General features: G+C 66.5%; 49 protein-coding genes and 2 tRNA genes (2 of these 51 only partly in view). 24 read left to right on the forward strand and 27 right to left on the reverse strand.

Going from position 1 to position 56787, the window contains the following annotated elements; genetic code table 11:
* Together mfd and FQV39_RS03500 are read right to left on the reverse strand one after the other, a co-directional pair.
* A protein-coding gene (mfd, locus tag FQV39_RS03495; RefSeq protein WP_149129038.1) for a transcription-repair coupling factor crosses the window boundary here: on the reverse strand, positions 1-1273 show its start. The gene continues 2276 nt to the left of window position 1, outside the view; the window shows 1273 of its 3549 coding nt (coding positions 1-1273); the start codon lies at positions 1271-1273; its stop codon lies beyond the left edge, outside the window.
* Between the two features lie 154 nt (positions 1274-1427).
* The gene (locus tag FQV39_RS03500) at positions 1428-1724 is read right to left on the reverse strand and encodes an FAD assembly factor SdhE (protein ID WP_149129039.1); all 297 of its coding nucleotides are present in this window, start codon (positions 1722-1724) and stop codon (positions 1428-1430) included.
* A gap of 159 nt (positions 1725-1883) precedes the next feature.
* Here FQV39_RS03500 and recG point away from each other — a divergent pair, with 159 nt between their 5' ends.
* Positions 1884-3986 carry an ATP-dependent DNA helicase RecG gene (gene recG, locus FQV39_RS03505; protein WP_149129040.1) on the forward strand — a complete coding sequence of 701 codons (2103 nt, stop codon included), beginning with the start codon at positions 1884-1886 and terminating at the stop codon, positions 3984-3986.
* A 237-nt stretch (positions 3987-4223) separates the two neighbouring features.
* Positions 4224-5057, forward strand: a complete 834-nt coding sequence (locus tag FQV39_RS03510; protein WP_149129041.1) for an AraC family transcriptional regulator — start codon at positions 4224-4226, stop codon at positions 5055-5057.
* On the opposite strand, the gene FQV39_RS03515 is transcribed toward FQV39_RS03510, so the two are convergent.
* Entirely contained in the window at positions 5047-5763 is a 717-nt protein-coding gene (locus FQV39_RS03515) for a DUF502 domain-containing protein (protein ID WP_149129042.1), read from the reverse strand. The genes FQV39_RS03510 and FQV39_RS03515 overlap by 11 nt on opposite strands.
* A gap of 221 nt (positions 5764-5984) precedes the next feature.
* On the opposite strand from FQV39_RS03515, the gene FQV39_RS03520 reads away from it, so the two are divergent.
* Entirely contained in the window at positions 5985-6278 is a 294-nt protein-coding gene (locus tag FQV39_RS03520; protein WP_248313495.1) for a YbaN family protein, read from the forward strand.
* A 192-nt stretch (positions 6279-6470) separates the two neighbouring features.
* Here the strand turns inward: FQV39_RS03520 and glmS are convergent, their stop codons facing one another.
* Entirely contained in the window at positions 6471-8297 is a 1827-nt protein-coding gene (gene glmS / locus FQV39_RS03525) for a glutamine--fructose-6-phosphate transaminase (isomerizing) (protein WP_149129043.1), read from the reverse strand.
* Between the two features lie 121 nt (positions 8298-8418).
* Complete coding sequence (gene glmU, locus FQV39_RS03530) at positions 8419-9786, reverse strand: bifunctional UDP-N-acetylglucosamine diphosphorylase/glucosamine-1-phosphate N-acetyltransferase GlmU (RefSeq protein WP_149133635.1); 1368 nt, start codon at positions 9784-9786, stop codon at positions 8419-8421.
* A 312-nt stretch (positions 9787-10098) separates the two neighbouring features.
* On the opposite strand from glmU, the gene FQV39_RS03535 reads away from it, so the two are divergent.
* Both FQV39_RS03535 and mdoH read left to right on the forward strand, forming a co-directional pair.
* Positions 10099-11658, forward strand: a complete 1560-nt coding sequence (locus FQV39_RS03535; protein ID WP_149129044.1) for an OpgD/OpgG family glucan biosynthesis protein — start codon at positions 10099-10101, stop codon at positions 11656-11658.
* Positions 11634-13829, forward strand: coding sequence for a glucans biosynthesis glucosyltransferase MdoH (gene mdoH / locus FQV39_RS03540; protein ID WP_282570172.1), 2196 nt, complete (start codon positions 11634-11636; stop codon positions 13827-13829). The genes FQV39_RS03535 and mdoH overlap by 25 nt, the downstream gene beginning before the upstream one ends.
* Before the next feature lie 80 nt (positions 13830-13909).
* Here mdoH and FQV39_RS03545 read toward each other — a convergent pair whose 3' ends face one another.
* The 7 genes from FQV39_RS03545 to tpiA form a co-directional block, all read right to left on the reverse strand.
* Positions 13910-14791 (reverse strand): VOC family protein, encoded by an 882-nt coding sequence (locus tag FQV39_RS03545; protein WP_149129045.1) that lies wholly within the window; start codon positions 14789-14791, stop codon positions 13910-13912.
* Between the two features lie 74 nt (positions 14792-14865).
* A complete protein-coding gene (locus tag FQV39_RS03550) occupies positions 14866-16035 on the reverse strand; it encodes a glutathionylspermidine synthase family protein (RefSeq protein WP_149129046.1) in 1170 nt (389 codons plus the stop codon).
* Between the two features lies 1 nt (position 16036).
* The gene (locus FQV39_RS03555) at positions 16037-16672 is read right to left on the reverse strand and encodes a DUF1190 domain-containing protein (protein WP_149129047.1); all 636 of its coding nucleotides are present in this window, start codon (positions 16670-16672) and stop codon (positions 16037-16039) included.
* 7 nt (positions 16673-16679) lie between these two features.
* Positions 16680-17081 carry a DUF350 domain-containing protein gene (locus FQV39_RS03560; RefSeq protein WP_149129048.1) on the reverse strand — a complete coding sequence of 134 codons (402 nt, stop codon included), beginning with the start codon at positions 17079-17081 and terminating at the stop codon, positions 16680-16682.
* Positions 17082-17645: 564 nt separating this feature from the next.
* Positions 17646-19274 carry a CTP synthase gene (locus FQV39_RS03565; RefSeq protein WP_149129049.1) on the reverse strand — a complete coding sequence of 543 codons (1629 nt, stop codon included), beginning with the start codon at positions 19272-19274 and terminating at the stop codon, positions 17646-17648.
* A 419-nt stretch (positions 19275-19693) separates the two neighbouring features.
* Positions 19694-20104 (reverse strand): preprotein translocase subunit SecG, encoded by a 411-nt coding sequence (secG, locus tag FQV39_RS03570; protein WP_149129050.1) that lies wholly within the window; start codon positions 20102-20104, stop codon positions 19694-19696.
* 343 nt (positions 20105-20447) lie between these two features.
* Entirely contained in the window at positions 20448-21212 is a 765-nt protein-coding gene (gene tpiA / locus FQV39_RS03575; protein ID WP_149129051.1) for a triose-phosphate isomerase, read from the reverse strand.
* A gap of 573 nt (positions 21213-21785) precedes the next feature.
* Between tpiA and FQV39_RS03580 the strand changes: the two genes are divergently transcribed.
* The gene (locus FQV39_RS03580) at positions 21786-23699 is read left to right on the forward strand and encodes a peptidylprolyl isomerase (protein WP_149129052.1); all 1914 of its coding nucleotides are present in this window, start codon (positions 21786-21788) and stop codon (positions 23697-23699) included.
* Positions 23700-23701: 2 nt separating this feature from the next.
* Complete coding sequence (gene trpE / locus FQV39_RS03585) at positions 23702-25216, forward strand: anthranilate synthase component I (RefSeq protein ID WP_149133637.1); 1515 nt, start codon at positions 23702-23704, stop codon at positions 25214-25216.
* 288 nt (positions 25217-25504) lie between these two features.
* On the opposite strand, the gene FQV39_RS03590 is transcribed toward trpE, so the two are convergent.
* Positions 25505-26077, reverse strand: coding sequence for a TIGR00645 family protein (locus FQV39_RS03590; RefSeq protein ID WP_149129053.1), 573 nt, complete (start codon positions 26075-26077; stop codon positions 25505-25507).
* Between the two features lie 248 nt (positions 26078-26325).
* Here FQV39_RS03590 and FQV39_RS03595 point away from each other — a divergent pair, with 248 nt between their 5' ends.
* From FQV39_RS03595 to FQV39_RS03605, 3 genes are all read left to right on the forward strand, one after another.
* The gene (locus FQV39_RS03595; RefSeq protein WP_149129054.1) at positions 26326-26787 is read left to right on the forward strand and encodes a BA14K family protein; all 462 of its coding nucleotides are present in this window, start codon (positions 26326-26328) and stop codon (positions 26785-26787) included.
* Positions 26788-26919: 132 nt separating this feature from the next.
* A complete protein-coding gene (gene xth, locus FQV39_RS03600; RefSeq protein ID WP_149129055.1) occupies positions 26920-27699 on the forward strand; it encodes an exodeoxyribonuclease III in 780 nt (259 codons plus the stop codon).
* Between the two features lie 40 nt (positions 27700-27739).
* Positions 27740-28030 (forward strand): putative quinol monooxygenase, encoded by a 291-nt coding sequence (locus tag FQV39_RS03605; protein WP_149129056.1) that lies wholly within the window; start codon positions 27740-27742, stop codon positions 28028-28030.
* A gap of 239 nt (positions 28031-28269) precedes the next feature.
* On the opposite strand, the gene FQV39_RS03610 is transcribed toward FQV39_RS03605, so the two are convergent.
* The 5 genes from FQV39_RS03610 to dps form a co-directional block, all read right to left on the reverse strand.
* Complete coding sequence (locus FQV39_RS03610) at positions 28270-29238, reverse strand: tetratricopeptide repeat protein (protein WP_149129057.1); 969 nt, start codon at positions 29236-29238, stop codon at positions 28270-28272.
* Entirely contained in the window at positions 29225-30955 is a 1731-nt protein-coding gene (gene ilvD, locus FQV39_RS03615) for a dihydroxy-acid dehydratase (protein WP_149129058.1), read from the reverse strand. Before ilvD ends, FQV39_RS03610 begins: the two co-directional genes overlap by 14 nt.
* 289 nt (positions 30956-31244) lie before the next feature.
* Positions 31245-31826 carry a YqaA family protein gene (locus tag FQV39_RS03620; protein ID WP_149129059.1) on the reverse strand — a complete coding sequence of 194 codons (582 nt, stop codon included), beginning with the start codon at positions 31824-31826 and terminating at the stop codon, positions 31245-31247.
* Positions 31827-32102: 276 nt separating this feature from the next.
* On the reverse strand, positions 32103-34922 hold the full coding sequence (locus tag FQV39_RS03625) for a valine--tRNA ligase (protein ID WP_149129060.1): 2820 nt from the start codon (positions 34920-34922) through the stop codon (positions 32103-32105).
* Positions 34923-35068: 146 nt separating this feature from the next.
* Positions 35069-35596, reverse strand: a complete 528-nt coding sequence (gene dps / locus FQV39_RS03630; protein WP_149129061.1) for a DNA starvation/stationary phase protection protein Dps — start codon at positions 35594-35596, stop codon at positions 35069-35071.
* Positions 35597-35770: 174 nt separating this feature from the next.
* Between dps and FQV39_RS03635 the strand changes: the two genes are divergently transcribed.
* Positions 35771-36253: a pyridoxamine 5'-phosphate oxidase family protein gene (locus FQV39_RS03635; protein WP_149129062.1), complete on the forward strand. Its 483-nt coding sequence runs from the start codon at positions 35771-35773 to the stop codon at positions 36251-36253.
* 129 nt (positions 36254-36382) lie between these two features.
* The gene (locus FQV39_RS03640; RefSeq protein WP_149129063.1) at positions 36383-36676 is read left to right on the forward strand and encodes a hypothetical protein; all 294 of its coding nucleotides are present in this window, start codon (positions 36383-36385) and stop codon (positions 36674-36676) included.
* 53 nt (positions 36677-36729) lie between these two features.
* On the opposite strand, the gene FQV39_RS03645 is transcribed toward FQV39_RS03640, so the two are convergent.
* The 4 genes from FQV39_RS03645 to FQV39_RS03660 all read right to left on the reverse strand — a co-directional run bounded on the left by FQV39_RS03645 (position 36730) and on the right by FQV39_RS03660 (position 40334).
* A complete protein-coding gene (locus tag FQV39_RS03645; protein WP_472840620.1) occupies positions 36730-37335 on the reverse strand; it encodes a PopZ family protein in 606 nt (201 codons plus the stop codon).
* Positions 37336-37865: 530 nt separating this feature from the next.
* Positions 37866-39260: a TolC family outer membrane protein gene (locus FQV39_RS03650; protein WP_248313234.1), complete on the reverse strand. Its 1395-nt coding sequence runs from the start codon at positions 39258-39260 to the stop codon at positions 37866-37868.
* A 173-nt stretch (positions 39261-39433) separates the two neighbouring features.
* Entirely contained in the window at positions 39434-40075 is a 642-nt protein-coding gene (locus tag FQV39_RS03655) for a protein-L-isoaspartate O-methyltransferase family protein (RefSeq protein WP_187640153.1), read from the reverse strand.
* A 184-nt stretch (positions 40076-40259) separates the two neighbouring features.
* A tRNA-Asn gene (locus FQV39_RS03660) sits at positions 40260-40334 on the reverse strand.
* 169 nt (positions 40335-40503) lie between these two features.
* Between FQV39_RS03660 and FQV39_RS03665 the strand changes: the two genes are divergently transcribed.
* Both FQV39_RS03665 and FQV39_RS03670 read left to right on the forward strand, forming a co-directional pair.
* A tRNA-Cys gene (locus tag FQV39_RS03665) sits at positions 40504-40577 on the forward strand.
* A gap of 39 nt (positions 40578-40616) precedes the next feature.
* The gene (locus FQV39_RS03670) at positions 40617-40865 is read left to right on the forward strand and encodes a deoxyribodipyrimidine photo-lyase (RefSeq protein ID WP_149129065.1); all 249 of its coding nucleotides are present in this window, start codon (positions 40617-40619) and stop codon (positions 40863-40865) included.
* Between the two features lie 5 nt (positions 40866-40870).
* Here FQV39_RS03670 and FQV39_RS03675 read toward each other — a convergent pair whose 3' ends face one another.
* The gene (locus tag FQV39_RS03675; RefSeq protein WP_149129066.1) at positions 40871-41653 is read right to left on the reverse strand and encodes an SDR family NAD(P)-dependent oxidoreductase; all 783 of its coding nucleotides are present in this window, start codon (positions 41651-41653) and stop codon (positions 40871-40873) included.
* A gap of 170 nt (positions 41654-41823) precedes the next feature.
* On the opposite strand from FQV39_RS03675, the gene FQV39_RS03680 reads away from it, so the two are divergent.
* From FQV39_RS03680 to FQV39_RS03690, 3 genes are all read left to right on the forward strand, one after another.
* Positions 41824-42540 (forward strand): alanyl-tRNA editing protein, encoded by a 717-nt coding sequence (locus tag FQV39_RS03680; RefSeq protein ID WP_149129067.1) that lies wholly within the window; start codon positions 41824-41826, stop codon positions 42538-42540.
* 168 nt (positions 42541-42708) lie between these two features.
* Complete coding sequence (gene sseA, locus FQV39_RS03685) at positions 42709-43563, forward strand: 3-mercaptopyruvate sulfurtransferase (protein WP_149129068.1); 855 nt, start codon at positions 42709-42711, stop codon at positions 43561-43563.
* Positions 43564-43603: 40 nt separating this feature from the next.
* A complete protein-coding gene (locus tag FQV39_RS03690; protein WP_149129069.1) occupies positions 43604-44122 on the forward strand; it encodes a cupin domain-containing protein in 519 nt (172 codons plus the stop codon).
* Positions 44123-44265: 143 nt separating this feature from the next.
* Here FQV39_RS03690 and tsaA read toward each other — a convergent pair whose 3' ends face one another.
* Entirely contained in the window at positions 44266-44757 is a 492-nt protein-coding gene (tsaA, locus tag FQV39_RS03695) for a tRNA (N6-threonylcarbamoyladenosine(37)-N6)-methyltransferase TrmO (protein WP_149129070.1), read from the reverse strand.
* Positions 44758-45050: 293 nt separating this feature from the next.
* Here tsaA and modA point away from each other — a divergent pair, with 293 nt between their 5' ends.
* The 7 genes from modA (at position 45051) to FQV39_RS03730 (ending at position 53652) form a co-directional block, all read left to right on the forward strand.
* The gene (gene modA / locus FQV39_RS03700) at positions 45051-45854 is read left to right on the forward strand and encodes a molybdate ABC transporter substrate-binding protein (protein ID WP_149129071.1); all 804 of its coding nucleotides are present in this window, start codon (positions 45051-45053) and stop codon (positions 45852-45854) included.
* Positions 45851-46555 (forward strand): molybdate ABC transporter permease subunit, encoded by a 705-nt coding sequence (gene modB, locus FQV39_RS03705; protein ID WP_149129072.1) that lies wholly within the window; start codon positions 45851-45853, stop codon positions 46553-46555. The genes modA and modB overlap by 4 nt, the downstream gene beginning before the upstream one ends.
* Positions 46552-47646: a molybdenum ABC transporter ATP-binding protein gene (gene modC, locus FQV39_RS03710; RefSeq protein WP_149129073.1), complete on the forward strand. Its 1095-nt coding sequence runs from the start codon at positions 46552-46554 to the stop codon at positions 47644-47646. Before modB ends, modC begins: the two co-directional genes overlap by 4 nt.
* Positions 47647-47955: 309 nt before the next feature.
* Positions 47956-50469, forward strand: coding sequence for a heavy metal translocating P-type ATPase (locus FQV39_RS03715; RefSeq protein WP_187640154.1), 2514 nt, complete (start codon positions 47956-47958; stop codon positions 50467-50469).
* A 1-nt stretch (position 50470) separates the two neighbouring features.
* A complete protein-coding gene (cueR, locus tag FQV39_RS03720; RefSeq protein ID WP_149129074.1) occupies positions 50471-50881 on the forward strand; it encodes a Cu(I)-responsive transcriptional regulator in 411 nt (136 codons plus the stop codon).
* A 320-nt stretch (positions 50882-51201) separates the two neighbouring features.
* Entirely contained in the window at positions 51202-52620 is a 1419-nt protein-coding gene (locus tag FQV39_RS03725) for a M20 family metallopeptidase (RefSeq protein ID WP_149129075.1), read from the forward strand.
* 474 nt (positions 52621-53094) lie between these two features.
* Positions 53095-53652 (forward strand): MarR family winged helix-turn-helix transcriptional regulator, encoded by a 558-nt coding sequence (locus tag FQV39_RS03730; RefSeq protein ID WP_149129076.1) that lies wholly within the window; start codon positions 53095-53097, stop codon positions 53650-53652.
* On the opposite strand, the gene FQV39_RS03735 is transcribed toward FQV39_RS03730, so the two are convergent.
* The 3 genes in view from FQV39_RS03735 to FQV39_RS03745 are tightly spaced (each overlapping or abutting the next) and all read right to left on the reverse strand, a layout consistent with a single transcriptional unit that may run on beyond the window.
* Complete coding sequence (locus FQV39_RS03735) at positions 53609-54319, reverse strand: ABC transporter ATP-binding protein (protein ID WP_210251160.1); 711 nt, start codon at positions 54317-54319, stop codon at positions 53609-53611. The two genes, FQV39_RS03730 and FQV39_RS03735, sit on opposite strands and share 44 nt — an antisense overlap.
* The gene (locus tag FQV39_RS03740; protein ID WP_149129078.1) at positions 54319-55092 is read right to left on the reverse strand and encodes an ABC transporter ATP-binding protein; all 774 of its coding nucleotides are present in this window, start codon (positions 55090-55092) and stop codon (positions 54319-54321) included. Before FQV39_RS03740 ends, FQV39_RS03735 begins: the two co-directional genes overlap by 1 nt.
* A protein-coding gene (locus FQV39_RS03745; protein WP_149133641.1) for an ABC transporter permease crosses the window boundary here: on the reverse strand, positions 55089-56787 show its 3' portion. 167 nt of this gene lie beyond the right edge of the window; the window shows 1699 of its 1866 coding nt (coding positions 168-1866); its start codon lies beyond the right edge, outside the window; the stop codon is at positions 55089-55091. Before FQV39_RS03745 ends, FQV39_RS03740 begins: the two co-directional genes overlap by 4 nt.

Consider the following 56787-nt stretch of genomic DNA (forward strand, 5'->3'; position numbering starts at 1 on the left):
ACCAGGCGGCGAGGATGACGCGCTTGCCGTCGGCCTCCAGCGCGCGGACATGGCCGACAGCCGCCTCGAAGACGCTGCCGGACTCGCCGGCGCGCTCGGCCGCGAAACTGCGGCCCTGCTTGCCGCCGAGGTCGAGGATGAGCTTGCCCTCGCTGTCGGGCAGCTGGAACGGGGTCAGGCTCGCGACGCCGGAGACATCGATCACGCCGCGCCAGTCGGCCGGGGAGAGATAGAGCGCGTCCGGCGGCAGCGGCTTGTACGGGATGCCGCCTGCCCCGCCCTGATCGAGCGCCGCCTTGCGGGCGTCGTAATAGTCCTTGATCAGGCTGATGCGCTCGCCGACCGCGTCCTCGGCCTGATGGTCGAGCACCAGCGGTACGTCGGGCAGGTAGGTGAAGAGCGTGTCGAGCTTCTCGGCGAGCAGCGGCAGCCAGTGCTCCAGACCGGCCGGGCGGCGGCCTTCGCTGACCGCCTCATAGAGCATGTCGTCGCGGCCGGGCGTGCCGAAGGTCGAGATGTAGGACTGGCGGAAGCGGCGGATGCTCTCGCTCGTCATCTGCGCTTCGGACATCGGCACGAGATCGAGCCCGCGCAATTGCCCGGTGGTGCGCTGCGTCTCCGGATCGAAGGTGCGGATCGATTCCAGCGTGTCGCCGAAGAAGTCGAGCCGGATCGGCGCCGGCATGCCCGGCGGGAAGAGGTCGACGATGCCGCCGCGCACCGCGAATTCGCCGGTCTCGCGCACGGTCGAGGTGCGCAGATAGCCGTTGATGTCGAGCCAGCGCGCCAGCTCCTCGATATCGACCATGTTGCCGGGGGCGGCGGAGAAGCTCTCCGACGCCACCTTGCCGAAAGCCGGGACGCGCTGGAGCGCGGCGTTGACGGTGGTGAGCAGCAGGCGCGGCCGGTCGCCGGACTTGGTCTTGGCGAGGCGCGACAGCGTCGTCATCCGGTGCGCGACGATGGAGGGCGCGGGCGAGACACGGTCATAGGGTTGGCAGTCCCAGGCCGGGAAGCTCATCACCTCCAGATCAGGCGCGACGAACTGCAGCGCGTTCTCCATCACCTGCAGGCGCTGGCCGTCGCGGGCGATGAAGACGAGCATGGCCGCCCCTTCCGCCTTCTTGGCGCGGGCGCGGGTCAGGTCGGCGAGCACGACGGCGTCGAAACCATCAGGCACGCCGGCAAGCGTCGGCTTGTCGCCGCGGTTCAGCGCATCAAGGATGCGATCGAGCTGCGGCTTGGCGATCTGGGAAGGAGGCGGGATGCTCATAGGGACGCTTCAGTTCTGACTATCTCTCGTCATTCCGGACAAGCGGCGAAGCCGCTCCGATCCGGAATCCATCGAAGGGCATCAACGCCCTACGATGGATTCCGGGTCTCCCTTCGGTCGCCCGGAATGACGGCGCAACTGTTGGGCGAACCGCTCACGCATGAATCGGCTTGTCGTGATGATGGAAGGCCTTCAGCCGGCGGAACAGTTCCGTGTCGTAGTTCTCCGGCAAGGCGATCTCGCCAGTGATCCAGCCGAGGAGATCACGGTCCGGCACCTCGATCAGCCGCTCGAATTCGTCGAGCTCGGCGTCCCCGAAGCCGGCGATCGCCTCGTCGGCGAAGCGGCCCATGATCAGGTCCATCTCGCGCATGCCGCGATGCCAGGCCCGGAACAGGATCTTGCGGCGGCGCGGGTCGAGATCGGCGCTGGAGCGGGTCGAGCCGGACATGAGAACCTCGGGCGAGAAAACCTTGGGGGATGGCGCAATAGCGAATGAGCCGGCCCCGTCGCGGAGCCTGCCTCGACGCGTTATATAGCGAGGCAACCCGGCGAAGTCAGCGGCCGAACCGTCGCGCATTTCGCACTCCTGACAATTCCGCGAGACGTTTTGCGCCCTTCGATCCTCGATCCGCTGTTCGCCCCCGTCACGACGCTCTCCGGCGTCGGGCCGAAACTCGGCAAGGTTCTCGACCGTTTCCTCGGCGACGAGACAAGGCCTGCGCGCGTGGTCGACCTGATGTTTCATCTGCCGACCGGCGCGGTCGATCGGCGGCCGAGCCCTTCGATCGCGGATGCGCCGATCGGCGACATCGCGACCTTCACCGCCCGCGTCAGCGAGCATCGCGCTGCGCCTGCCGGCAAGGCGAAGGCGCCCTATCGCGTCATCGTCGAGGATGAGACGGGCGATGTCACGCTCGTCTTCTTCCATGCCGATTCCCGCCATCTGGCGCAGAACCTGCCGATCGGCGCCTACCGGATCATCTCGGGCAAGCTCGAGCTCTGGGAAGGCATGCGCCAGATGGTGCATCCCGAGCGCATCCTCGATCCCAAGCTCGCGGCCACCCTGCCCGCCTTCGAGCCGGTCTATCCGCTGACCGAAGGCATCGGTGGGCGCGTGATGATGCGGATCGCGCAGGCGGCGGCGGAACGCTGTCCCGAGATGCCGGAATGGCAGGATGCCGGATTCCTGACAAAGAACAGCTTCCCCTCTTTCCAGGAGGCGGTCGAGGCGCTGCATCACCCGGCCGATCGCAAGGCGGCCGAGGGCGACACCGTCGCGCGCCGGCGGATCGGCTATGACGAATTGCTGGCGAGCCAGATCGCGCTCGCCCTGGTGCGTCGCCAGCAGAAGAAGATCGCCGGGCGTGCCACCAGCGGCGATGGCGGCTTGCGCTTCCGCATCCAGTCCGCCCTGCCCTTCGAATTGACCGAAGGCCAGCGCAAGGCCATCGCCGATATCCATTCCGACATGGCCAAGCCCGAGCGGATGCTGCGCTTGCTGCAAGGCGATGTCGGCTCGGGCAAGACGGTGGTGGCGCTGATGGCGATGGCTGCCGCCGCCGAGGCCGGCCGGCAATCGGTGCTGATGGCGCCGACCGAAATCCTTGCCCGCCAGCACGCCGAAAGATTGGCGCCGCTGGCCGAGAAGGCCGGGCTGAAGCTCGCTTTGCTGACCGGGCGCGAAAAGGGCGCCGGCCGCCGGCAAGTGCTGGAAGGGCTGGCGAACGGCAGCATTGATATCGCCGTCGGCACCCATGCGCTGTTTCAGGAGGGCGTCGCCTTCCATGATCTTGCGCTCGCCGTGGTCGACGAGCAGCACCGTTTCGGTGTGCATCAGCGCCTGCTGCTCGGCTCCAAGGGCGAGGCGGTCGACGTGCTGGTGATGACCGCGACGCCGATCCCGCGCACGCTGGCGCTGACCTGGTTCGGCGACATGGATGTCTCGATCCTCTCCGAGAAGCCGGCGGGCCGGAAGCCGATCGTCACCCGCGCTATCTCCTCCGAGCGCTATGACGAGGTTGTCGGTGCCATCGGCCGGGCGGTCGAAAACGGCCAGCAGGTCTACTGGGTTTGCCCGCTGGTCCAGGAATCCGACACGCTCGACGTTGCTGCCGCGCAGGAGCGCTATGAGGCGCTACGCGAGGTCTTCGGTGACAAGGTCGGGCTGCTGCACGGCCAGATGCCAGGCCGGGAGAAGGATGCCGCCATGGCCGCCTTCGTCGCCGGCGAGACGCGCATCCTGGTCTCGACCACGGTGATCGAGGTCGGCGTCGACGTGCCCAATGCCAGCGTGATGGTGATCGAGCATGCCGAACGCTTCGGCCTCGCGCAGTTGCACCAGTTACGGGGGCGAATCGGGCGTGGCTCGGCCGCCTCGACCTGCCTGCTGCTCTACAAGGGACCGCTCGGCCCGATCGCCGAGGCGCGGCTCACCATCATGCGCGAGACCGAGGACGGCTTCCGCATCGCGGAAGAAGACCTGCGCCTGCGTGGCGAAGGCGAAGTGCTCGGCACCAAGCAGTCGGGATCGCCGGACTGGCGCATCGCTCGCCCCGAAATCGACGGCGATTTGCTGGCCGTTGCCCGCGACGATGCGCGGCTCCTGATCGAACGCGATCCGCAACTGGAGACGCCGCGCGGACAGGCGATCAGGGCTCTGCTCTATCTGTTCGAGCGCGACGTCGCGATCCGGCTGCTCAGGGCGGGCTAGGTTCCGGGACCACGCCGTCATTCCGGGGCGCTGCGCAGCAGCGAGCCCGGAACCCATGAACACAGGTCCCTGCGAGAAGGAACGGCGTCAGTCGCTTGGCTTGATAAGCTCCGGTGTTCATGGGTTCCGGGCTCAGGCCTTCGGCCTGCCCCGGAATGACGGCGTGGTTCTACAGCAATCCTGATCAAGCGCGGCCGTCTTGCCTGCGCCATGGTGTCGGCGCTTCGTGGAGAGAGCATGGACCCGGTCAAGACAGCCATCTGGTGCATCGAGAGCCGCTTCGCCTCCGAGCTTTCGCTCGACGAGATTGCGGAGGTCAGCGGCGTCTCGCGCTTCCATCTCAGCCGCGCCTTTGGAGCGTCCACCGGGCGCTCGGTCATGCGCTATGTGCGCGAACGGCGACTGACGGAAGCCGCGCGGCAGCTGGCGGATGGCGCGCCCGATATCCTCTCGGTCGCGCTCGACTGGGGCTATGGCTCCCACGAGGCCTTCACCCGCGCCTTCCGCGAGCAGTTCGGCGTCACGCCGGAAGAGCTGCGCGCCCGGCGCGATCTGTCCTCGCTCGCTCTCGTGGAGCCTCTTTCGATGCACGATATCGCCCCCACTCCCATCGCCGAGCCGCGCATCGTCACCGGCAAGCCGCTGCTGATCGCCGGCTTCGGTGGCCATTTCTCGGTCGACAACACGCAAGGGATTCCGCTGCTCTGGCAGAAGATCGCACCGCATTTCGGGCACATTCCCGGCCAGCGCGGACACGTTGCCTATGGCGCGAGCTACAATTGCGACGAGTTCGGCGCCTTCGACTATATCGCCGGTGCCGAGGTCTCCTCCTTCGGCGGGCTTCCGGATGAGTTCGTCCGGTTGAGCGTACCGGAGCAGCTCTGCGCCGTCTTTGAGCATCGCGGCCACATCACCGGCATCAAGCAGACCTACGAGGCGATCTGGCGGGACTGGTTCCCGAAATCGGGACGCCAGCCGGAGATGGGTGTCACGCTGGAACGTATGGACGAGCGATTCGACGGCGCAACCGGCAACGGCGCCGTCGAGATCTGGGTGCCGCTCAAGCGTTGACCGGGGGCTTTACCTCCAGCTTCGGTTTGCCGTTCTGCTCGCCGGGCTGGATCAGCCCGGCGGACATGATGAGCTTGGCGCCGTCCTCGACCGAGATCGAGAGCTCGATGATCTCGCGTCGCGGCAGGTAGAAGAAAAAGCCCGTGGTCGGGTTGGGCGTGCAAGGCAGGAAGACGCCGATCTGTTCGTCGCCATCCGGCAGGCGCCCGGCGATCTCGGGTGCGGCCTCCTGCGCGATGAAGACGATCGACCACATGCCCGGCTGCGGGAACTGCACCATCCCCACCTTGCGGAAGGAGGTGCCGGACTGTGAGAAGATCGTCTCGAAAACCTGCTTCACGCCCTTATAGAGGCTGCGCACCACCGGCATGCGGTCGAGGATCGCCTCGCCCGCGCGGATCAGCGAGCGGCCGACCAGATTGGCCGTGAGGAAGCCGAGCAGCGTCAATCCGACCAGCGCGATGACGAGGCCGATGCCGGGCAGCGGATAAGGCAGATAGGCATCGGGCAGATAGGAGTTCGGGATGAGCGGCTTCACCAGCCCGTCAATGAAGTTGATGAACCACCAGGTCACCGAAGCGGTGATGGCGAGCGGCGCGGCAATGACCAGCCCGGTCAGGAAATAGCGACGCAGCCGCGCCCCCCAGGTCGGGCGCAGGATTTCCGTCGGCAGGACGAGGCGCGGATCGGGCGGGCCGGCGGTCATCTCTCTCCCCAAGGCACCGGCGCGACCTCCCGCCTGCTTGCAGGCGCAGTCTCGCGCCGCGATATGACAAGATAAGCGAGGCGGAGGTATCCGCCAGCTCCGCGTTTCATGCAAGCAAGGACGAGGCCGTGAGCGACAACGATCAGCCGCGAAGCCGCTGGCCGCGGCCGCTTCTGTTCGCGGTCGGCTGGATCTTCACGGCGCTCGGCATCATCGGGCTGATGCTGCCGGTGATGCCGGGCACGATCTTCCTGATTCTCGCAGCCTGGTGTTTCTCGCGGTCCTCGCCGCGATTCGAGGCCTGGCTCCTTGGCCATCCACGACTCGGCCCGCACGTCAAGCGTTGGCGAGAGACCGGCGCCATCGCCCGGCGGGCGAAATACCTCGCCTGTGGATCGATGGTGCTGAGCTTCGGATTGCTGACGCAGACGAGCGCGCCGCCGATCGCATTGGCGACGACGGCGATCTGCCTGATCGGTGCCGGCACCTATGTGGCGAGCAGGCCGCAACGATAAGAGAAGCTTTGCTTTTCGCTGGAACCACCGCTGTCATCCCGGACAAGCGGCGAAGCCGCGCCGATCCGGGATCCATGCCGGAGCGTTGCCGATCAAGGCTCAGGCATGGATCCCGGGTCTTCGCTTCGCTGCGCCCGGGATGACGGCGGGTGTTTCCGATTCGGCCGGAGACGGCGGCGTAACCCGCCCGCCTCACTCCACCGTGACGGACTTCGCCAGATTGCGGGGCTGGTCGACGTCCTTGCCCATGAAGACGGCCGTCTGATAGGCGATCATCTGGATCGGCAGGGCGTAGACGATCGGCGCGAAGGTCGGATCCATGTCCGGCATGATGATCGTCGCTTCCGGTTCGATGCCGCACTCGGCGGCGCCCTTGGCATCCGTGATCAGGATGATGCGGCCGCCGCGCGCAGCGACCTCCTGCATGTTGGAGGCGGTCTTCTCGAACAGCGCATCATGCGGGGCTACGACGACGACCGGCATGTCCTCGTCGATCAGGGCGATCGGTCCATGCTTCAGCTCACCCGCCGGATAACCTTCCGCGTGGATATAGCTGATTTCCTTCAGCTTCAGGGCTCCCTCCAGCGCAAGCGGGAAGCTGGTGCCGCGGCCGAGATAGAGAACGTCCTTGGCCCTGGAGAGCTTGTGCGAGAGCTGCTCGATCTGTGGTTCGAGCGCGAGCGCCTTGGCGATCAGGCCAGGCAGCGTGATCAGGTTTTGGACGTGGCGTGCCTCGTCCTCGGCCGAGAGCGTCCCGCGGCCGCGCGCCGCTGCAAGAGCGAGACAGGCAAGCGCGGTGAGCTGGCAGGTGAAGGCCTTGGTCGAGGCGACGCCGATCTCCGGGCCGGCTAGCGTCGGCGCGATCAGATCGCTCTCGCGGGCAATGGTCGACGTCGGCACGTTCACGACGGACAGAACCGTCTGCTTCTCCTGCTTCGCGTAGCGCAGGCATGCCAGCGTGTCGGCCGTCTCACCCGACTGGGAGACGAACAGTGCCAGACCATCGGCCGGCAGCGGCGCCTCGCGGTAGCGGAATTCGGAGGCGACATCGATCTCGACCGGGAGACGGGCGAGCTTCTCGAACCAGTACTTCGCCGTCAGGCCGGCATAATAGGCCGTGCCGCAAGCGGAAACGGAGAGGCGCGACAGCTTCTTCCAGTCGATCTGATCCTGAAACGGCAGGCGCACCGCGCCGGCGGCCATGTCGAGATACTGCGTCAGCGTGTGGCCGACGACCTCCGGCTGCTCGTAGATTTCCTTCGCCATGAAGTGGCGGTGATTGCCTTTCTCGACCAGGAAGGCGCCGGCGGCGACGCGCTGGGCGCGGCGTTCCACCTCTGCACCAGTCTTGTCGTAGAAGGTCGCGCCGCGGCGGTTGAGGACGACCCAATCGCCCTCCTCCAGATAGGCGATGAGGTTGGTGAAGGGCGCCAGCGCCAGCGCGTCGGAGCCGAGATACATCTCGCCGTCACCGATGCCGACCGCGAGCGGCGAGCCCTTGCGGGCGCCGATCAGGAGATCTTCCTCACCGTGGAACAGGAAGGCGAGCGCGAAGGCGCCGTGCAGCCGCGGCAGGCTTGCCGCGATCGCCTGGACCGGTGTCTTGCCGCGGTCGAGCTCACGCGTGACGAGGTGGGCGATGACTTCGGTATCGGTCTCGGTCTCGAAGACGTAGCCATCGGCCTGCAGCGCGGCGCGCAGTTCGCGGAAGTTCTCGATGATGCCGTTGTGGACGACGGCGAGCCTTGCGGTCGCGTGCGGGTGGGCGTTGGTCTCGTTGGGCTTGCCATGGGTCGCCCAGCGGGTGTGGCCGATGCCGATCAACCCGTCGAGCGGCTCGCTCGACAGGCGGACTTCGAGATTCCTGAGCTTGCCTTCGGCGCGCCGGCGGGCGAGCTGGCCGGCTTCCAGCGTCGCGACGCCGGCGGAGTCATAGCCACGATATTCGAGCCGCCGCAGCGCCTCGACGATCTGCGTCGCCACCGCTTCCTTGCCCAAAATCCCGACGATGCCGCACATGGGCGAACCCTTCGAACCGTTGCTGTTGGCGATACCGCTTAGCTGCAGAAGAAGCGGATGCCCAATCAATCTAAATGACGAACTGTGAACGGCGACCTGCAAGATTCGCCAGGAATTTCGGCTATTCGGCCGCCTTCTTGGCCGCTTTCCGGGCCATTGCCTCGGCCCGGAACGTTTTCGCCCAGCCTTCCTTCTCGACCTGCCGGGCGCGCCCGATGGCGAGCGCATCGGGGGCAACGTCCCTGGTGATGACCGAGCCGGAGCCGATATAGGCGCCCTCGCCGATCGTCACGGGGGCCACCAGCGAGGAGTTCGAGCCGACGAAGGCGTTGGCGCCGATCGTCGTCCTCGACTTGGCGAAGCCGTCATAGTTGCAGGTGATGGCGCCGGCGCCGATGTTGGCCGCCGCACCGATCGTCGCGTCGCCGATATAGGTGAGATGGTTGACCTTGGCGCCCGGACCGATATCCGACGCCTTCACCTCGACGAAGTTGCCGACCTTGGACTTGTCGGCGAGCTTCGCGCCCGGCCGCAGACGGGCAAAGGGACCGACATTTGCGCCCTGCCCGATGGTTGCCCCCTCGAAATGCGAGAAGGCGTGGATCAAGGCACCGTCAGCGACGCGCACGCCCCGCCCGAAGATCACATTGGGCTCGATCACGACGTCGCGGCCGATCTCGGTATCGAAGCTGAAGAAAACCGTCTCGGGGGCGATCAGCGTCGCGCCGCCGAGCATGACCGCGTTGCGCTTGCGCCGCTGGAATTCGGCTTCTGCCGCAGCCAGTTGCATCCGGTCGTTGACGCCCTGGACTTCGCTCTCCGACGCCTTCAGCACGACGGCTTCCAGCCCGCGCGACCGCGCGATGGCCACCGCATCGGTCAGGTAGAATTCCTGCTGGCCGTTTTCGTTGTCGATCGCTTCGAGAATCGCCAGCGCATGCTCCCCGGCGAGGGCCATCAGGCCGGCATTGCAAAGCTTGATCTTGCGCTGCGCCGCTGTCGCGTCCTTGTGCTCGATGATCGCTTCGAGCTTGCCGTCATGCTCGACAAGTCGGCCATAGCCGGTCGGGTCGCGCGCCTCGAAGCCGAGGACGGCGACCGCTGCCCCGCCGGCCAGCGCCCCGCGCAGCGCGATGAAGGTTTCCGGCCGGACGAGCGGCGTGTCGGCGAAGGCGACCAGGATCTCGCCATGGCCGGCTTTCAAGGCTTCCTTTGCTGCCAGCACCGCATGGGCTGTTCCGCGCCGCTCGTGCTGCGTCGCGATCCGCGCCGACGGCAGGAGCTTCAAAGCCTCCTCGCCGACCTCGGGACGCTCGGATGAGATCACGACGGCCACCGCTTCAGCGCCGGCCTGCTCGACCGAAGACAGGACATGGCCCAGCAGGGAAAGACCAGCAACGGGATGAAGCACCTTCGGGGTCTGCGACTGCATGCGGGTGCCCTCGCCGGCCGCCAGGACGATCGCAAGACAGGAGCGAGCCGGCTGCATTTCGGTCATCTTTGTCGTTTCCCTTGCAGGCATGACTGGATTTCTACCCGCTCCTCACGGGTCGCTTTCGCGCATGCTGGCGTTGCAGGCGGCGTGGATAGCCGATCCTTTCGGCTTTTGCCAAAGTCAAAACGGAAAAAAGGGAGCTTCCCGAAAATGACCGCCGTTCGTCGATCATCATAAGTCGTTCCGGGATACCCCTCCAGCGGGTTCGATCACCACTATTTTCCTGATCGGAACCGCTTTTCAGCCGAACTGGAAATGCTCTAGAAGCGCGGAGGGCGAGGGCGTCGTCCGCGCAGTTTGGAAAAGATGTCGAATCCCTTGAATCGCAGGCAGTTTCTGGAGGGCGCGGCCGGTGGCGCTGCCCTGCTGTCTCTCGCCGGTCCGGCTGCGGCCCAGGCGCCGACTGGCGCGGCCTCCTTCAACATTCCCTCTCTCGCTGACGGACAGCGTTTCGACCCGGCTCTGGTGATCGACGCTGCTCGCACGCTGGCGCAGCGTCCGTTGATTCCCCAGGTGGCGACCGATCTGCCTGAAGGCTATGTGACGCTGCCGGCCGATCAGTTCGCCGGGATTCGCACGCGTCCCGAGGCGACGATCTGGGCCGGGGAGAATCGTGGCTTCACGGTCGAGCCGCTGCATCGCGGCTATGTGTTCTCCAACCCGGTCAGCCTGTTCACGGTCGAGGATGGCACGGTGCGCCGCGTCGGCTTCGACCGCGCCAAATTCGACTATGGCCGCGTCACGCCGCCCCCGGCCAATGTCGATCTGCAATTCTCCGGCATGCGGATCGCCGCCGGGCTCGAGCGGCCCTTCGAGGTCGCGATCTTCCAGGGCGCCACCTTCTTCCGGGCGCTGGCCCGCGGCCAGAATTTCGGTGCGATGTCGCGCGCGCTGATCCTGCGGCCGGGCGAGACCCGTGGCGAGGAGCTGCCCTTCTTCCGCGCCTTCTGGATCGAGCGCCCGAGCCCGGCCACCGGTTCGCTGGTGATCCATGGACTGCTCGATTCGGAGAGCGTGAGCGGCGCCGTGCGGATGACTCTGCGCCCGGGCGACGTGACCTTCATCGACGTCGAGATGACGCTGTTCGCCCGTCAGGCGCTGGAGCATGTCGGCTTCGGCTGCACGAGCGCGACTTTCCTCTCAGGTCCGCAAAGCCGGCGCACCTTCGATGACCTCAGGCCGTCGATCGGCGAGGTTTCGGGGGTTCAGATGCTGTCGGGCGGCGGCGAATGGATTTACCGGCCAGTGAACAACCCTGCGACATTGCAGGTTTCTTCCTTCGTCGACGAGAATCCGAAGGGCTTTGGCCTGGTGCAGCGCGAGCGCGACTCGGCGGCCTTCCAGGACGACGATCAGCGCTTCGAGCTCAGACCCAGCGTCTGGAACGAGCCGCTCGGCGATTGGGGCGCGGGCTCCGTCCAGCTGATCGAAATCCCGAGCGATTCCGAGCCGAACAAGAACATCATCATGTACTGGCGGCCGCGGCAGCCGCTGGCTGCCGGCAGCGAGACCTCGATCAGCTATCGCCAGGCCTGGTGCTGGCAGCCGCCCGAACGGCCGCCGCTGGCGATCGCGACCCGCACCCGACAGGGCAAGGGCTCGCAGGGCCGCCGCCGCCGCTTCATCGTCGAATTCACCGGCGACAAGCTCGGGGATGCGGGGCTGATCGCCTCGACGCGGGCGACCGTGACCGCGCAGCCCGGCGCAGTGCATGGCGTCCGACTCTGGCCTTATCCGGAGCGCAAGATGATGCGCGTCGGATTCGAGGTCGATCCGGGCAACGAAACGCTCTCCGAGCTCAGGCTCGTTCTGCAATCCGGCGGCCAGCCCGTCTCGGAAACATGGTTGAATCGATGGACGTGGTGACCGCACCCCGCCAGGAGATCGCGGAGAGCGAGGCACGCAGCTTCAATCCCGCCCGCGAGCCTGCGACTCCGCCCGAGGACCGGCTGATCATGCCGGTTCAGTCCTTCCGGAGCTGGAACGCCTCCGAGCGGCGCAAGCCCGTGGCTCCCGGCAACTGGACAACGCCCTGGCTCAAGCGCCTCTTCGTCTTCGGTGGCGGCCTCGCTCTCACGGCCTATGGCGCCTGGGAAATGTACCATGTCGTGTCGGTCAGCCGCACGACCTCGTTGCAGTACGCCTTGCTCGTGCTGTTCACGATCAATTTTTCCTGGATCGCGCTTGCCTTCACCAGCGCCCTGCTCGGCTTCTTCGGCGTCGTGTTCGGCGCCGGCCGGGCCGAGCGGGCGGACAGCCTGAAGCATCGCACCGTCGTGGTGATGCCGATCTACAACGAGTCATCGGCGCGCATCTTCGCGGCGGTGGCCGCGATCCGCGAGTCGGTCGAGGCGACCGGACTCGGCGACCATTTCGACTACTTCATCGTCTCCGACACGACCAATCCAGATGTCTGGGTGGCCGAGGAGCGCGCCTTCCTGGCATTGCGCGAGCGGCTCGGTCCCAATTCGCGCGTCTATTATCGCCACCGGCCGAAGAACCATCACCGCAAGGCCGGCAACATCGCTGATTTCGTCACGCGCTGGGGCGGCCTCTACGAGCACATGGTCGTGCTCGACGCCGACAGCCTGATGACCGGCACCTGCATCGTGCGCCTTGCCGCCGCGATGGAGGCAGACCCCGACGCCGGCATCATCCAGTCGCTGCCGCTGATCATCAACCGCAACACCTTCTTCGCGCGGCTGCAGCAGTTCGCGGCGCGGGTCTACGGCCCCGTCATCGCCACCGGTCTCGCCATGTGGTCCGGCCGCGACGGCAACTACTGGGGCCACAACGCCATCATCCGGGTGAAGGCCTTCGCCGATCATTGCGGCCTGCCCGATCTCAAGGGCAAGCCGCCCTTTGGTGGGCATGTCCTGAGCCACGACTTCGTCGAGGCGGCGCTGATCCGCCGCGCCGGCTGGTCGGTCTACATGCTGCCGGACCTGACGGGTTCCTATGAGGAGAGCCCGCCCTCGCTGATCGACATCTCGGTGCGCGACCGGCGCTGGTGCCAGGGCAATCTCCAGCATTCGCGCATCATGGGCGCCAAAGGCTTCGTGACGCCGACGCGCCAGCATTTCGCCACCGGCATCATGGGGTATCTCGCCTCGCCGCTCTGGCTGATGCAGCTGGTGGTCGGTATCCTGATCGTGCTGCAGGTCAACTACGCCAGGCCCGAATACTTCACCCAGGAATTCACGCTCTTCCCGGTCTGGCCGCGCTTCGACCCCGAGCGCGCCTTGCGCCTGTTCGCGCTGACCATGGCGATCCTGCTGGCGCCGAAGCTGTTCGGCCTCCTGCTGACGCTGTTCAACAACAAGCTGCGTCGGGCCGGCGGCGGTGCGATCCGTCTCGTCCTTTCTTCGCTGATCGAGGTGCTGTTCTCGGCCTTCTTCGCGCCGATCATGATGCTGATCCAGTCAGGCTCGGTCTTCCAGATCCTGCTCGGCCGCGACACGGGCTGGAACCCGCAGCGGCGCGACGACGGCTCGATTCCGCTCAAGGACATCATTCGTCGCCATCGCACCCATACGGTGCTGGGTATCGTGACGGGCCTGTCGGCTTTCATGATCGCGACCTCGCTCTTCGCCTGGATGTCGCCGACGATCGTCGGCCTCGTCTTGGCCATCCCGCTGTCCTGGGCGTCCGGCCAGCTCGCGATCGGCCTCTGGCTCAAGCGCCACAAGCTGTTGATGACGCCGGAGGAAGGCGCTCCGCCGAGCATCGCGCTGCGCGCCAACGAATTGCAGGCCGAGTTCGAGAAGGCCGGCTTCGATGATGCCGACGGCATCAAGGCGCTTCATGCCGATGCCGAGCTGCGGCATGCCCATGAGTTGATGCTGCCCCATGGCCAGTCGCGCCGGCGCGGCGAGATCGAGCCGGACCGAGCCGTTGCTCAGGCCAAGCTCGTCGATGCCGAGACGGTCGACGATGTCGCGATCTGGCTGAAGCCGAAGGAGCGCATGGTCGTGTTGCACGACCGTGCGCTGATCGGGCTGTTGGCCTCGCTGCCGCCGGTCGAATCCAAGAGCTGAGGTCACGTCATTCCGGACAAGCCGCGTCAGCGGCGCCGATCCGGAATGACGGCGTGGTTCCGATCGCCTGACGACAACGTTCAGATCTGCTCGAAGGCGATCATGCAGCCCATGGCATCCTCGGCCTGGACGAAGAGCCGTTCCTCGTTCTGCACGAAGGGGATATCCGCCGCCGTCAGGCGCTCGGCCACCTTATCGAGGTTCGGCACCGTGGCGCAGAAGCCGAGGAAGCGTGCGGGCGTCGTATCCGGCTCGACCTGATAAGCGCCCTGCGCAGCCTCGGGATCGAGCACGTCGATGCGCCCGCGCGGCAAGGCGAGAACATAGTCCTCATTGCCTTCCAGCACTTCTGCTCCGCCACTGAAGGTGGTGAGGAAGGCGCGGTGGACAGCCGGCTCGTCGGCAAGCATCACGGCCGAGGCTAACGCGGTCGCGCCGTTCGGATGCTGCTGGAACTCGGGATTCCAGAAATTCTGCGGCTCGAGCTGCTGGCAGACGAAAAAGCCGCATTCCGGCGCACGCGAATCCGCGGCGAAGGCGAGCTCGAAGGCGACCCGAACCGGGGTGCCGTCCGGCCGCTTGCCCTGACGCTCGAAGAAGAAGGGCTCGAAATCGCCGATGCCGGCAGCCTGGAACGCGGCTGCATCGGCCTTGGCATTGGTGCTTTCCAGCACGAGCATCGAGAGCCCCTCGCCCTGCGCAGCCAGTGCATCGCGGACGAAAGCGCCGAAGGAGAAGCGGCGCTCGCCATGCGGCGGGATCGCGCTCTCGTCGCCGATGGTGACCAGTTCGAGGAAGGAGCCCGGGAACTGCACGATTCGGTTCTCGGTGCCCCAGGGGTGGCGGTTGCGGGCGCCGACGCGGAAGCCGAGCTTGTCGTAGAAGCGGCCGGCGGCATCGAGGTCGCGCACGCCGATGACGAGGTGGTCGAGGCCGCGGGGTGTGGAGGCTGTAGCAGGCATGGCAGGCTCTTTCGACAGGCGTCAGGGTCCCAAGGCTAGCAACACTTCACGGCGCGGTCATGTGCCTGCCGCGCTTATGGCTCGATGAAGTGCGGCAGGAAGCGTGAGCTGTTCTTGGTGATCGGTGACGAATCCTCGCGCAGGCACAGCCCGCAGGCCTGCGAGGCGACGAGCCAGGAGCCGAGCACGGCATAGTTGCCGTCGCCGGAGAACAGGTTGAGCGCGGCATCCTGCAGCACATGCCCTTCGGCGCCATAGGGACCGTCATCACTGTCGAGCACCCGGTCGCGCTCCATCAATGTGATGTTGGCACCTTCGCGCGAGTAGAGCGGCTTGCGCACGCGGCGGGCCGACAGGGTCGCGCAGCGTGGATCGCCCTCGAAGAAGGCCGGCAGCAGGTTGGGATGGCCTGGCTCCATCTCCCAGAGGCAGGCGAGCAGCCCCTTATTGGAGAGCAGCGCCTTCCAGGGCGGCTCGATGAACTGGCACTGCGAGCCGGCGAGCGCCTTACCGTAGCTCTCCCGGAACAGCCATTCCCAGGGGTAGAGCTTGAACAGCGTCTCGATCGGCTGGTTGGCACCGTCGCAGAAGCGCCCGTCCGAGAGCAGGCCGATCTCCTCGATCGTGGTGAAGCGCGCATCGAGCCCGGCCTGGACGGCGCAATCCATCAGATAGTCGACGGTGCCCTTGTCCTCGGCGCTGCCCTGCACGCAGGTCAGATGCAGACGATAGGGCGAAGGCTCGCGCAGCGCGGCGAAGGCGGCGATCAGGCGCTCATGCAGCGAGTTGAACTGGTCTGAGCCCTTCGGGATCGCGCCGCGCGCCATCGCCTGCTCGAGCCAGTCCCACTGCACGACGCTCGATTCGAACAGGGCCGTCGGCGTATCGGCGTTGTATTCGAGGAGCTTGGCGGGCCCATGGCCGTCATAGGCGAGGTCGAGCCGGCCATAGAGGTTGCGCTCGCCGCGCTGCCAGCTCTGGCGGATAAAGTCCCAGTGCTCGGCCGGGATGGCGAGCCGGGCCAGGATCTCCTCGCTCCCCAGCGCCTTCTCGATGAAGGCGAAGCAGAGCTGCTCGATCGCTTCGGTCGGCGCCTCGATGTCACGCTCGATCTCCTCGAGCGTGAAAGCGTAGGCCGCGCTTTCGTCCCAATAGGTCTCGCCGTCGATGGTGTGGAAGGCGAAGCCCAGCCGCTCGACCTGTTCGGTCCAGTCCGGGCGCGGTGCAAGGGGAACGCGGCGCATCTCAGGACGAGGAATGCGAGGAATAGGAGCGCGCGGTCGAGCCGAAGCCGCCGCGCGACGAGACGCTCGTGGTCGCGATGCTGCCGCCGCGCGAGCCTGCGGCAAAGGCTGCGGTGACGCCGCGTCCGCTCGTCGTCGAATAGGCTCGCGACCGACCGCTGCCGGAGGAGCTGCTGCTGCCATAGCTGCTGCTCCCGCCGGACGAGCCTGATGATGAGCTGCTGCTGCGCGCCTGCTGGCATTCCGGCTGGGGCGAGCCGGGTGGGCAGGCTGCCGTGGTGGGCGGCAGCAGCGGCTGCGCCTGCCCGCCGGCGAGGCCGCGCGCCAGCATGAAGCCGGCGAGCGCCGGAATGAAGTACTGGGCGCCGCCGATGCTCGCGGAGCTGCAGCCATTGGCGCCGTACTGCGCCTCGCATTCGTTCTGATTGCGGAACTTCGGCGCATCTTTGAGCCGCGCGGCCGTCGCGTCGGCAAAGGCCGTTTCGCATTGCTGGGCGCTGAGTTGGCCGCTCGCCCGGCAGTCGCTCAGGCTGTTGTAGACGAGGTTTTCCTCGCTCTCGTCCCCTGTCATCGACCAGACCGTGGCGACGAGGAGGACGCCGGCGGCAGCGAGTCCGATTTGGGACGAGCGCTTCATGGCCGTCTCATTCCGTCATGCTGGCGGCAGCCAGGGTTCCGGACACGACGGCGATCACCGCGAGCATCACCGCGGACGGCAGCCTGTCCTCCTCGATCTTGCGCGACAGTTCCGGGATCAGGAGACGCGCGACACCATAGGCTGCGAACTGGATGATCATCGCCGCGACCGCCCAGAGGATGCAGTCGGGAATGCTGCTCGCCTGAGAGATCGCCTGCTCGAGCGGCAGGGAGAAACCGACGACATTGCCGCCGAGCGCGATCGCGGCCGAGAGGTTGCCAGCGCGGATCAAGGCGATCTCGTCATGCCGCGTCATGCGCAGATAGAGCGCCGCGAAGGCGGCGATCAGCGCTGCGCCAACGACGAAATAGAGGAGGAAAGCGGGCAGGCCCGCCATCGAGATCGTCATGCCGCCCTGCCCCGTCGCCAATCCGATGCCATACTATAGGTCCGGGATTGTTGCGCGCTACCAGACCTATTCAAAAAACCTGCACCAGCCGTCATCTAAAAAGAGGATGCAGCTTATGACGATCAGGGAAGCCCGTTGCAGTTGCGCGGGTCATCCCGGCCGGAGCCCTCGGGTCCGATCCTCGATCGGCCCAAGGATAAACTCCGCGTAGAGCCGGGATCCATGCCTGAACCCTGATCGGAAGCGCTCTGGCATGGATCCCGGGTCAAGCCCACGGCTGTCCGGTTCGTTTTGAGCGCCGTCTTGGAAAGCAAGGCTTTCCAGAGAACAGCGACGGAGATGACAGGCGCGGGGAACCCCTCCCCCTTGTGGGGAGGGGCAGGGGTGGGGGTCGAACGACTGGGTTCAACGCTCACTAAGCGGAACCACCCCCATCCCCATACCCTTCCCCACAAGGGGGAAGGGAGGAGCCCGCCACTGCACCCGCCAGCGCGATGCGAATCGGACAGCCATGGGTCAAACCCGGGATGACCGCGTTTCCATCAAGTTGCGGCGTGATCCAAATCAGACCAGTCGGCTCTGCGCCTTTGCCGCCTCGATGAAGCTCGCGAAGAGCGGGTGCGGCTCGAAAGGACGAGACTTGAGCTCGGGATGGTACTGCACGCCGATGAACCAGGGATGGTCGGGATATTCGACCGTCTCCGGCAGCAGACCGTCCGGCGACAGGCCGGCGAAGCGCATGCCCTTCGCCTCCAGCCGCTCGCGATAGCCCATATTGACCTCGTAGCGGTGGCGATGACGCTCGGAGATCTCGGTCGAGCCGTAGATATCCGCGATCTTGGAGCCTGCCGCCAGCTTCGAATCATAGGCGCCGAGCCGCATCGTGCCGCCGAGATCGCCACCGGAGGCGCGCTGCTCGAGCTCGTTGCCGCGCATCCACTCCGTCATCAGGCCGACGACCGGCTCCTTGGTCGGTCCGAACTCGGTCGAGTTGGCGTCGTCGATGCCGGCGAGCGAGCGCGCCGCCTCGATCACCGCCATCTGCATGCCGAAGCAGATGCCGAAATACGGCACCTTGCGCTGCCGGGCGAAGGTCGCCGCCTTGATCTTGCCTTCGGCGCCACGGTGGCCGAATCCGCCCGGCACCAGGATGCCGTGGACATGCTCGAGGAAGGGCGCCGGATCCTCCTTCTCGAAAACCTCGGACTCGATCCAGTCGAGGTTCACCTTGACGTTGTTGGCGATGCCGCCATGCGTCAGCGCCTCGATGAGGGATTTATAGGCGTCCTTCATGCCGGTGTACTTGCCGACGACGGCGATGGTGACCTCGCCCTCGGGGTTCTTCACCCGCTCGGAGATGCGCTTCCAGTTCGAAACGTCCGGCTCGGTCGAGGCGTCGAGGCCGAAGGCGGCGAGCACCTCGTTGTCGAGCCCTTCCGCATGATAGGACAGCGGCACGTCATAGATCGAGGCGACGTCACGGGCCTCGATCACGGCGGTCTCGCGGACATTGCAGAAGAGAGCGAGCTTGCGGCGCTCCTCGCGCGGGATCTCGCGATCCGTGCGGCAGAGCAGGATGTCGGGCTGGATGCCGATCGAGCGCAGCTCGGCGACCGAGTGCTGGGTTGGCTTGGTCTTCAGCTCGCCGGCGGTCGGGATATAGGGCAGCAGCGTCAGATGGGTGAAGATGCACTGGCCGCGCGGCAGCTGCTGGCTGATCTGGCGGATCGATTCGAGGAAGGGCAGGCTCTCGATGTCGCCGACCGTGCCGCCGATCTCGACCAGCGTGAAGTCATAGCCCTCGTTGCCGGTGAGCACGAATTCCTTGATGGCGTTCGTCACATGCGGGACGACCTGGATCGTCGCGCCGAGATAATCGCCACGCCGCTCCTTGGTCAGGATGTCCATGTAGATGCGGCCGGTGGTGATGTTGTCGCCCCGGTTGCAGGGCCGGCCGGTGAAGCGCTCGTAGTGGCCGAGGTCGAGATCGGTCTCGGCGCCGTCGTCGGTGACGAAGACCTCGCCGTGCTGATACGGACTCATCGTGCCCGGATCGACGTTGAGGTAGGGATCGAGCTTGCGCAGGCGGACCTTGTAGCCGCGCGCCTGAAGAAGGGCTGCGAGAGCCGCCGCCGCCAGGCCTTTGCCAAGCGAGGACACCACGCCGCCGGTGATGAAAACATACCGCGTCATGGGAGTTCACCTTTATCGCCACGGGTTCGATTCGCTAAGCGCCTTCAGTGCAGTCCCGCCTTGCCCTGAGCGCTTGTCCACAAAAGAGAAGGCCGGTCGCCCGGCCTCAGAGCCTCCAGCTAAACCTGAAGGGGTCTCGACGCCGGCAATTCACCCGCTCCGCCAGGAGCGGGGCGCGGTCGATACCCTTGGTATCGACAAGCGACGCGACGCCGCGGGCGGGCGAATTCCCGGCGCCTCGGGTGGGCTTTGGAAGGCCGTCTGCTGTGTCGGCGTGACTGGCCGATATCGATGGATATCGGCTGCGCCCGCCTCCTGGCATTCGGCTCTTCCAAAGCCCATCGAGACCCCTTCAGGTTTAGCTGGAGGCTCTTGCCTCATATCAAAAGAGAAGGGCCGGTTTCCCGGCCCTGCCCTGCTTACTGCTGCGGCGCCACTGGCGGCGTCGGCGGCTGCGCGCCGCCCTGGCTTTGGTTCTGCATCTGGCGGAGCTGGTCGAGCACGCCGCCGGCATTCGGGGCACTCGGAGCCGCAGGCGCGCCAGGGGTCGCAGGCGCGGTCGTCGCCGGAGCGCCGTCGATGATCGAACGCTGGACGCGGCCGCGATTGGCCATGACCGCCAGCACGATCGAGGTCAGGAAGAAGAGAGCCGCGAGGATCGCCGTCGCCCGGGTCAGCGCATTGGCCTGGCCGCGGCCGGTCATGAAACCGCCGACGCCGCCGCCACCGCTGCCCATGCCGAGGCCGCCGCCCTCAGAACGCTGCAGCAGCACGACGCCGACGAGCGCGATGACGATGATCAGGTGGATGACGATGAGAACGTTCTGCATGGTCTCACGAAATGGATATGGCGCGGGCCACCGGCAAGGGCCACCCGCTCCTCCTCGAAGGTCGAGGCGAATTCGGCGGCGCACATAACATGCGTGCGCCGCCAGCGCCACCCCCTGGGCGCATCCGGCTAAGGCCTGTTGGGTTTTAACGGAACCACACCGTCATTCCGGGGCTTCGCGTCAGCGAAGAGCCTGGAACCCATGAACACGAGATCAGAAGAGATGACTCGTCGGATCAGGCCCTTTCGATGTGCGGTCGTGTTCATGGGTTCCGGGCTCGGGCCTGCGGCCCGCCCCGGAATGACGGGGGTGGTTCCGTCAAAACACAGCTTCAAGCGATGGCTTAGCCGTTGCAGGCGCGCGCGATCGCCAGGAATTCGTCGGCCTTCAGGCTCGCCCCGCCGACCAGCGCGCCGTCGACATGGGCGACGTTCATCAGCTCGGCCGCGTTGGACGGCTTGACCGAGCCGCCATAGAGCAGCCGCACGCCGGCCGCCGCAGCCTTGCCGATCAGGCGGCCGATCTCGGTGCGGATCGCCGCATGCATCTCGGCGACGTCGGCGGCGGTCGGTGTCAGGCCGGTGCCGATCGCCCAGACCGGCTCATAGGCGACCACGAGCGTGGCGGCTGTCGATCCGTCCGGAATCGAGCCGCGGAGCTGCTTCTTGACGATGGCGAGCGCCTTGCCGGCCTCGCGCTCGTCCTTGGTCTCGCCGACGCAGACGATCGGCACCAGCAGCGCCTTCTGCGTCGCCTCGGCCTTGGCCTTGACCGTTGCGTTCGTCTCGCCATGGAGCGTGCGGCGCTCGGAATGGCCGACGATGCAGAAGCTCGCACCGGCATCGGCCAGCATCGCGGCCGAAACCTCGCCGGTGAAGGCGCCGGCTCCTTGCGTGCTGCAATCCTGACCGCCGGTGGCGATGCGCGCGCCGATCAGGGTTGCCGAAGTCGTGAACAGCAGGGTCGCGGGCGGGCAGATGGCGAGGTCGACGGCCTGCTTCAGCGCTGTGTCGTAGCCCTTGGCCACTTCGGCTGCGATGGCGATATCGGCCTTGAGGCCGTTCATCTTCCAGTTGCCGGCTACCAGCGGCCTGATGCTGCGCGTCACGTTGATCCTCCGAAATCCGCCCACCGGCGCTGGAATGTTCTGTATGTCGTGGAAACACGCCCGTCATTCCGGACAAGCCGCCATGGCGGCGCCGATCCGGAATCCATCGGAGGGCTGGGCGCTCTATGATGGATTCCGGGTCCAGCCCGGAATGACGGCGCGTTTCCCGTACAAGAACAGCAGGCTCTAGCAATGCCCGGCGGGCGCCGCAATCGCGTGCGATCTCGCGACAGGATTTTGCGGGGCGATCGCTTGAAGAGTTTTCTCGCCCTTGCCGAAGCACGAGCCCGCAAGCCCTCCCCCCCGCTTGCGGTGGGGAGGGATGGGTGGGGGCAGTGCCGCTTGGCGCTGAACTGGAAAAATGACCGAGCCCTGCTTCCGGCCCCCCATCCCTAGCCCTTCCCCACCGCAAGCGGGGGGGAAGGGAAGGCGCACTACCTTCAAGCGATCACCCTGGAGGATTCAGCTACGGCGATTGCGGCTTTCGCCGCCGGTTCCTATAAGCAGCGCCGAAACAGACGCGCGCAGGGCATAAATCCGCGCCTCGAACAGGTTCAGGGAAAGACAGCTTCCATGATGATGCAGGGCATCCGCAAGGCGAGTCAGGGTTTCCTCGGCAAGCTCGTCGTCAGCGTCATGTTCGGCGTCCTGATCCTCGCCTTCGCGATCTGGGGCGTCGGCGACATCTTCCGAGGCTATGGCCGCAACGCGGTCGCGAAGGTCGGCAAGACCGAGATCGGCCTCGAGCAGATGCGCCAGGCCTATCAGAACGATCTGCAGAACCTGATCCGCCAGCAGCGCCGCCAGATCTCGCCCGAGATGGCGCGCGCGCTCGGCCTCGACCGGCAGGTGCTCTCCCGTCTGCTGACCGAGGCGACGCTCGACCAGACGGCACAGAGCATGCGGCTTGCCGTCTCCGACGAGACGATCCGCAACCTGATCTTCGACGACCCGGTCTTCCGCGACGCCGCCGGTCAGTTCTCTTCGGCGCGCTTCAATGAGCTGCTGCGCTCGAACGGCTATACCGAACAGACCTATGTCGCGCTCCAGCGCTCGACCATCCTGCGCCAGCAGCTCTCCGAGATGCTGGTCGGTGGCCTCACCGCCCCGCTCGCCCTGCAGGAGCTCGGCAGCCGCCTGCGCAACGAGAAGCGCGCCGTCACCTTCGCGCGGATGCCGGCGAGCGCCGCCGGCGAGATCGCCGCGCCGACTGAGGACCAGCTCAAGACCTTCTTCAACGACCGCAAGATCGCCTTCCGCGCGCCGGAGTTCCGGACGGCCGACATCCTCTCGATCTCGGCCGAGGCGATCGCCGACCCGGCGAAGGTCACCGAAGACGAGGCCAAGGCGCGCTACGAGGCGGTGAAGGCCCAGCGCTTCAGCACGGCAGAGACCCGCACCATCCAGCAGATCGTCTTCCCGAATGTCGAGGAGGCCCAGGCAGCCAAGGCCAAGATCGACGGCGGCGAGACCTTCGACGAGATCGCGACCGAGCGGAACGTCGCCTTCAACGACCTCACGCTCGGCACCTTCACCCGCGAGCAGATCTTCGATCCCGCCGTGCGCGAGGCCGCCTTCGCGCTCGAGCAGGAAGGCGTCAGTGCGCCGGTCACCAGCGCCTTCGGCACCGTGTTGCTGCGCGTGACCAAGGTCGACACTGCGCATGTGCGCCCCTTCGACGAGGTTGCCGCCGAGCTGAAGCAGGAGATCGCGACCAGCCGCGCGGCCGGTCGGATCACCGAGCTGCATGACAAGATCGAGGACCAGCGCGCTGCCGCCAAGCCGCTCGCCGAGATCGCCAAGGAGTTCAACCTGAAGCTGCGCAGCGCCGGCCCGATGAACGCCACGCTCGCCAGGCCCGATGGCTCGAAGGAGGAGGCCCTGCCGGGCGGCGACGCGACGCTGCAGGCGATCTTCCGCTCCGATATCGGCGTCGACAACGAGGCGATCCGTCTGCCGCGCGAAACCGGCTATGTCTGGTTCGACGTCACCAAGATCGACCCGGCGCGCGAGCGCGGCTTCGACGAGGTCAAGGCCGAGGTCGAGAAGCATTGGCGCGCCGACGAGACGGCGGCCAAGCTCGCCGCCAAGGCGCGCGAGCTGTCGGAGCGGCTCGACAAGGGCGAGAGCTTCGACGCGGTTGCCGCTTCGGCCGGGCTGACCATCGAGACCGCCGCTGATATCGGCCGTCAGGACCAGCGTCCGGAGCTCCCGGCCACCGTCGTCAGCCAGATCTTCGGCACTGTCGCTGGCAAGAGCGGCTCGGCGGCTGGCACGGATGGCGAGCGCATCCTGTTCAAGGTCGATTCGGCGACCGTCCCGCCTTACATCCGCACCACGCAGGAGGCCGGCAATTTCGAGCGCGTCCTGTCCCAGAGCGTGAGCGAGGACATCCTGCTGCAATATGTCGCCAAGCGGCAGGCTGAGCTCGGCGTCAGCCTCAACGAGGCTGCCTTCCGCAACGCCACGGGTGGAGCGACGAATTGACGATGCAGCCCCTTCTGGAGTTCGAGCGCTTCGCGCAGATCTATGAGACGGGCGCACCGCAACTCCTGCGGCAGGTTCTGGTCGGTGACTGCGAAACGCCGGTCGCCGCCTTCCTGAAACTGCGCCACTCCACCTCCGGCCCCGCCTTCCTGCTCGAATCGGTGGAGGGCGGCGCCGTGCGCGGCCGCTATTCGATGATCGGGCTGGAGCCGGACCTGATCTGGCGCTGTCATCAGGGCGAGGCCTCGCTCTGCCGGACTGCGCTGGGCGACAGCTTCCTCACCGATCCGCGCCCGGCCTTCGAGAGCCTGCGCGCGCTCCTCGAGGAGAGCGCCATTCCGGAGGCCGACGATCTGCCGCCGATGGCGGCCGGCGTCTTCGGCTATCTCGGCTACGACATGGTCCGGCTGATGGAGCGGCTGCCCGAGCCGAAGGAGACCGGCACCGGCCTGCCCGACGCTATCCTGACCCGGCCGACGCTGATGGTGGTGTTCGATTCGGTGCGCGACGAGATCCATGTCGTGACGCCGGTGCGGCACATGCCGGGCGTCGCTGCGCGCCACGCCTATGAGCGGGCGCAGGAGCGGCTGGAAGCGGTGGTGCAGGCGCTTGAGGGGCCCCTGCCCGCCGAGGCCGACATCGACATCGCCAACCTGCCGGAGCCGGCGACGATCTCGAATACGAGCGAGGCCGCGTTCCACGAGATGGTGGCCAAGGCGAAGGAGTACATCCGCGCCGGCGACATCTTCCAGGTCGTTCTGTCGCAGCGCTTCGAAGCGCCGTTCGCACTGCCGCCCTTCGCGCTCTATCGCGCGCTCAGGCGGATCAACCCGGCCCCCTTCCTCTGCTATCTCGACTTCAGCGATTTCCAGATCGTCTGTTCGAGCCCGGAGATCCTGGTCAGGCTGCGGGACGACACCGTCACGATCCGGCCGATCGCCGGCACACGCCGCCGCGGCGCCACCGAGGCCGAGGACCAGGCACTGGCGAAGGAATTGCTGGCCGATCCGAAGGAGCGCGCCGAGCATCTCATGCTGCTCGATCTCGGCCGCAACGATGTCGGCCGCGTCGCGCAGATCGGCACGGTCAAGGTCACCGATTCCTTCTTCATCGAGCGCTACAGCCAGGTGATGCACATCGTCTCGAACGTCGAGGGTGCGATCGATCCCAAGCATGACGCGCTCTCGGCGCTGATCGCCGGCTTCCCGGCGGGCACGGTCTCCGGCGCGCCGAAGGTGCGGGCGATGGAGATCATCGACGAGCTGGAGCACGATGCGCGCGGCGCCTATGGCGGCTGCATCGGCTATTTCGGTGCCAATGGCGAGATGGACACCTGCATCGTGCTGCGCACGGCCGTCGTCAAGGACGGGCGCATGCATGTCCAGGCTGGCGCCGGCATCGTCTACGATTCGAACCCGGCCTCCGAGCAGGAGGAATGCATCAACAAGGCCAAGGCCTTGTTCCGCGCCGCCGAGGAAGCGATCCGCTTCGCCGCCCGGACCGGACGCGGGCAGTAATCTCCCCGAAGAACAAACCGCCCGGCTGCTTGCAGCCGGGCGGCTCTTTTTGTGCTGCTCGTTTTCGGCTCAGTGGCCAAGGCAATCGCTTGAAAAGTTTTCTCGCCATTGCTGAAGCGCGCAAGCCCTCCCCCCGCTTGCGGTGGGGAGGGTTGGATGGGGGGCAGTACCGCTTGGCACGACGCCGAAGAAGGCCGGAGCCCTGCTTTCCGGCCCCCCATCCCTAACCCTTCCCCACCGCAAGCGGGGGGAAGGGAAGGCGCTCTACCTCCAAGCGATCGTCCCGGCTCAGTGGCCCTTGCCGCTCACCGTCATCCGGTCGACCCAGGCGATGCCGATGGCGGAGAAGATGAAGACGACGTGGATCAGCGTCTGCAGCAGGACGCCGGTCTCGGTGTAGTTTGCGGTCCTGCCCGCGATGCCGATATTGCCGGCCTCGATGAAGGTCCTGAGCAGATGGATCGACGAGATGCCGATGATCGCCATCGCCAGCTTGATCTTCAGGATGCTCGCATTGACGTGGCTCAGCCATTCCGGCTGGTCGGGATGGCCTTCGAGCCGCAGCCGCGAGACGAAGGTCTCGTAGCCGCCGACGATCACCATGATCAGCAGATTCGAGATCATCACCACGTCGATCAGCCCGAGAACGACCAGCATGATCTGCTGCTCGCTGAAGTCGAAGGCGTGGGTGACGAGGTGCCAGAGCTCCTTCAGGAAGAGGAAGACATAGACGCACTGCGCCACGATGAGGCCGATATAGAGAGGCAGCTGCAGCCAGCGGGAGCTGAAGATGAGCGCCGGCAGCGGCTTCATCGCGCCATAAGCGTCGGGTCGGAAAGGCGGGCTGCCGGGAGAGGCCATGGTTGGGTCCTGATCCTTCGAATGCATGATGAGGTTTTTGTACGGTGAGACGCTAGATGGCGAGGAAGACGCGTCGGCGCAACCCGCTAAATGATGCTCTGGCACCCAACAGCCACAATGTTGTGACGACCAATTTGCGCCGAGATTGCATGCTAGTCTTTGCGCCGGGTCGACAGATCGCTAGAGTTGAATCCGACCGGGGGAACATGCCGAGTTCCACTCGCACAGGACAGCAGAGGAGTTTCGTCATGATCAGGACGCTTGTCGTCGCCGCGGCTCTCGCTGGCTGCGCCGCCCTTGCCGCCCCCGCTTGGGCAGCGCCGCTGGCTCCCGCCTCAGCAGCCGTTGCATCGGCCAAGGCGGGTTCGACCCTGCTCCAGACCGTGCAGTGGCGTCCCTATGGCTACTACGGCCCCGGATATTACCGCTACAACAGGGGCCCGGCGGTCGGTGCCGGCATCGCGGCCGGTGTCATTGGCGGAGCGCTGGCGGCTGGTGCGCTCGCCGCTCCGCCGCCGCCCCCGGTTTACGTCTATCCCGAGCCGGCGCCGGTCTATGTCGCGCCGCCGGTCTACGCCGCTCCGCGCGCCTATGGCTACAGCATCGAGGACACCGATGCCGTGGCCTATTGCTCGCGCCGCTTCAGGAGCTACAACCCGGAAACCGGCACCTATGTCGGCAAGGGCGGCGTCGTCCGCGCCTGCCCCTGACAGCAGCCGACAATCCGGTCGCTGATGATCGCTCCCCGCAGCAATGCGGGGAGTTTTCGTTTGCGGCGAAAGCGGCTTGCCATGACGGCAGCGATCCCGCTTATCCTGCCCCTGCCTAACTCGGAGCCTCTCGTGCGTATCGCCACCTGGAACGTCAATTCGGTCCGCCAGCGTCTCGGCCATTTGCTCGATTTCCTGAAGGAGGCCGAGCCGGACGCGCTCTGCCTGCAGGAGATCAAGTGCCTCGACGCCGATTTCCCGCGCGCCGAGATCGAGGCGGCCGGCTGGCAGGTCGAGACTCACGGCCAGAAGACCTTTAACGGCGTCGCGATTCTCAGCCGCTCCCGCCTGGAGGATGTCCGGCGCGGTCTGCCCGGCGATGATGGCGACGAGCAGGCGCGTTATCTCGAAGGCGTTCTGCCGTTCGGCGACGGTGTGGTGCGGCTGGCCTCGATCTATCTGCCGAACGGCAACCCGCCCAACACGGAGAAGTACCCCTACAAGCTCGGCTGGATGCAGCGGCTGACGGCCCATGCCCGCATGCTGCTGGAGCAGGAGGAGCCGCTGGTGCTGGCCGGCGACTACAACGTCATCCCCGAGCCGCGCGACGCCCGTGACCCGGCGGCCTGGGTCAGCGACGCGCTCTTCCTGCCGCAGACACGTGCCGCCTTCCGTGGCCTGATCAATCTCGGGCTGACAGAGGCCGTGCGCAGCGCGACCGATACGGGTGGGCTCTACACCTTCTGGGATTATCAGGCCGGCGCCTGGCAGCGGAACAACGGCATCCGCATCGACCATCTGCTGCTCTCGCCACAGGCGGCCGACAGGCTCGCGGGCGTGAGGATCGCCAAGCATGTCCGCGGCTGGGACAAGCCGTCGGATCATGTGCCGGTGATGGTGGAGCTGAACTGAGCTGTGTGCAGCGATCCTGCGGATGATTGCGGAGGCGCCTATGCTGAAGGTTATTGCTCAGGACTTCATGAAGCTCAAAGCCCTCGGGCTCGTCAGGCCGCTCTACCGAGAGCTCGTTGAGAAGACCCGCCAGGAGCCGCTCTGCATCTCCTACGATCTTTTTGTCGACCAGAAGGATCCGGGGCACTTCATCTTCATCGAGGAGTGGCCGGATCGGGCGGCGCTGGACGGCCATTGCCGGAGCGAGCACTTCACCCGGCTGGTGCCCCTGATCAACCGGCACCAGAGGCAAGACTGCATCATCACCCTGATGGATTCATTCGGCGCATAGGGCAGGTTTCCTGGCGTCGTGCCGGTCGCGCTGCTGTCGAGCAAGCGCATTTCCGTTGGTGCAGAGCGCTCCGCCCGTAAGGGCCGCGAAGGCCCGATGAAGCCGAAGGAAACACACCGTGATTCCGGGCCTGACCCGGAATCCATCGTAACGCGCTCGAGCCCTAAGATGGATTCCGGATCAGCGCCGCCAAGGCGGCTTGTCCGGAATGACGGCGCGTTTCCGTCGAAAGCAGCCGCTCAGTTCTGGCCGCTGTTGCTATTGCCGCTGTTGCTGCTGCGCGAGCTCGCCATCTGCTGGCGCTCGACAAGGGCCAGCGCCGCTGAGCGATCGGCAGCCGATGCCGCGGCGAAGGCGGCGGCGTGACGCTCGATGATCCAGGATTCGCGCGCCGGGTCGGCACCCTCGCGGGCCATGGCAAGCCACATCAGGCCGAGCACCGGCTGACGTGGCACGCCCTCGCCGCCGCGCAGCAGCATCTCGCCGAAAGCGGCACGCGCCGGCGCATGCCCCTTCTCGGCAGCGAGCTTCATCCAGCGCGCCGCCTGGCGTGGGTCGCGATTGGCGCCCTGCCCGGTCATGTAGAGACGGCCGAGATTGTACTGGCCGTCCGGGTCGCCGAAATACGAGGCGGCGTAGTGGAACATGTCGAAGGCCCGGTCGGGATTGGGCTTCACATAGCTGCCCTTGATGCCGTCGGCGAAATAGCCGCCCAGCGCGACGAAGGCACTGCCGACGATGCGGCCCTCGGCCGTGCCCGGAATGGCGTCGGCGTTCTCGTCCGCGATCTTCGAGAAATACTCGAAAGCCTTGAGATCATTAGTCGGAACGCCCTCACCTCCGGCATACATCCGGCCTAGCTTGTACTGCGCGGTGAGGTGCCCCTGCGAGGCGGCATATTCGAGCGCGCGAACGGCGCCGACCTTATCGCCGGCCGAGGAATCGCGCATCCAGGCCCGCAACGCATCGCGCGCGCTGCTGAAGGGCACGAGCGGCAGCGCCGTATGCGCCGTCGGCGTATTGGGGGCGGGAGCGACGACCGCAGCTCCGGGAGCGCCCGACACGGAATCGCCCGGCTCCGGCAGCGCGGCGCCCGGGATCGAGCGCGGCGGCACCGGCTTTCCGCCTGCGAAGTCCTGAGCCCAGGCGGCCTGCTGGCCGCCCAGGAACAGGAACAGGCATGCTATGGTCGAGCTAGATATCCGCATAGCAATGGGTTTCGGCCGCCCCTCCTGGATGGGTGACTGCGCCGCCCTTGGCGGAGCCAACCGTCTGCGCGTATTTCCATAGCGCGCCGGAGTTGTAGTCGGTTTTCCTCGGTTTCCAGCCCTTACGACGCTCTTCAAGTTCGGCATCAGAAAGGCGGACTGCGAGCTTTCCTGTGATGGCGTCCAATTCGATGATATCGCCGTCGCGGATCAGGCCGATCGGGCCGCCGACAGCGGCCTCCGGGCCGACATGGCCGACGCAGAACCCGCGGGTCGCTCCGGAGAAACGGCCATCCGTGATGAGCGCGACCTTGTCGCCCATGCCCTGGCCGTAGAGGGCGGCGGTCGTCGCCAGCATCTCGCGCATGCCGGGGCCGCCCTTCGGGCCCTCATAGCGGATGACGAGGACGTCGCCTTCCTTGTAGCTGCGCTCAGTGACGGCCTTGAAAGCGTCCTCCTCGCAGTCGAAGCAGCGGGCCGGGCCAGTAAAGACCAGCTTGTCCTCGGGCATGCCGGCGATCTTCACGATCGCGCCTTCCGGTGCGAGATTGCCCTGCAGGCCGACGACGCCGCCGGTCACGGTGATCGGCTTGTCGGCGCGGTAGACCACGTCCTGCTGGTCGTTCCACTTCACCGAGGCCATGTTCTCGGCGATGGTGCGGCCGGTCACGGTCATGCAGTCGCCATGGAGATAGCCGGCATCGAGCAGGCTCTTCATCACCAGCGGGATGCCGCCGACCTCGAACATGTCCTTGGCGACGTATTTCCCGCCCGGCTTCAGGTCGGCGATATAGGGCGTCTTCTTGAAGATCTCGGCGACCTCGAAGAGATCGAAGTCGATGCCGCATTCATGCGCGATCGCCGGCAGGTGCAGTGCGCCATTGGTCGAGCCGCCGGTAGCGGCAACGACCATCGCGGCGTTCTCCAGCGCCTTGCGGGTGACGATGTCGCGCGGGCGGATGTTCCGCGCGATCAGCTCCATCACCATCTCGCCGGCAGTGTAGCAGAAGGCGTCGCGCATATCGTAGGGCGCCGGCGCGCCGCAGCTATAGGGCAGCGCCAGGCCGATCGCCTCGGCGACGGTCGCCATGGTGTTGGCGGTGAACTGCGCGCCGCAGGAGCCCGCCGAGGGGCACGCGACCTCCTCGAGTTCCTTCAGGTCCTCGTCGGACATGGCGCCGACCGAATGCTTGCCGACGGCCTCGAAGACGTCCTGCACCGTGACCGGACGGCCCTTGAAGGTGCCGGGCAGGATCGAGCCGCCATAGATGAAGATCGACGGCACGTTGAGGCGGACCATGGCCATCATCATGCCGGGCAGTGACTTGTCGCAGCCGGCGAGGCCGACGAGCGCGTCATAGCAATGGCCGCGCATGGTCAGCTCGACCGAGTCGGCGATGACCTCGCGCGAGGCCAGCGACGACTTCATGCCCTGGTGGCCCATGGCGATGCCGTCGGTGACGGTGATGGTGCAGAATTCGCGCGGCGTACCGCTGGCCGAAGCCACGCCCTTCTTCACCGCCTGGGCCTGGCGCATCAGTGAGATGTTGCAGGGCGCGGCCTCATTCCAGCAGGAGGCGACGCCGACGAAGGGCTGCGCGATCTGCTTCGCGGTCATGCCCATCGCATAATAATAGGAGCGGTGCGGGGCCTTGGCCGGGCCAACGCTCACATGGCGGCTCGGCAACCTCGACTTGTCGAACACACGCGTATCCATCGCCACTCGTCCCGTCCCCCGACCCGCACGGCGCGAAGATGTGCCACGCCATGCCCGCCGGGAGCAATCGGCGCCCCCGAAACCCCTCCCGCGGCCCGGAATCGTTCCCGAGCCGACGCGTTAGTTCCAATTTGAATATATCTCAGGGACTTAACGCCCTGTTTTGCTGGGCGTCGTTTGTGGCGGCTTCGCGGCGATCGCGGCAGTCGAGATAGCGCTGGGCGCCGATCTCACCGGCGTGTTGCGCCGATGTCACAAAGTTGAGCGCGGCAGCTGACGCAGCGGCCGCTCACAGCACCATGGGAAGGACGAAGAAGCCGCCGACGATGATGGCGACGAGCGCGAGCGCCGTCATCGGCAGATGCTTTTCGATGAAGATGCGGATGTCATCGCCATAGAAGCGCAGGGCCACCGCGATCATCAGGAAGAAGGTCGTGCGCGAGACGACCATGCCAACGGTGAACTTCCACAGATCGAAATGCAGGAAGCCCGACATGATCGTGACGATCTTGAACGGAATCGGCGTCAGGCCCTTGGTGACGAGCACCCAGAACCAGTAGTCCTGCGAAGAAGCGATCAGGTGCGCGGCCTTGTCCTGCAGGCCGTAGATGCCGATCAGCCAGGCGCCGAGCGATTCATAGAGCAGCGCCCCGATGGCATAGCCGAGATAGCCGCCGAGCACGGCGCCGAGCGAGCAGATGCCGGCATAAAGCCAGGCACGATCCGGCCGCGCGATGCACATTGGAATCAGCAGCGGGATCGGCGGAAGCGGGCTGACCGAGCTTTCAACGAAGGTGATGGCGAAGAGCAGCCAGGGGGCAGCGGGATGGGAGGCGTATGAAACGCACCAGTCATAAGCTCGCTTGAGCATGGGTTCTGAACAGCCGGTCCTTGTACCGCCACGCATTCTGCATGGCGGATTTGCGTCAGGCGCATCTAAGCGGGGTCCGCGAGAGATTGCCAGTCCTCTCTTGGATCAACGTCATTTTGACGACAAAGGCGTGACCGGATTGCGTCGCGGGAGCCCGCCACCCGCGGTGGCGTCATTGCGAGGAGCGTCAGCGACGAAGCAATCCAGGAGCGGCAGAGCTCTACGTCTCCCTGGATTGCTTCGCTACGCTCGCAATGACGGCTCGTTTAGCGCCCATCACGACAGCCGCGCCAGAGCCTCTGCGATCTTGAGCTTGCGGGCTTGCGCCGCAGCCTTGCGTTCACGGTTCTCCTCGACGATCTCCTCCGGCGCGCGGGCCATGAAATCGGGGTTGCCGAGCTTCTTCTCGACCACCGCGATGTCCTGGTCGAGCTTGCCGAGTTCCTTGGTCAGGCGCGTCCGCTCCGCGTCGAGGTCGATCAGGCCGGCCAACGGCAGTGCCGCCACCTCGCCGCGCACGATGATCTGCGCCGATTGCGCGGGAGCAGCCGTCTCGAAGGCGATGTCGGAGACGCGCGCCAGCCGCTCGATCATCGGTTGCCAGCTCTCGATCGTCGCCCGCGTCGCAGCGGAGGCGTTGACGAGGACGAGCGGCGCCTGCGTACCGGCCGGGACGTTGACCTCCGAGCGCACCGAGCGGATGTCGGAGATGAGATCGACGACGAAGCCGATCTCCGCCTCGGCCGTCGCATCCTTGAGCGCCGACAGATCGGGCCAGCGGGTGAGGCAGACCAGCGAGGCGTCGCCCACCGCCAGCTTCCGCGGCGCGCCGGCGTCGGCCTTCTGCGTCCAGAGTTCCTCGGTCAGGAACGGCATGAAGGGGTGGAGCAACTGGCAGATCAGGTCGATGACGTAAGCGACCGTCGCCTGCGTCTCGACCTTCGCCGCGGCATCGACACCCTCGCCCTGCAGCACCGGCTTGGCGAGCTCCAGATACCAGTCGCAGAACTGGTTCCAGACGAAGCGGTAGGCCGCGCCCGCCGCCTCGTTGAACTTGAAGGTCGGAATGCCGGCCGCGACCTCCTCGGCCGCCTGCGCCGCCTCGCTGAGGATCCAGCGGTTGAGCGGCTGCTTGACGGCGACGGGGTCAAAGCCTTCCGCTCGCGCGCACCCGTTGAGCTCGGCGAAGCGTGCAGCGTTCCAGATCTTGGTCGCGAAGTTGCGGTAGCCCTCGACGCGCGAGGTGGCGAGCTTGATGTCGCGGCCCTGCGCGGCCATGGCGGCCAGCGTGAAGCGCAGTGCGTCGGCGCCGTATTTGTCGACGAGCGTCAGCGGATCGATGACGTTGCCCTTCGACTTCGACATCTTCGCGCCCTTCTCGTCGCGAACGATGGCGTGGATGTAGACGTCCTTGAACGGCACCTCATCCATGAAGTTGAGGCCCATCATCATCATGCGGGCGACCCAGAAGAAGATGATGTCGAAGGCGGTGACCAGCGTCGCCGTCGGGTAATAGTGCTTGAGCTCCGGCGTCTCCTCCGGCCAGCCCAGCGTCGAGAACGGCCAGAGCGCCGAGGAGAACCAGGTGTCGAGCACGTCCTCGTCGCGCGTGAGCGCGACGGTGTCGCCGTAATGCGCCATCGCCAGCGTCTGCGCCTCGGCTTCCGACTCGGCGACGAAGACCTCGCCGTCGGGCCCGTACCAGGCCGGGATCTGATGGCCCCACCAGAGCTGACGCGAGACGCACCAGGGCTCGATGTTCTCCAGCCAGTCGTAATAGACCTTGGTCCAGTTCTCGGGCGTGAACCTGGTGCGCCCGTCCTGCACCGCCTTGATCGAACGCTGCGCGAGCGGCTTGACGTCGACATACCACTGGTCGGTCAGCCAGGGCTCGATGACGACATCCGAGCGGTCGCCATGCGGCACGGTGTGGGCATGCGGCTCGATCTTCGCGAGCAGGCCGCGCTCGGCCATCATCTCGACGACGCGGCGGCGCGCGACGAAGCGATCGAGGCCGTCGAGCGCGAGCGTCTCGGCTTCCGGCTTGGAGCCGGCCAGAAAATCCTCGTTGCCGGCGAGCAGGATGCGCGCCTCGCTGTCGAGGATGTTGACGACGTCGAGCTTGTGGCGCTTGCCGACTTCGAAGTCGTTGAAGTCATGGGCCGGGGTGATCTTGACCGCACCGGTGCCCTTCTCCGGGTCGGCATAGTCGTCGGGCACGATCGGGATGATACGGCCGACCAGCGGCAGCACCGCATTGCGGCCGATCAGATGGCCGATCTTTTCGTTGTCGGGGTGAACGGCGACGCCGGTATCGCCCAGCATCGTCTCGGGGCGCGTCGTGGCGACCGTGATGAAGGTCGAGGCGTCGTCCGGGTCATAGGCCACACCTTCGAGCGGATAATTGAAATAGTAGAGATGGCCGTTCGGATCGCGACTCAGCACCTTGTCGAGCTTGCCCGCGTCGAAGGCTTCCTCGCCGCCGCGCTGCCATTTGAACGAGCCGGTCTTCTCGATCTGCAGGACCTCGAGGTCCGAGATCGCGGTCTGGAATTTCGGGTCCCAGTTCACCAGCCGCTTGGCACGATAGATCAGCCCCTGCTTGTGCAGGCCGACGAAGACCTTGAGGACGGCGGCCGACAGCCCCTCGTCCATGGTGAAGCGCTCGCGCGACCAGTCGCAGGACGCGCCGAGACGGCGGAGCTGATTGAAAATCGTCCCGCCGGACTCCTCCTTCCACGTCCAGACCTCGGCCAGGAAGGCCTCGCGCCCCATCGAGCGGCGGTCGGTGCGGTTCTCGGCGGCGAGCTTGCGCTCGACGACCATCTGCGTCGCGATGCCGGCGTGGTCGGTGCCGGGCTGCCAGAGCACGTCCTTGCCGCGCATGCGCTCGAAGCGGCAGAGCACGTCCTGCAGCGTGTTGTTGAGGGCGTGGCCCATATGCAGCGAGCCGGTGACGTTCGGCGGCGGGATCACGATGCAATAGGGCTCGGCGCCGGCCGCGGCACCCCTGCCCGCCTTGAAGGCTTCAGCCTCGTCCCAGGCCTTGCTGATCCGGGCCTCGACGGCTGCCGGCTCGAAAGTCTTGTCCATCATCACATCGCTCGAACGCAGAAAGGCCGGGGAACCTGCCCCGGCCGGAAGATCACAGGCCAAAAGGTCTCGTGCCTTAAGAGCGCATGCGTAGGGCGCCCGTCAACGTTTTCGATGACAGGTGACCGCCAGCCTTGCGCCGAGGCGGCTCAACCCAGGTTCGACTGCAGGAACCAGAGCGACTTGTCGAGCGCGCGCGAATAGGCCGTCAGGATGTCGGCGGAGTCGACGTCGCCCGCCTCGTCGCAGGCGTCGACTGCTTCGCGAACCTTGTTGCCGGCGTCGGCATAGCGCTCGATCAGCGCATGGAGATGGTCCTGAACCGAGACGATCTCGGTTGGATAGGCCTTGAGCGACGTCGCCTTGGCCGTCGTCTGGGTGGTGCCGAGCGCGATCCCGCCGAGCTGGGCGATGCGCTCCGCGACCGTATCGACATGCTCGTCGAGTTCGTCGCGAAAACCGTCCAGCATCAGATGCACGCCGATGAAGCCCGGCCCCTTCAGATTCCAGTGCGCCTGCTTGGTGACCAGCGCCAGGTCGATGCCGTCAGCGAGTCGTTCGTTGAGCAGCCCGACGACCTTCGTCTTGGTGTTCGAAGCGAGATCGATCTTGCTCGATTTGACGATCTTTGCGGATGCGGAGGTCTTCGGCGCAGTCTTCGTGGCAGGCTTGGCCATGGCAAATCCCCCTGAGCGGAAAACGACAAAGGAAAGCGCGCCGAGAACAGCGCGTCGCGCCACTTCTTACGCGCGGGTGGAGCCATTGTTCCCTCGCCAGGCCTGAACGCCCGAGGGAACCTGCCACGCAGCGATCCGTTGCATCCAAGACAGCTGCAACAGGGAGAATCCGGCATGTCCCGCAATGATCAGGATCGCGTCTGGGATCTCGTCGACTCGATCAAATTCGCCATGCTCGTGACCCATGACGGCAATGCCGACGAGCTTCGGGCGCGCCCGATGCATGCCCATGGCAAGCGCGAGGAAGACACCATCTACTTCCTGACGGATCGCCGCCATCACACCGATGAGGAGATCCAGATCAACGACAATGTCTGTCTCGCCTTCTCCGACCCGAGCAGACACCGCTATCTGTCGATCAGCGGCACGGCCATGGTGGTCGATGATCGCGCTCGTGTGCTGGCGCTGTGGGAACCGAGCAACAAGGCGTTCTGGGACGATGAGAACGATCCCAACATCCGCGTGATGCGCGTGCGGCCCGCCATGGCCGAGTTCTGGGACAGCCCCGGCAAGATCGTCACCAGCGTCAAGATGGCTGCCGCGGCTCTGACCGGCTCGAAACCCGAACTCGGAGAGCACCGCAAGGTCACCCTCTAAGGCTCTGCTGCTACAGCGCCGGACCTGATTCAGGAATTAGGTCCGACGCTGCAGCTCTTTGTTGTCGCATGGTTTTTTGCCGAAAACCGGTATCCACTTTTCGGCTCGATGCTTTAAACGGGAAAGAAGATGCTGAAGCTCTTTGTTCATGGCCTTGGGGCATGGTTCGCCATCGAGGCCGCCTCGGGGCGCTATCCGCGCCCGATAGCGGTGGGGCTGACGATGCTGGTGTCGCGGCTTGGTGCTCCCGCGACCCTGCTCGCCGTGGCCGGATACGGGCTCGAACGCCTCAGGGAAGCCGGCGCCTTCGAAAGCAGGCCGGCGCGACCACGCCAACGCCGTCCGGTACCGGCGATAGCCCGGCGCAGCAGAGCGCGGCCGGTCCGCCGTGCTCGGGACAGTTCGCAACAAACCAAGGCTTGATCGCAGATCGCCGATGCCGGCGGGCAGCAGCAGCGTGACGGCCCCGAGCGCCGTCAGCTCCGTCCGCCGCGCGCGACGCGTTCGATCTCGGCGCGGACCAGACGCTCGACCATCGTCGGAAGGTTGTCGTCGAGCCAGGTCTTGAGCATCGGCTTCAGCATGTCCTTGACGAGGTCTTCCAACGTCCGGGCGTTGTTGCTGAGCACCGTGCTGGCGAGCTGGCCGAAAGCGTTGGTCACGGCGGAGCTGGCCTGATCCGATAGCAGGCTCGCCATATCGACGGCAGGGGCGGACGGCGCGGCGAAGACCGGAGCGGGTTCGGGCGGAGGCGGCGGCGCGACAGCGGCAACAGCCGGCTGCTCCTCGACAAAGGCGATGTCAGAATCGTCGACCACGCTGGTCTCGGGTGCCGGTTCAGGTGCAGGCGTCGGAGCCGCGATCAGTGCGGCTTCGGCTCCCAGATCCAGCACGTCATCGTCTATGGCCGCTACCGGGGCCGGAGCGGGCTCGGGTTCAGGCTCCGGAGCCTCTGCGGCGGCAGCCTCCGCCGGCTTCGCCTCATCGTCCGAAATGATCCGGCGAATGGAGGCGAGAATTTCCTCCATCGACGGTTCGTTGGGCTTGGCTTGCGCGCTCATGAAGGCCTGACCGTTCGACATCGGGCGCGCCGATGGAATCAACGCTGCTCCAAGAGCGGAGTATTCCACGACTTATCGGGCAGACAAGGCGAGGACAGGCTCTCCCACAGGAGAAATCGGCGCTGTTGCGCGAATGCGCCGGCCCAGATCGCCGCGCGTCCTATCGGACGCGAAGGGGCGATCTATCCTTTCGTTTGAGCACCGGATTTCTCCGAAAAGTGGAATCCACTTTTCGATCCGATGCTCCAGAGGCTGTTATGAACCCTGAGAATGATTTGATGAGGTCAAAACCGCGGAGATGGGAGGAGCATCGCGCCGCCGATACGTCGGTATCGGCAAGCGGTGCGACGCTGCAGCTCTGTGGTTTTCACCTCACCCATAGTGCGCCGCGCCTTTGCGCGACTGCCGTGTCGTTCTTCGTAGCAAACCGAAAGGTTTGCGTCCTCGAACTCCTGGCAGTCGCGCAAAATCGCCAGCGTCAAATCGCTCCCAGGGTTCATAACAGCCTCTAGGCGGCTGGCATCATGGCCAGCCGCAATCATTGGAGAATGTCAGCGACCGTCGGGGGTCTGAGTGCCCCACAACAGACCCTTGACCTGATCGTAGTGCTGGCGGGGGTCGTAGGACACGGCCTTGAGCTTGAGCGTCTCGGAGGAGAGCTTGCCGATCGCCGAAAGCACCGCATAGGAGGCGACGACACGGTCGCGCTGTGCCGTCACGAGGCTCGAACGCGCGCTGACAAGTTCCTGCTGCGCGTTGAGAACGTCGAGGGTGGTGCGCTGGCCGACCTTGGCCTCTTCGCGAACGCCGGCAAGCGCAGTTGACGACGCCTCGACCTGAGCCTGCGCGGCGATGATCTGGGCCTTGGCGGCTTCCAGCGCGCCCCAGGCGGACACGACCGCCGCGCGAACCGTATCGCGCTGGGTGTCGACATCGATGCGGCGCTGGCCGGCCGTTTCCTTGGCCTGACGCGTGCGGGCGTAGACTTGGCCACCTTCATAGATCGGGATCGTCAGCGCGCCGACGATGCTCGCCGTCAGGCGATTATCGCCGAAAAGCTGGCTGTCGTAGCGCTGCTGGACCGTGCCGGTGACGCCAAAGGTCGGATAGAGATCGGCTTCCGTGACCTTGACCTGCAGCTCGGCTGCGTCGACGCCGTGCAGCGCCGCGATGACCGCGGGATGATTGCCCAGAGCATGGTTCAACGCCAACGGCAGGGATTTCGGCAGGAGACCTTCGACCGGACGAGCGGGCGTGAGCGAACGGGGCTCGATGCCGATATTCTGACGAAAGCGCGCCACCGAGGTCTTGAGATTCGATTCGGCGAGAATCGCCTGCGACTGCGCGGACGACAGCCGCGCCTCGGCCTGCGCGACGTCGGTCCGCGTCACCTCGCCGACCTGAAATCGATCGCGCGTCTGGCGCAGCTGCTCCTCCAGAACCTCGACGTTGTTCCGGTTCAGGCTGAGAATCGCCGTGTCGCGCAGCACGTTCATATAGGACGTCGCGCCATCGAGCAGGACGTTCTGTTCGGTATTGCGCAGGGTCGCTCGCGCGCCGAGCACCTGCGATTCGGATTGGCCGACCGAGTTGCGGGTCTTGCCGGCGTCGAAAATGTTCTGGGTGATCGAAACACCAGCGCCGCGCGGCGCGAGTCGTTGATTGGTACCGACCTGTCCGGGAACATTGGCGTCGAGGATGCTCGCGCCGATATCGGCCGAAGCCTGGATGCGCGGGCGATATCCGGAAAGAGCCTGCGGAACGTTCTCGTCGACGGCGCGGACGGAGGCGCGCTGCGCATTCAGCGTCGGATTACCCGAATAGGCCCGCGCCAGCGCGGCTTCCATCGACTGGGCCGCGGCCGGCAAAGCCCAGCCGCCTGACATCGCCAAGGCGATGATGGCGGAGAGCCCGAAGCCGGAAATCTTGTCGTATTGTCTTTTCACTGGACGCCTCGTGTGCGCACTGAAGTCGCGCCCAGGCTACGCCCCAGCCTCGGCATAAGTCTCAATTTCATACTCTGCCCGACGCCGTGAGCCAACGCATGGGCGTCGCCAGGAGCATTTCCCTCGGAACCTGCCACAAAAATGCGACACCCTCCTTTCGAAAATGCAAACGCTTAGAAGATGAAGGCCTCCGGTCGGCGGAACTCGGACAGAACCGGAGCCGCAGCGTCGAACACCGGGCGGCCGGCGACGATATCCGCGGATTTTCGATAAAGTTTGACGCGGGCGGAACGCCCTGCCCCCTCGATCACGACCAGCCGACCCTCGGCTCGCAGCAAGGGGAAAAGCGATTCCGGCTGGGTCTCGCAGGCGCCGCTGACCAGAATCGCATCGAATGATTCTCTGGCGGGCTGCGTGGCGGCAACCGCGACCTGTTGAGCGCCGGCAGCCCGCAACGCGCCTTCGGCGAGCATGCGCGCCGCCGAGTCGGGCTCCCACAATGTGACCTTGGCACCGATATGGGCCATCAGCGCTGCCCCGTAGCCAGAGCCGCCGCCATATTCGAGAGCATCCTCGCCTGCCTCCAGGTCGAGCAGCTGAATCATGCGGACGATGACCATCGGCGTCATCAAGGCGCGGCCGGTGCCGGGCAGTGCGATCGGCTGGTCGAGATAGGCGAGATGCGCGAAATTCTCGGGGACGAACACCTCGCGCGGAACCGTATCGGCCGCAGCCAGCACGGCCCGATCGGTAATGTCATAGGTGCGCAACTGGCAATCGACCATGTTGCGGCGCAGCCCGCTGAAACCTTCCATAACCCTGAACTCTCCGTCCGCGCTGGCGCCCGGCAGGGGCCGGCTGCGAAGAGCCTTCCATCCGGCCGGCTCAGCGCCGTTCACGGCTGCTTTGTGTTCGACCCGCGCGCAAAAGGCAAGCGCGCCTTGCATCGCAGCAAGGCAACGAGCTGTCAGGCAGGACCGACGATTTAGGGGAAGAAGCTGGCTCCCGGAGCAGGATTCGAACCTGCGACCAATCGATTAACAGTCGATTGCTCTACCGCTGAGCTATCCGGGAACAACGTGGCGGCGTCATAGCGGGGTGACTCCGGCAGCGCAAGCCCCTTGCGAGCCAACCAAGCAGATTTGTCATCAGCGCTGTGGACGGTGCGATGCCGGCTTGCGGCGGACTGCGGCTTGTGGTTATTGCGCTTTCGCTGAAGCGGCCGATGCCGCTTTCGCCGGAAGGCCTCGTGGCGGAGTGGTTACGCAGAGGACTGCAAATCCTTGCACCCCGGTTCGATTCCGGGCGAGGCCTCCAAAAATCTTCCTTCTTCCTGACACCGATCCGCTTCCTGCCGTGTTTGGGCCGGCGGGGCTTGGCGCGCGCACGATCCTGCCCGAACGCGCCCTGCACTGGTTCAGGAACGATCTGCGGCTGGCGGACAACCACGCCCTTGCCGGCCGGCGGCACCGATTCCAGCGCCAGCGCGATTCGATGCGCTTCCCCGGAGTGCGAATCGGCGAGACCTACCCTGCCCCGCTCGTCGATCTCGCCTTTAGGCGTCAGCGCGTGCTCGATGCCTTCGCCACGATCCGCAATCGCTGAGGAGGTCAGCCGTCCCGGCTGGCGAAGCGGGACATCAGCGCGAAATAAGCCGGATAGGGCAATAACCGCGCTGCCTTCAGCAGCCAGGCGAGGCGGCGCGGAAAGGTGATCTCGAAGCCGCCGCGCTCGAAGCCATCGACGATTCGCCGGGCGCCCTCCTCGACCGTGAGCAGGAACGGCATCGGGAAGCGCCGGCCCTGCGTCATCGGCGTGTCGACGAAACCGGGATTGATCAGTTGCAGGCGGATACCGGCCGCCTTGCAATCGAAGCGGAGCGACTCGCACAAATGGATCGCGCCCGCCTTGGCGGCTCCGTAGGCGGCGGCGCCCGGCAGGCCGCGATAGCCGACGAGCGAGGCGTTGACCGCGATCTGACCGCGCCCACGCGCGACCATGCGCGGCTGCACGGCGAAGAGGCTCTTCGCGACGCCCAGCAGGTTGACCGCGACGACCTTCTCCACGGTCTCGGCATCGATCGCCCCGCCCTGCCTGGATGCTATGCCGGCATTCAGGAACGCCAGCGCGATCGGTCCGTGAATGCTCTCGATGGTCTCGGTGATGTCCTGCATCGCCTGCGCATCGGTCACGTCGCCGGCATGGGCGACGATCCGGCCCGGCAAGCCTTCAGCCTCGCGTGCGACCGCTTCGAGAGCGTCGGTCCTTCGAGCGGTGATCGCGACCGTCCAGCCGCGCCGCGCCAGTTCGCGCGCAACCGCGGCTCCAATGCCGGAGCTGGCACCAGTGACCCAGGCGACGCCGTCCTGCGGTTTCATGCGGGGCAAGGCCATGGCTGCTCCGGGTTGGTCGGAATTGCCATCTAGGCATCAATTTGTGACGCCGGAAGTCTCGCGGCCCAATTCATCCCCGCTATCCCGTCAATGAGGTGGCACCGGCGCAGCAATCGGTGCAGTCTGCGCCGCGAAGGCGCCGCAAGCGCGACCAGCGAGACGACGAGATCATGCCGACCGAACTGCTCTTCCGCCAGGATGCCTATCTGAAGGAGACGCCCGCGACGGTGGAAGCCGTCAACGAGCGCGGCGGCATCATCCTCGACCGCACGATCTTCTATGCGACCGGCGGCGGCCAGCCCGGCGATGTCGGGCACCTGCGTCGGCCCGATGGCAGTCTCATCGCCATCGGCACCACGATCTACGATCCGGAGGACAAGAGCCGGGTCATCCATGTCCCCGCCGAAGGTCAGTCTTTGCCGGCGCCGGGCGAGGCCGTGACCGCCGCGCTCGACTGGGAGCGCCGCTTCAAGCGCATGCGCGTGCACACCGCGCTCCATCTGCTCAGCGTCGTGCTGCCCTTCCCCGTCACCGGCGGCTCGATCGGCGACGGCGACGGGCGGCTCGATTTCGACATCCCGGAAGGCGGGCTCGACAAGGCCGAGGTGACCGAGAAGCTCAACGCGCTCGTCGCGCGCAACGCCGATGTGAGCGAGCGCTGGATCACCGATGAGGAGCTCGACGCCAACCCGGGCCTCGTCAAGACGATGTCGGTGAAGCCGCCGCGCGGTTCCGGCCGCGTCCGGCTCGTCGCCATCGGCGATATCGACCTGCAGCCCTGCGGCGGTACCCATGTCCGCAACACGGCGGAAATCGGCCTCGTTGCCGTCACCGATATCGAGAAGAAGGGCAAGCAGAACCGGCGCGTGCGCATCACGCTGGCCTGAGATTGGTTTTCGACGGAAGTTCGCCGTCATTCCGGACAAGCGGCGAAGCCGCGCCGATCCGGAATCCATCGAAGAGCGCAGAGCCCTACGATGGATTCCGGGTCAAGCCCGGAATGACGGTGCGGTTCCGGTACTAACAAGCCTCGAATATCCCCAAGGACATCGCCTATGGCCCGTGAAGATGTTTTCGTTTCGACTGACTGGCTCGCCGAGCGCCTGAACGCGCCCGACGTCATCGTGATCGATGGTTCCTGGTATCTGCCGGCGCATGCCCGTGATCCGCACGCCGAATATGCCGAGCGACGCATCCCCGGCGCGGTGCATTTCGACATCGATGCGGTGAAGGACACCGGCTCCGACCTGCCACATATGCTGCCGCGGCCGGAGGCCTTCGCTGCGGCCGTCGGCGCCTTGGGCGTCGGCGACGGCATGCGTATCGTCGTCTATGACGGGCTCGGCCTGTTCTCCGCGCCGCGCGTGCGCTGGACCTTCCGGACCTTCGGCGCCAAGGACGTCGTCATCCTCGAAGGTGGCTTCCCGAAATGGGAGCGCGAGGGCCGGCCGATCGAGCACGGCCCGCCGCGCGCCCGCGCCGCGCGCAGCTTCACTGCCCGGCTCGACCACTCGGCCGTCGCCAGCGCGGATGATGTCGCCAAGGCGCTTGCCGGTGGAACGCAGGTCGTCGATGCCCGCCCGGCCGACCGCTTCCGTGGGGAAGCACCTGAACCGCGTCCCGGCGTCCGCTCCGGCCATATGCCCGGCGCGCTCAATGTGCCGGCGACCGCGCTGATCGCCGATGGCGGCCTGAAGGATCCCGCCGCTATCGCCGCCGCCTTCGCCGAGGCCGGCGCCGACCTCGACAAGCCGCTGATCACGAGCTGCGGTTCCGGCGTTACCGCTGCGATCCTCGCGACCGCGCTGGAGACCATCGGCAAGCCAGTCCGCGCGCTCTATGACGGCTCCTGGGCCGAGTGGGGCGCCAGCGATCGGCCGATCGCGACAGGGCCGGCGAAGAAGAGCTGAGACATTCGCGCCTGGACAGGGCGAACGCGAGGAGGACGCCATGAGCGATCATTCGCACGACCATGACCATCACCACGAGCACACGCATAACGGCGAGCCGCGCTGGAAGCACGACGGCGTGCGCGTGATCTCCGGCGACAAGCTCGATCCCAACACGGCGCAGACGCCGGGCATGTTCCGGCAGGCGGCGATCAACCACGCCCGCGTCGGCGCGCAGAAGATCTGGGCCGGCACGGTCGCGATCCAGCCCAACGCCAAGACCGGCGTGCACCATCACGGCGAGCTTGAAAGCGTGATCTATGTGGTGAGCGGCAAGGCGCGGATGCGCTGGGGCGAGCGGCTGGAGTTCGTCGCCGAGGCCGGGCCGGGCGATTTCATCTATGTCCCGCCCTTCGTGCCGCATCAGGAGATCAATGCGAGCCCCGACGAGCCGCTGCAATGCGTGCTTGTGCGCTCGGACAACGAGGCGGTGGTGGTCAACATCACCGATGTCGACCCGGTCGAGCAGCCGGAAGAGGTCTACTGGGTCGACCCGATCCACAAGCACCCGCAGGGGTGAACCAGAGGGTTCCCATCGAACCACGCCGTCATTCCGGACAAGCGGCGAAGCCGCGCCGATCCGGAATCCATCGAAGGGTGCCAACGCTCTACGATGGATTCCGGGTCAAGCCCGGAATGACGGCGTGGTTCGATTGTTAAGCTTCAACCCGTCTCGAAATCGCCCGGCTGTGGCGGCGCGACCGGGGTGAAGAGCGTGCGGTCCGGCTTGATGTCGAGGAGCGGTGTCTCGTCGAGGCAGTCGAGCCCGCGCACCAGCAGCACCCGCCCTTCGCGCGCGACCAGCGTCGCGATCGAGGTGCCGATCGGATTGGGCCGCACCGGCGTACGCAGGGCGAAGGTGCCATAGGTCTCGCGATTGTTGGCCGGGCTCTGGCGGACGAGGTCGCGGCGCGACTGGTGCAGCCAGTAGAGCACCTCCAGCCACTCGAAGCGCTCGATGCCGTCGAGGGCCTCGTCCCAGGGCGGAAAGAGCTCGATGCGGCAGATCGGCCCATCCGCCCTGCCCTGGCGCGGACAGGTCAGCCGCGAGGTCCAGGGCGTGCGGATGGTGCCGATGAAGACGAGGCCGGCATCGGTCGCCTGCGGTGGCGCGACGGCGACCTCCTTCTCGCGGATCTCGTTCTCACGGACCATGGCAGGCGGGTCTCCCTCAAGTCGTTTTCGATCAGGCTTCCCCGTCATTGCGAGCCCCCGGGTCTTGCCTTCGGCAAGCCCGAGGACAGGCTCCGCGAAGCAATCCAGGGGCGGCAGGGCTGAACGGTTCGACCCGGTCCCCCTGGATTGCTTCGTCGCTGTGCTCCTCGCAATGACGACCCCTCTCCCTGCGCAAGCAGGGGGCCGCGCTGGCCGCCTTGACTTGGCTCCGGGCGCGCTGCAACCATCGTTATATCCGTCGATATACAACGATGAGCGTAGCGAGGACCAGCATGTTGAAGCGCCGTACCCTGCTGGGCATGGGCCTGGCCCTTGCCGCGAGCCTTGCTCCCGCCTTCGATGCAGCGCAGGCGCAGACGAAGGAGCTCGTCATCTTCGCTGCTGCCAGTATGAAGAATGCGCTGGACGAAGCTTCCGCCAACTGGGTGAAGGAGAGCGGCAAGCCCGCGCCGAAAATCTCCTACGCCGCCAGCAATGCGCTGGCGAAGCAGCTCGAGAACGGCGCTCCGGCCGATCTTTTCGTCTCGGCCGATCTCGACTGGATGGACTATGCGGCAGCCAAGAACCTGATCAAGCCTGATACCCGCGTCAGCCTGCTCGCCAACCGCATCGTGCTTGTCGCCGGCAAGGATTCGACCGCCGAGCTCGATCTCAAGCCCGGGGTCGACATCGCCGCCGCGCTCGGCTCCGATCGCCTCGCCATGGGCAATGTCGATTCTGTCCCGGCCGGCAAATACGGCAAGGCCGCGCTGGAAAAGCTCGGCGCCTGGGACAAGGTGAAGGACAAGATCGCGCAGGCCGATAATGTCCGCGCCGCGCTGCTCTTTGTCTCGCGTGGCGAGGCTCCACTCGGCATCGTCTATGCGACCGATGCCGCCGCCGACCGCCAAGTCAAAGTCGTCGCGACCTTCCCCGAGGATTCGCACCCGCCGATCGTCTATCCCGTCGCCGTCACCAGGGATTCGGCCAACCCCGACGCGCAGGCCTTCCTGACCTATCTGCGCAGCCCCGCCGCCAAGCCCGTCTTCGAGAAGCAGGGCTTCACGGTGCTCAACAAGGCTGCCAGCTCCTCGTGAGCGACTTGTTTTCGCTTTCCCCCGAGGAATGGACGGCGGTGAGGCTCAGCCTCATCGTTGCCAGCACCGCCATGCTCGCGAGCCTGCCGCTCGGGCTTGGCGTTGCGCTTCTGCTGGCGCGCGGGCGCTTCTGGGGCAAGTCCCTGCTCGACGCCATCATCCATATGCCGCTGATCCTGCCGCCGGTGGTGACGGGCTATCTGCTGCTGATCGGCTTCGGCCGGCGCGGACCGATCGGGCAATTGCTCTACGACTGGTTCGGGATCGTGTTCTCCTTCCGCTGGACGGGCGCGGCGCTGGCCTGCGGGGTGATGGGCTTTCCGCTAATGGTCCGCGCCATCCGGCTCTCGATCGAGGCGGTCGACCGCAAGCTGGAAGCCGCCGCCGGCACGCTTGGCGCCAGCCCGATCTGGGTCTTCCTCGTCGTCACCCTGCCGCTCTGCCTGCCCGGCATCATCGCCGGCATGATCCTGTGCTTCGCCAAGGCGATGGGCGAGTTCGGCGCGACCATCACCTTCGTCTCCAACATCCCCGGCGAGACGCAGACGCTGCCTTCGGCGATCTACACCTTCACCCAGGTTCCAGGCGGCGACGCTGGCGCGATGCGGCTGACGCTGATCTCGATCGTGATCTCGGTCGCGGCGCTCTTCCTCTCCGAATTGATGGCGCGCATCGTCGGCCGCCGGATCGAGATCGAATGAAGCCCGTCCTCGACATCGCCGTCCGTCACCAGGTCGGCGACTTCAAGCTCGATGCCGCCTTCACCTCCGACGGGCGCCTGACAGCCCTGTTCGGCAGTTCGGGGTCGGGCAAGACCTCGCTGGTCAACGTCATCGGCGGGCTGATCCGCCCGGAAGCCGGCCATGTCCGCGTCGATGGCGAGACGCTGGTCGATACCGAGCGCGGCATCTTCCTGCCGAAGCACCGCCGGCGCATCGGCTATGTCTTCCAGGAGGCGCGGCTCTTCCCCCATCTCACCGTGCGGCAGAACCTGCTGTTCGGGCACTGGTTCGTGCCGCGTCTACAGCGCAAGCCGGCCGAACTCGACAAGGTGCTTGAGCTGCTCGGCATCGGCCATCTGCTGCGGCGGCGGCCGGGCGGCCTCTCCGGCGGCGAAAAGCAGCGCGTCGCCATCGGCCGTGCTCTGCTGGCGCAGCCGCGCCTGCTGCTGATGGATGAGCCGCTTGCCGCGCTCGACGAGGCGCGCAAGGCCGAGATCCTGCCGCATATCGAGCGGCTGCGCGACGAGGCCGGCATCCCGATCGTCTATGTCTCGCATGCGCTGACGGAGGTCGCGCGCCTCGCCACCACCGTCGCCATGGTCGAGAACGGGCGCATCGCCGCTTGCGGTCCGACAGTCGAGATCCTCGCCCGGCCCGATCTGGCGGCGCGGCCGGGTGCACCGGAAGCGAGCACTCTGCTCTCGGCCGAGGTCGCCGGCTTCGAGGACGCCTTCGGGCTGGCGCAGCTGACGACGCCGGCCGGGCCGCTGACGATTGCGCGCGGCACGCTCCAGCAAGGTGAGCGGATCAAGATCCGCATCCTGGCGAGCGACGTCATGCTCAGCCTCGGCCGCCCCGGGGAGATCAGCGCGCTCAATGTGCTGTCCGGCACGGTCTCCGAGATCGGCGAGCGGAGCGGCCCGGGCGGCAGCACCGTGAATCTGCTTATCGCCTGCGGCGAGGCGAAGCTGGCAGCCCGTTTGACGGCGAAATCCGTCGCCTTGCTCGGGCTTGCGCCCGGCAAACCCGTGCATGCTGTGATCAAGAGCGTCTCGGTCGAGATGCCCTGAGACCGCTGCCGCAGTTCGGCTGGAGCCGCGCCGTCATTCCGGGGCGCCGCATGGCGGCGAGCCCGGAACCCATGAACACGACGCCCCATCCTCGGGCGATGATCCGAGAAACTCCTGCAGGCGATATGCAGGACCTCGCCCATACATGACGGAGCGTGCTGGAACGGCTCCGTGTTCATGGGTTCCGGGTTCTTCGCTGGCGCGAAGCCCCGGAATGACGGCGTGGTTCCGCGGAGTATCATGCCGCCCCTTGACCTTCCCATAATGGGAAGCCCCATATGGCTCGTCATCACCATGAAGGAGACGGCGATGACGGTCATCGACAGGAGCAGGAACGAACTCGAAACGCTCGATCTGGGCGTCGAGGGCATGACCTGCGCGAGCTGCGTCGGGCGCGTCGAGCGTGCCATCGCGGCCGTACCGGGTGTCGATGCCGTCGCGGTCAACCTCGCGACCGAGCGGGCCCGCATCACCTTCGCCAAGGGCGGCACCGATCTCAGGCAGATCGAGGCGGCGATCCGGCAGACCGGCTACGCACCGGTCGAGACGACGGTCGATCTCTCCGTTTCGGGCATGACCTGCGCCTCCTGCGTCGGCCATGTCGAGAAAGCGTTGCGCGCCGTGCCGGGCGTCGTCGCTGCCACCGTTAATCTTGCGACCGAGCGCGCCAGCGTGAAGACGCTCGCCGGCAGCGATATCACCCCAGCACTCGTCAAGGCTGTGGCGGGCGCCGGCTACGAGGCGAGCCCGGTCGCCGCAGCCGATGGTGATGCCGCGGCGCGCCAGCAGGCCGCCAAGGACGAGGAGCAGGGCAAGCTGCTGCGCTCGGTCATCCTCGCCGGCCTGCTGACCCTGCCGCTGCTCGTCGTCGAGATGGGCAGCCACATGGTCCCTGCCCTGCACCATTGGCTCGCCGGCAGCTTCGGCGAGGGAAATGTCCGCGTCGCCTCCTTTGCACTCGCGACGATCGTGCAGTTCGGGCCGGGCCTCGTCTTCCTGCGCAAGGGCTTTCCGGCGCTGCTGCGCGGGGCACCCGACATGAACTCGCTCGTCATGCTCGGCACCGGCGCAGCCTATCTCTATTCGACCGTCGCAACCTTCCTGCCGGAGCTGCTGCCGGAGGGCACGGAGGGTACCTATTTCGAATCCGGTGCGGTGATCGTGACGCTGATCCTGCTCGGCCGCTGGTTCGAGGCCCGCGCCAAGGGCCGCACCGGCGCCGCCATCCGCAGCCTGATTGCGCTCCAGCCCAAGACCGCCCGCGTGCTGCGCGACGGCCTCGAGAGCGATGTGTCCGTCGAGACCGTTCGTCCCGGCGATAGCGTCATCCTGCGGCCGGGCGAGCGCGTCCCGGTCGATGGCGAGGTCACCGACGGCACCTCCTTCGTCGATGAATCGATGATCACCGGCGAGCCGGCGCCCGTGCGCAAGGAGGCCGGCAGCATCGTCACCGGCGGCACCGTCAACGGCTCGGGCGCGCTGCGCTTCACCGCGCAGAAGGTCGGCTCCGACACGCTGCTCGCCCAGATCGTGCGGACCGTGCAGGCCGCGCAGGGCGCCAAGTTGCCGATCCAGGCGCTGGTCGACCGCGTCACCCTCTGGTTCGTCCCGGTCGTGATCGTGCTGGCGCTGGCGACCTTCGCCGTCTGGCTGACATTCGGGCCGAGCCCGGCCCTGTCGCATGCGCTGGTCAACGCTGTCGCGCTGCTGATCATCGCCTGCCCCTGCGCCATGGGCCTGGCCACCCCGACCTCGATCATGGTCGGCACCGGCCGGGGCGCGGAGCTCGGCATCCTCTTCCGGCAAGGCGACGCGCTGCAAGCGCTCAAGGACGTCAAGATCGTTGCGCTCGACAAGACCGGCACGCTGACCAAGGGCAAGCCGGAACTGACCGACATTGAACCGGCATCCGGCTTTGCGGCCGACGAGGTGCTGCGGCTCGTCGGCTCGGCCGAGAACCGCTCCGAGCATCCGCTGGCGCAGGCGCTGGTCGCTGCCGCCAAGGCGCGCGGGCTTCAGCTCGCCGAGCCGGCCGATTTCGCCAGCGACCCCGGCCGCGGCGTCACGGCGACGGTCGAGGGCCGCAAGGTCGCCATCGGCGGCCACAGGCTGATGGAAGAGGCGAAGCTCGACATCGCGCCGTTCTCAGCTCGCGCCAGGGCGCTGGCGGAAGCGGGCAAGACGCCGCTCTATGCCGCGATCGAGGGCAAGATCGCTGCCGTCATCGCCGTCGCCGACGCGGTGAAGGAGACCACGCCCGCGGCAATCGCCGCGCTGCACAGGCTCGGCCTCAAGGTCGCGATGGTGACCGGCGACGATCATCGCACCGCGCAGGCCGTCGCCCGCGGCCTCGGCATCGACGAGGTCTGGGCCGAGGTCCTGCCCACCGACAAGGCCGAGGTGGTGAAGCGCCTGCAGCAGCGCGGCGCCAAGGTCGCTTTCGTCGGAGACGGCATCAACGACGCGCCCGCCCTCGCCCAGGCCGATGTCGGCATCGCCATCGGCACCGGCACCGACATCGCCATCGAGAGCGCCGATGTCGTGCTGATGTCGGGCGACGTGATGGGCGTGCCGCGCGCCATCGCCCTGTCGCAGGCGGTGATCGCCAATATCCGCCAGAATCTGGCCTGGGCCTTCGGCTATAACGCCCTGCTGATCCCGGTCGCGGCCGGCGTGCTCTATCCTGCCTTCGGGATCTTGCTCTCGCCGGTTTTCGCCGGGCTTGCGATGGCGCTGTCGAGCGTGAGCGTCGTCACCAATGCCCTGCGGCTGAAGCGTTTCCGCATCCCGGCCTCGCATGGCGTGGCCGGACAGGAGGTCTGAGATGAACATCGGTCAAGCGGCAACCCGCTCGGGCGTCAGCGCCAAGATGATCCGCTACTACGAGAGCATCGGCCTGATCACCGCGCCGGCTCGCACCGCGGCGCAGTACCGGGTCTATGCCGATGACGACGTGCACACGCTGCGCTTCGTCCGCCGCTCCCGCGATCTCGGCTTCTCGCTGGACGAGACGCGCGAGTTGCTGACGCTCTGGCGCGACAAGAGCCGGGCCAGCGCCGATGTGAAGCGCCTCGCGATGGCGCATGTGCGCGAGCTCGAGGAAAAGGCGGCCGAGCTCAAGGCGATGGCTGACACGCTGCGGCATCTGGCGACGCATTGCCATGGCGATCACCGGCCGGATTGCCCGATCCTGGCCGATTTTGCTGCCACCTCGCGGACGCAGGGCAAAGCCTGAGACGTGACCGGCCTCGGCCGTCATGCTCGGGCTTGACCCGAGCATCTCGGAAACCAGTGTCTTCTCGTCACGAGTTTCTCGGGTCTACGCTTCGCTTCGCCCGAGAATGACGGCGGGGGGTCGCCACCGATCATCGCCAGGGCCGCTGGCCTGAGACGCTGTTCCGCCATGCGCTGAATGTCTGGACGCGGCAGCGCAGGCTTGCTCATATGCCGCCGCCCACTAGAGGCGGGTCCGGCCCGGCCGCATCGGCCCCGTTGGGGAATCCGCCTCTCAACGAAAGACGGGGAGCGCCTGGGCGTTCTCCAGGCGGAACGACAATGGACAATCGAAACGATCTCTGGCGGCATGTCGATGCGAACAAGGAGCGCTTGATCGCGCTGAGCGACCGGGTCTGGGGCATGCCGGAGGTGTGCTACACCGAGAAGCGCTCGGTGGCCGAGCATGTCGCCGAGCTGAAGCACCAGGGCTTCCGCATCACCGAGAACGTCGCCGACATCCCCACCGCCGTCATCGGCGAGGCTGGCGAAGGCGGCCCGGTCATCGCCTTCCTCGGCGAGTACGACGCCCTGCCCGGCCTCTCGCAGGAAGCCGGTATCGCCGAGCACAAGGAGATCGAGACTGGCGGCCACGGCCATGGCTGCGGCCACAACCTGCTCGGCTCCGCCGCGATGCTCGCAGCCGTGGCGATGAAGGACTGGCTCGCCGAGAACAAGATCCCCGGCCGCGTGCGCTATTATGGCTGCCCGGCCGAGGAAGGCGGCGCCGCCAAGGCCTTCATGGTCCGCGCCGGCGCCTTCGACGACGCCGATGTCGCCATCAGCTGGCACCCGTCGAGCTTCTGGGAGGTCGCTCCGGCGCTGGCGCTCGCCAATACCCGTGCCGATTTCGTCTTCACCGGTCGCGCCTCGCATGCCGCCGCCGCGCCGCATCTCGGCCGCTCGGCGCTCGACGCCGTTGAACTCATGAATGTCGGCGTCAACTACATGCGCGAGCACATGCCGTCCGACGCGCGCGTCCATTACGCCCTGCTCGACACGGGCGGTATCGCGCCGAACGTCGTCCAGGCCCATGCCCGCGTCCGCTATTCGATTCGCGCTCGTGATCTCCGCGGCATGCTGGAGCTCGTCCAGCGCGTGAAGAAGATCGCTGAAGGCGCTGCGTTGATGACGGAAACCAAGATGGAGATGCGTATCGTCAGCGCTGTCTCCGATCTCGTCGCCAACACGCCGCTCGAAGAAGCCATGCACAAGGTGATGGAGGAGCTCGGCGCGCCGCATTTCGACGACGCCGACAAGGCCTATGCCGAGAAGATCCGTGCCACGCTCTCGGCCCAGGACATCGCCGCGATCTGGCGCACGGTCGGCATGCAGGACACCGGCACGCCGCTGGCCGACTTCCTCGTGCCGCGCGACGCCAAGCGCAATCCGGCGATCGGCTCGACCGATATCGGCGATGTCAGCTGGGCGGTTCCGACCGTGCAGGCCCATGCGCCGACGGTGGCGCTCGGCACGCCCTTCCACACCTGGCAGGTGGTGGCGCAGGGCAAGTCACCCGCCGCGCACAAGGCGATGGTGCATGTCGCCAAGGCGATGGCCGCGACCGGTGCTGCCGTGTTGAGCGACCCGGCTCTGATGGAAGCCGCCAAGGCCGACCACAAGGCCCGCCTCGGCAAGGAAGGCTACACCTCGCCGCTGCCGCCCGAGGTCAAGCCGCCGCTGACGATGTCGCTGGGCTGATAGCGCCGGCTCCTGTCATTCTCGGGCGCCGCGCAGCGGTGAGCCGAGAATCTCTTGCCGGAGATGCTCGGGTCAAGCCCACGGCTGTCCAGTTCGCATCGCGCTGACGGGTGCCGGCGCGGGCTCCTCCCTTCCCCCTTGTGGGGAAGGGTATGGGGATGGGGGTGGTTCCGCTTGGTGAGAGTTGAACCCAGTTTGGTGAGCGTTGAACCCAGTCGTTCGACCCCCACCCCTGCCCCTCCCCACAAGGGGGAGGGGTTCCCCGCGCCTGTCATCTCCGTCGCTGTTCTCTGGAAAGCCTTCGATCCATTGCGCTTTCCAAGACGGTCCTGAAAACGAACCGGACAGCCATGGGCTTGACCCGAGCGTGACGGGCGATGGTTATCGGTCCATCGCCCCGATTGAACGAACACACATGATCCGGGACAATGGGCCTCTGCCGCCAGCCGGCAGAATCGCCCGCCCGGAGCAGCCATGGATCGCGCAGAAGAATCAGGAGACGGACTGGGCCGGCATCACCGCTCGGCCAGCGGTCAGGCTGATTCCGCTGTTCCCGAGCCCGTCGATCTCGCCGGCTATGTGCTGGATGAGCAATTCGGCTTCCTGCTGCGGCAGATGCAGCAGCGCTATGTCGCGATGTTCCTTGAGATGATGGGCGAGGACGGGCCGACGCCGCCACAATTCGCCGCTCTGTGCCGGCTCGCCGCCGACGGGCGGATTTCCCAGAACCAGCTCGGCCGCATGACGGCGATGGACCCGGCCACCATACGGGGCGTGGTCACGCGCCTGGAAGAACGCGGGCTGGTCGAACGCCTGCATGATCCCGACGACAAGCGCCGCGTGCTGGTGCAGCTCAGCCCGCGCGGGCGCGAGCAACTGCCCGCCTACGTCGTGCGCGCCAAGGCGATCACCATCGCCGCCCTGCATCCGATGGAGGATCGCGAGGTCGCGCCGCTGCTCGATCTGATGCGGCGTCTGCTCGCCGGTTTCAAACCGCCAGATACTGGTGCCGCGCCGCCGCGTCGGCCTTGAGTGCCGCCATCGTAGCGTCGAAGCGGATCAGCCCCTTCTCGATGATGACGGCACGGTCGGCGATGCTGCCGGCGAAATGCAGGTTCTGCTCGGAAAGCAGCACCGAAAGCCCCTCGCCCTTCAATACGCGGATCGTCTCGGCCATGGCCTCGACGATGACGGGGGCGAGCCCTTCCGACGGCTCGTCGAGCAGCAGCAGGCGCGGATTGCCCATCAGCGTGCGGGCGATGGTCAGCATCTGCTGCTCTCCGCCCGACATCGCGCCACCCGGCCGGTCACGCATGCGGCCGAGATTGGGGAAGAGCGCGAAGAGGCGCTCCGGGGTCCAATGCGGCGCGCCGGCCCGCGGCGGCTGGCGGCCGACCTCGAGGTTCTCCATCACCGTCAGTTCGGAGAAGACGCGCCGGTCCTCCGGTACATAGCCGATGCCGAGGCGGGCGATCGCGAAGGGCTCGCGCCCGGCGATGTCCTTGCCCTCGAACCGGATCGTGCCACGCGGCTGCGGCACCAGCCCCATCACCGTCTTCATCGTCGTCGACTTGCCGGCGCCATTGCGGCCCATCAGCGCGACGACCTCGCCGCTTCCAACCGAAAAGCCGACACCATGCAGGATATGGGCGCGGCCATACCAGGCCTCGACGCCGGAGAGTTCGAGGAGTGCTGCCATCAGTGCCCTCCCGAGGTCGCGCCGGAGCCGAGATAGACGGCGCGAACCTGCGGGTCGTTGCGCACCTCGGCACTGGTCCCGGCCGCGATCAGCCGGCCGCGGTCAAGCACCAGCACGCGGTCGGCATGAGCGAAGACGACGTCCATGTCGTGCTCGGTGAACAGCACGGCGATGCCCCTCTCCTTCGCGATGCGGGCGGTGAGTGCCATCAGGGCGATGCGCTCCTGCGGCGCCATGCCGGCGGTCGGCTCGTCCATCAGCAAGAGCTTCGGCGCATTGGCGAGCGCGACCGCAAGCTCGACACGCTTCAGGTCGCCATAGGCGAGCACGCCGCAGGCGCGCTCGGCCTGTTGGGTCATGCCGACCTGATCGAGCAGCGCATCCGCAGCCTTGCAGTGGCGCCCGTTGGCGCGGCCAAAGAGGCGCCAGCTCTCGCTGGCATGCGAGATCAGCGCCATCTGGACGTTTTCGCGTACGGTCATCGAGGCGAAGGTCGCGGTGATCTGGAAAGTGCGGCCGACACCGAGGCGCCAGATTTTGCGCGGCTCCAGCCCGGTGATCGGCTTGCCCGCAAGAAGTACTTCGCCGCGATCGGGCTTCAGCTGCCCGTTCAGCAGGTTGAAGCAGGTCGTCTTGCCGGCGCCGTTGGGGCCGATCAGGGCGATCAGGCGCCCAGCCTCGGCCGAAAAGGAAACACCATCGACCGCCTTCACCCCGCCGAAGGATTTGGCGAGGTCGCGGGCCTCCAGCACGACGGTGTTGAGCGCGCTCATGCTGCCGCCGTCACTTGCGCGGCGCTCTGCCGCCGGGCGCGCCAGAAAAGCCAGGTGCCGACGAGGCCACGCGGGAACAGGACGACCAGCAGGACGATCGAAAGCCCGAGGATGAAGCGCCAATAGGCCGTCGCCTTCATCAATTGCTCGTTCAGCCCCATATAGGCGAAGGCGCCGACGACCGGCCCGGCCACGGTCTGTACGCCGCCGAGCAAGACCATCAGCAGCGCGTCGACCGAACGCGGGATCGCCATATAGGTCGGAAAGACCGAGCCTTTCGAAAAGGCGAAGAGCCCGCCGGCGATGCCGGCCGCGAGCGCGGCGATGACGAAGGCCGCCCATTGCAGGCGCCCGACATCGAGGCCGATCGCCTCGGCCCGCAAGGGGCTGTCGCGGCCGGCGCGCAGGGCGTAGCCGAAGGGCGCGAAGATGATGAGGCGCAGGGCCAGGATCACAAGCACGGCGATGGCGAGCGCGAGATAGTAGAAGGCCGGTTTGGAGACCGCCCAGCCGGAGGGCCAGACGCCGAGGATGCCGTTGTCACCGCCGGTCAGATCCACCCATTGGAAGGCCGTGGCCCAGGCGATCTGGGCGAAGGCCAGCGTCAGCATGGCGAGATAGACGCCCGAGAGCCGCACGCAGAACCAGCCGAAGATCGCGCCCGCGATGCCGGCCATCACCGGTGCGAAGACGAGCGCAGGCTCCATCGAAGCGCCCAGCCATTTCACCGCCAGCGCTGCGCCATAGGCGCCGAGGCCGAAATAGGCGGCATGGCCGAAGGAGATGATGCCGCCCGGCCCCATCAGCAGATGCAGCGAGGCGGCGAAGACCGCGAAGATCACCAGATCGGTCAGCGTCAGGACGAGATGATCGGGCACGAGGAGCGGCGCCAGGATCAGCAGGGCGAGCGCCACGGCGCCGAACGCCTTGGCCGGGCGATCGGCCGGGCGCAGCAGGAAGAGCTGGCCGGCATGGCCGCGCGGCTCGACAGCGGCCTTGCCGAGTAGGCCGTGCGGTCTGGCGATCAGCACCACCGCCATCACCAGGAAGACCAGCACGAGCGTGATCTTGGGTAGAATCAGGATTCCGAAGGCGTGGAGCACGCCGATCAGGACGGCGGCGAGATAGGCGCCGGTCACGCTGCCGAGCCCCCCGACCACGACCACCACGAAGGCCTCCGCGATCATGGACAGGTCCATATGGAGGTTGATCGCCTCGCGCGGAAGCTGCAGCGCGCCACCAAGCCCGGCAAGCGCGGCACCGAAGGCGAAGACCGAGGTGAAGAGCAGGCGCTGGTTGACGCCGAGCGCGCTCACCATCTCGCGGTCCTGCGTCGCGGCCCGGATCAATACGCCCCAGCGCGTCAGATGGAACAGGAACCAGATCAGGCCGAGCACGACCGGACCGACCGCGATCAGGAAGAGCTCGTAGCTCGGGAAGCGGCTGTCGAACAGGATGACGAAGCTGCGGAAACCCGGCGCGCGCGGGCCGAGCTTGTCCTCAGGCCCCCAGGTCGCGAGCGCGATGTCCTGCAGCATCAGCACGACGCCGAAGGTCGCGAGCAGCTGGAACAGCTCCGGCGCCTGATAGATCCGCCTGAGGATCGCGACCTCGATCAGCGCGCCGACGAGGCCGGTGAGCAGAACGGCGAGCACCACGCCGCCCCAGAAGCCGAAGGCATCGGCCGGGCCGAGC

The sequence above is a fragment of the Bosea sp. F3-2 genome (assembly GCF_008253865.1).
Taxonomy (GTDB): domain Bacteria; phylum Pseudomonadota; class Alphaproteobacteria; order Rhizobiales; family Beijerinckiaceae; genus Allobosea.

Excerpts from the sequence above, each read along its gene's own strand:
- FQV39_RS03655 (WP_187640153.1), bottom strand. The coding sequence starts at position 40,075 with ATGGAAGGTTTCAGCGGGCTGCGCCGCAACATGGTCGATTGCCAGTTG.
- FQV39_RS03535 (WP_149129044.1), top strand. The coding sequence starts at position 10,099 with ATGTCGAATCCCTTGAATCGCAGGCAGTTTCTGGAGGGCGCGGCCGGT.
- FQV39_RS03580 (WP_149129052.1), top strand. The coding sequence starts at position 21,786 with ATGATGATGCAGGGCATCCGCAAGGCGAGTCAGGGTTTCCTCGGCAAG.
- FQV39_RS03625 (WP_149129060.1), bottom strand. The coding sequence starts at position 34,922 with ATGATGGACAAGACTTTCGAGCCGGCAGCCGTCGAGGCCCGGATCAGC.
- FQV39_RS03735 (WP_210251160.1), bottom strand. The coding sequence starts at position 54,319 with ATGGCAGCACTCCTCGAACTCTCCGGCGTCGAGGCCTGGTATGGCCGC.
- secG (WP_149129050.1), bottom strand. The coding sequence starts at position 20,104 with ATGCAGAACGTTCTCATCGTCATCCACCTGATCATCGTCATCGCGCTC.
- FQV39_RS03690 (WP_149129069.1), top strand. The coding sequence starts at position 43,604 with ATGAGCGATCATTCGCACGACCATGACCATCACCACGAGCACACGCAT.
- FQV39_RS03640 (WP_149129063.1), top strand. The coding sequence starts at position 36,383 with ATGCTGAAGCTCTTTGTTCATGGCCTTGGGGCATGGTTCGCCATCGAG.
- FQV39_RS03715 (WP_187640154.1), top strand. The coding sequence starts at position 47,956 with ATGACGGTCATCGACAGGAGCAGGAACGAACTCGAAACGCTCGATCTG.
- FQV39_RS03680 (WP_149129067.1), top strand. The coding sequence starts at position 41,824 with ATGCCGACCGAACTGCTCTTCCGCCAGGATGCCTATCTGAAGGAGACG.
- FQV39_RS03510 (WP_149129041.1), top strand. The coding sequence starts at position 4,224 with ATGGACCCGGTCAAGACAGCCATCTGGTGCATCGAGAGCCGCTTCGCC.
- FQV39_RS03645 (WP_472840620.1), bottom strand. The coding sequence starts at position 37,335 with ATGTCGAACGGTCAGGCCTTCATGAGCGCGCAAGCCAAGCCCAACGAA.
- FQV39_RS03565 (WP_149129049.1), bottom strand. The coding sequence starts at position 19,274 with ATGACGCGGTATGTTTTCATCACCGGCGGCGTGGTGTCCTCGCTTGGC.
- FQV39_RS03635 (WP_149129062.1), top strand. The coding sequence starts at position 35,771 with ATGTCCCGCAATGATCAGGATCGCGTCTGGGATCTCGTCGACTCGATC.
- FQV39_RS03545 (WP_149129045.1), bottom strand. The coding sequence starts at position 14,791 with ATGCCTGCTACAGCCTCCACACCCCGCGGCCTCGACCACCTCGTCATC.
- modA (WP_149129071.1), top strand. The coding sequence starts at position 45,051 with ATGTTGAAGCGCCGTACCCTGCTGGGCATGGGCCTGGCCCTTGCCGCG.
- glmS (WP_149129043.1), bottom strand. The coding sequence starts at position 8,297 with ATGTGCGGCATCGTCGGGATTTTGGGCAAGGAAGCGGTGGCGACGCAG.
- FQV39_RS03730 (WP_149129076.1), top strand. The coding sequence starts at position 53,095 with ATGGATCGCGCAGAAGAATCAGGAGACGGACTGGGCCGGCATCACCGC.
- modC (WP_149129073.1), top strand. The coding sequence starts at position 46,552 with ATGAAGCCCGTCCTCGACATCGCCGTCCGTCACCAGGTCGGCGACTTC.
- FQV39_RS03520 (WP_248313495.1), top strand. The coding sequence starts at position 5,985 with ATGCTGCCGGTGATGCCGGGCACGATCTTCCTGATTCTCGCAGCCTGG.
- mdoH (WP_282570172.1), top strand. The coding sequence starts at position 11,634 with ATGGTTGAATCGATGGACGTGGTGACCGCACCCCGCCAGGAGATCGCG.
- FQV39_RS03550 (WP_149129046.1), bottom strand. The coding sequence starts at position 16,035 with ATGCGCCGCGTTCCCCTTGCACCGCGCCCGGACTGGACCGAACAGGTC.
- FQV39_RS03610 (WP_149129057.1), bottom strand. The coding sequence starts at position 29,238 with ATGCGGATATCTAGCTCGACCATAGCATGCCTGTTCCTGTTCCTGGGC.
- FQV39_RS03605 (WP_149129056.1), top strand. The coding sequence starts at position 27,740 with ATGCTGAAGGTTATTGCTCAGGACTTCATGAAGCTCAAAGCCCTCGGG.
- trpE (WP_149133637.1), top strand. The coding sequence starts at position 23,702 with ATGCAGCCCCTTCTGGAGTTCGAGCGCTTCGCGCAGATCTATGAGACG.
- FQV39_RS03590 (WP_149129053.1), bottom strand. The coding sequence starts at position 26,077 with ATGGCCTCTCCCGGCAGCCCGCCTTTCCGACCCGACGCTTATGGCGCG.
- FQV39_RS03500 (WP_149129039.1), bottom strand. The coding sequence starts at position 1,724 with ATGTCCGGCTCGACCCGCTCCAGCGCCGATCTCGACCCGCGCCGCCGC.
- ilvD (WP_149129058.1), bottom strand. The coding sequence starts at position 30,955 with ATGGATACGCGTGTGTTCGACAAGTCGAGGTTGCCGAGCCGCCATGTG.
- FQV39_RS03515 (WP_149129042.1), bottom strand. The coding sequence starts at position 5,763 with ATGACCGCCGGCCCGCCCGATCCGCGCCTCGTCCTGCCGACGGAAATC.
- FQV39_RS03675 (WP_149129066.1), bottom strand. The coding sequence starts at position 41,653 with ATGGCCTTGCCCCGCATGAAACCGCAGGACGGCGTCGCCTGGGTCACT.
- FQV39_RS03740 (WP_149129078.1), bottom strand. The coding sequence starts at position 55,092 with ATGAGCGCGCTCAACACCGTCGTGCTGGAGGCCCGCGACCTCGCCAAA.
- FQV39_RS03555 (WP_149129047.1), bottom strand. The coding sequence starts at position 16,672 with ATGAAGCGCTCGTCCCAAATCGGACTCGCTGCCGCCGGCGTCCTCCTC.
- tsaA (WP_149129070.1), bottom strand. The coding sequence starts at position 44,757 with ATGGTCCGTGAGAACGAGATCCGCGAGAAGGAGGTCGCCGTCGCGCCA.
- FQV39_RS03725 (WP_149129075.1), top strand. The coding sequence starts at position 51,202 with ATGGACAATCGAAACGATCTCTGGCGGCATGTCGATGCGAACAAGGAG.
- FQV39_RS03620 (WP_149129059.1), bottom strand. The coding sequence starts at position 31,826 with ATGCTCAAGCGAGCTTATGACTGGTGCGTTTCATACGCCTCCCATCCC.
- FQV39_RS03560 (WP_149129048.1), bottom strand. The coding sequence starts at position 17,081 with ATGACGATCTCGATGGCGGGCCTGCCCGCTTTCCTCCTCTATTTCGTC.
- glmU (WP_149133635.1), bottom strand. The coding sequence starts at position 9,786 with ATGCAGCCGGCTCGCTCCTGTCTTGCGATCGTCCTGGCGGCCGGCGAG.
- sseA (WP_149129068.1), top strand. The coding sequence starts at position 42,709 with ATGGCCCGTGAAGATGTTTTCGTTTCGACTGACTGGCTCGCCGAGCGC.
- FQV39_RS03595 (WP_149129054.1), top strand. The coding sequence starts at position 26,326 with ATGATCAGGACGCTTGTCGTCGCCGCGGCTCTCGCTGGCTGCGCCGCC.
- dps (WP_149129061.1), bottom strand. The coding sequence starts at position 35,596 with ATGGCCAAGCCTGCCACGAAGACTGCGCCGAAGACCTCCGCATCCGCA.
- cueR (WP_149129074.1), top strand. The coding sequence starts at position 50,471 with ATGAACATCGGTCAAGCGGCAACCCGCTCGGGCGTCAGCGCCAAGATG.